The following is a 40546-nucleotide window of genomic DNA, read 5'->3' as shown; positions in this document are numbered from 1 at the left end:
GTATCGCAGACCAGCGGCTTGTCGAAGGCCGCGTGCCCCCATCCCAGCCTCCCCCGGGCGGGGCAGGGGCAAGACAACGCACCGACTGCGAATGCGCCGAGGTCTTTCTCCCTCCCCTTTCGGGGGAGGGTCGGGGTGGGGGCAGGCGGCGTATCGCAGATCAGCAGCTCATCGAAGGCCGCGTGCCCCCATCCCAGCCTTCCCCCGGGAGGGGAAGGAGCAAGAAAAAGAAGGCGCTCAGACCTGTCCGCCGAGTTCCTTCGCCGCGGCGCGCACGGGCTCGATGTGGCGCTCGTCGTAGCGGTGCGTGGGCATCGTCAACGTGACGGCTGCCGCCAGGCTGCCGTCCGCATGGAACACCGGCGCCGAGATGCCGGCCAGCTCGGCCGTGCGGTCGCCCACCACCGCGCAGTAGCCCTGCGCGCGAATCCCGTCGTACAGCTTTCGCTCCTTCGCGCCGCGCGGCAGCTCGGCTTCGGGCCCGAAGGCGATCAGCACCCGCGCGCCCGCGCCACGGTCGTTGGGCAGCAGGTCGCCCACGCGCACGTGGTCGCGCACCACGTGCGACGAATCGACCCGGAACTGGCACAGCCGCGCCCAGCTGTCGCCCTGGACTTGCCGCACGTGGTACGCCGCGCTTTCGCCCGTGGCCGCGGCCAGCGCGCGCAGCACCGGCAGCACGATGCGGTCGAGCGGTTGCGACGCCGCGTACAGCCCGTGCAGCCGCGCGATCTCCATGCCCAGCGCATAGCGTCCGTCGTCCTGCCGGCGGATCAGCCGTGCGTGCTCCAGCGAGGCCAGCAGCCGCAGCACCGTGCTCTTGTAGAGCTGCGTGCGCTCGGCGAACTGCGCGAGCGACAGGGCCTCGTCGCCCGGCTGAAAGGCCGACAGCAGGCTCAGCGCACGGTCGACCGCGGCGGCGCCGCCGGGGGCGGCATTGAGGTCGGACACCGACTCGGTCTGGGCTTTGCGGGGCATGGGTGGACTTGACAGTGAAAGTCGATCGGCGGTCTAATTCTGTTTAACGGAATTTAGTTCTGTCTAACAGAACTGTCAAGCGGTCCACGCCAGACCGCTTCAAGGAGACAAAGTCGATGACACCCCCCGACGTCCTCATCAGCGAGGTCGGCCCGCGCGACGGCCTGCAATCGGTCAAGGCCACCATGCCGACCGCGGACAAGCTGCGCTGGATCGACGCGCTCTACGCCGCCGGCGTGCGCGAGATCGAAGTCGCCTCTTTCGTGCCCGCGAAGCTGCTGCCGCAGATGGCCGACGCGGCCGACGTGGTGCGACATGCCGTCACGCTGCCCGGACTCGTGGTGATGGCGCTGGTGCCCAACCGCAAGGGCGCGCAGGCCGCGCTCGAGGCCGGCGTGCACAAGCTCACGATGCCGGTGTCGGCCAGCGTGGCGCATTCGCTTGCCAACGTGCGCAAGACGCCGACCGAGATGGTCGAGGAGGTGCGCGCGATTGCCGACCTGCGCCGCGCCATCGCCCCGCAAGTGAAGCTCGAGGCCGGCATCTCCACCGCCTTCGGCTGCACGCTGCAGGGCCTGGTGCCCGAGGACGACGTGATCCGCCTGGCCGCGCAGTGCATCGAGGCCGGGGCCGACGAGTCGGGTCTTTCGGACACCGTGGGCTATGCCAACCCGGCGCAGGTGCGCAGGCTCTTCAAGCGCCTGCGCGCCGAGATCGGCAAACACGCCGGCGCGGCCCACATGCACAACACGCGCGGCCTCGGCATCGCGAACTGCCTGGCGGCGTGGGACGAAGGCGTGCGCACCTTCGACGCCTCGCTTGGCGGCCTCGGCGGCTGCCCCTATGCGCCCGGCGCCTCGGGCAACGCCGTGACGGAAGACCTCGTGTTCATGTTCGAGGCCATGGGCGTTCGCACCGGCATCGACATCGAAAAACTCATCGCGGCGCGCGCGCCGCTCATGGCCGGCCTGCCCGGCGAACCGGTCTACGGCATGACGCCCGAGGCCGGGCTGCCCAAGGGTTTCGTCCAGGAATACACCGCACATGTCTGAAGCCCCCACCAGCAACCCGCTTGCGAACACCTTGCCTTATGCCGGCATCCGCGTCGTCGAGTTCACCCACATGGTCATGGGCCCGACCTGCGGCCTGCTGCTGGCCGACCTGGGCGCCGAGGTCATCAAGGTCGAGCCCATCGAGGGCGACAACACGCGCCGCCTGCTCGGCTCGGGCTCGGGCTTCTTCCCGACCTTCAACCGCAACAAGAAGAGCATCGCGCTCGACCTGAAGCAGCCCGAGGGCGTGGAGGCCGCGCTGCGCCTCATTGCCACGGCCGACATCGTGAGCGAGAACTTCAAGCCCGGCACCATGAAAAAGCTGGGGCTCGACTACGACACCTTGGCCAGGCTCAACCCGCGGCTCATCTACGTGAGCCACAAGGGCTTCCTGCCCGGCCCGTACGACCACCGCACCGCGCTCGACGAGGTGGTGCAGATGATGGGCGGGCTGGCCTACATGACCGGCCGTTCGGGCGACCCGCTGCGCGCGGGCACCAGCGTGAACGACATCATGGGCGGCATGTTCGGCGCCATCGGCGCCATGGCCGCGCTGCGCCAGCGCGAGCTCACGGGCAAGGGCTGCGAGGTGCAGTCCGCGCTGTTCGAGAACAACGTGTTCCTGGTCGCTCAGCACATGATGCAGTTCGCCGCCACCGGCAAGCCCGCCGACCCGATGCCCAGCCGCATCTCGGCCTGGGCCGTGTACGACGTGTTCACCGTGAAAGACGGCGAGCAGATCTTCCTGGCGGCCGTGAGCGACAAGCAGTGGGCCATCTTCTGCAAGGCCTTCGGCCTGGAAGACATGCTGGCCGACCCGCGCCTGAAGACCAACAACGACCGCGTGCGCGCACGCGACTGGATGATGCCGATCCTGCGTTCGCACCTCGCGAACCACAGCGCGGCGGAACTGGCGGCGGTGTTCGAGCAGAACGAACTGCCCTTCGCCCCCATCACCAAGCCGCAGGACCTGTTCGACGACCCGCACCTGAACGCCACCGGCGGCCTCGCGCCGGTGCGCATGAACGACGGCAGCATGGCCAAGGTGCCGCTGGCGCCGTTCACGCTGGGCGGCGAACGGCCCGGCATCCGGCTGCAGCCGCCGCACATCGGCGAGCACAGCCGCGAGCTGCTGAAAGAAGTGGGCTACAGAGATGAAGAAATCGCTGCGCTCGAGACACGCCACATCACCCTCGGAGACTGACCCCATGTTTTTCACCACACGGCGTGCAACGCGCGTCGTCTTCACTGAACGGCGCGCACTGCTCGCCTGCGCCGCGGCCGCCGCATGCCTGAACGCCGCGCCCGCCCTCGCCGACACGGCGTGGCCCGACAAGCCCGTGCGCCTCGTCGTGCCCTACACGCCCGGCGGCGCCACCGACATCGTGGCGCGCCTCATCGCGCAGAAGTTGGTGGAGGACACGAAGTGGACCTTCATCGTCGACAACCGCGCCGGCGGCAACGGCAACATCGGCATGGACGTGGTCGCCAAGTCCAAGCCCGACGGCTACACCGTCGGCCTGGGCCAGACCGCCAACCTGGCGATCAACCCGACGCTGTTTCCCAAGATGCCCTACGACGCGCTGAAGGACCTGGTGCCGGTCGCGGTCGTGGCCTCGCAGCCGGTGGTGCTGGTGGTGCGCGCCGACGCGCCGTACAAGTCGCTCGCCGAGCTGGTGGCCGCCGCCAAGGTCAAGCCCGGCGAGATCAAGCAGGCGCTCGCGGGCACCGGCACGTTGGGCCACATGGCCGGCGAGGTGCTGGCGCAACGCGCGGGCTTCAAGGTGCTGAACGTGCCGTACAAGGGCGCCGCGCCCGCCATCACCGACCTGCTCGGCGGGCAGACCGACTACATGTTCGCCACGCCGCAGGGAGCGCTGGCCATGGTGAAGGGCGGCAAGCTGCGCGCGCTGGCCGTCACCTCGGCCAAGCGCCTGCCGGTGATGCCCGAGGTGCCGACCGTGGGCGAGAGCTACAAGGGCTTCGAGGCCGTGGACTGGAAGGCGCTGGTGGTGCCGGCCGGCACGAGCGCCGACATCGTGAAGAAGCTCAACGCCGCCGTCGATAAGGCGCTGGCCAAGCCGGCCACCATCTCGCAGCTGCTGGCCGAAGGCAGCACGCCCGTCGGCGGCAGCCCGGAGCAGGCAGCGCAATACGTCAAGTCGGAACACGCGCGCTGGGGCGCGGCGGTGCGCGCGGCCGGCGTTCGTCCCGAATAGGCCGGAACAAGCCGTGCGTGCCCGGCGGCGGGCGATATAGTTCCGCCGCCATGGACCGCCTCAAGCAGCTCGAATCCTTCGTCTCGGTCGCGACCCGGGGCGGGCTCACGGCCGCGGCCAAGGCCGAGGGCGTGGCGCCGGCCATCATGGGGCGGCGGCTCGACGCGCTGGAAGAGCGCCTGGGCGTGAAGCTGCTGGTGCGCACCACGCGGCGCATCACGCTCACGCACGAGGGCAGCGCCTTTCTCGAAGACTGCCAGCGGCTGCTCACCGAGTTCGCCAATGCCGAGGCCAGCGTGAGCGCCGGGGGCGTCAAGGCCAGCGGCCATTTGCGCGTGACGGCGCCGGCCGGCTTCGGCCGCCGCCACGTCGCGCCGCTGGTGCCGCGCTTTCATGCGCTGCATCCGGAAGTGACCATTTCGCTGAACCTGAGCGACCGCGTGGTCGACGTCACCGGCGAGAGCTTCGACTGCGCGGTGCGCGTGGGCGACCTGCCCGACTCTTCATTGGTGAGCGTGCGGCTGGCCGACAACCGCCGCCGCTGCGTGGCCACGCCCGAGTTCGTGCGGCGCCACGGCAGGCCGTTGCACCCCGGCGAGCTGTCGCGCTTTGCCTGCCTCACGCTGTCGAGCGACGCCTCGCAAACGCGCGGCTGGGCTTTTCGCATTGCCACCGAGGGCGGCGCGCAGGAGCTGATCCACCTGCGCCCCAGCGGCCCGCTCGACTGCTCCGACGGCCAGGTGCTGCACGACTGGTGCCTGGCCGGCCACGGCATTGCCTGGCGCAGCACCTGGGAGGTCGAGGCCGAGATCGACGCCGGCCTGCTGGTGCCGCTGCTCGACGAGTTCGCCGCGCCGCCCAACGGCATCTACGCGGTGTTCGCGGGCGCCAAGCACCTGCCGCTGCGCGTGCGGCTGTGGCTTGATTTCCTCAAGGAGCAGTACGGCAACCCGGAATTCTGGGGCGGCAGGGCGTAGCGCAACCTGGCGGCGGCACAATCTGTTCTCAATTGCAAACCCAGTGCATTGAGCAGAAAGCCATCGAATGACCCTCGAAGCCATCCTCGCGTACCTGCACCTGCTGTCCATCCTCACGATGGTCGTGTTCATTTCGAGCGAAGCGGCCCTGTGCCGCGTGCAGTGGCTCAACGCGGCCGTGGTCGAGCGGCTCGCCAAGGTCGACATGGTCTACGGCATCGCCGCCATCGCGGTGCTCGCCACCGGTCTCGCGCGCACCTGGTGGGGCGTGAAGGGCACGGCCTGGTACTGGACCAACCCGCTGCTGCACGTGAAGCTGGGGCTCTTCATCATCGTCGGCGTGCTCTCGATCTTTCCGACGCTGACCTACTTCCGCTGGCGCAAGACGCTGCGCGCCACCGGCAAGCTGCCGGCCGAAGAAGACATCAGGAAGACGCGCAAGCTGGTGATGGTGCAGGCCCACCTGATCGCGCTGATTCCGCTGGTGGCCGTGTTCCTGGCGCGCGGTTTCGGCAAGTAGCTTCGCGCCTCGCGCATGAAAAAGGCCCGCACTCGGCGGGCCTGCTGCGCGACAACTTCAGCGCAACGCTGTTTCAGCCCTTGGCTGCGTCCGCTTCGCACTTCTTGACGAAGCTGTTCTTGGCGGCGCCGGCCAGCGGCTTGCCGTTCTTGTCCATGGCCTTGGCGGCGCAGGCGGGAGCGGCGGCAGCCTTGGTGTCTTTCTCGCACTTCTTGATGGAGCTGGCCTTGGCGGCGCCGGCCAGGGGTTTGCCGTTCTTGTCGATGGCCTTGGCGTCGCAGCTGCCGCCGGCGGCGGGGGCGGCCATGGCGGCGGGTGCTGCCGCGGGCGCGGCGGCCTTGTCCTGCGCAAAGGCGCTGAACGACAGGCAGGCGCCGAGCGCGACGGTGGAGGCGACCAGGGAAAGGAGCTTTTTCATGGTGGGATGTGTCCTTGCAAGGTTGGGTGGAGTGACGGTTGCCCCGCCCCGGGGCCGACCACCCTAACGAGCGAAGGCAACAATCGGATGACGATCGTCAACTGAGTCCGGGTTTGCCCCCGGTAAAATTCCCGGATGCTATTGGTCAAACAGGAGCTGCTCGCGGCGCTCGCGAACACGCTCGAATCCCTCTCGCCCGGCGCTGGCTCCAAAGCCGCGTTCGAGTCGCCCAAGGTGGCTGCCCATGGCGATTTCGCCAGCACGGCCGCCATGCAGCTCGCCAAACCGCTGGGCCAGAAGCCCCGCGAGCTGGCCGAGCGTCTGAGCACCGCGCTGCTCGCCACCCCCGCTTTCGGCCAATGGGTCGAGGCCATCGAGATCGCCGGCCCCGGTTTTCTCAACATCCGCCTCAAGACGGCCGCCAAGCAGCAGATCGTGCGCGAAGTGCTGTCCGCGGGCGAGGCCTTCGGCCGGCAGCCGGCCACGGGCGAGAAGGTGCTGGTGGAGTTCGTCTCGGCCAACCCGACCGGCCCCCTGCACGTGGGCCACGGCCGCCAGGCGGCGCTGGGCGACGCCATCTGCAACCTGCGCGCCTCGCAGGGCGAAAACGTCTGGCGCGAGTACTACTACAACGACGCCGGCGTGCAGATCCAGACGCTGGCCAACAGCACCCAGCTGCGCGCGCGCGGCTTCAAGCCGGGCGACGCCGAATGGCCCAGCGGCGAAAAAGCCCCGGCCTACAACGGCGACTACATCGCCGACATCGCCGAAGACTTCAAGGCGAAGAAGACCGTCAAGTCCGAAGACCGCGAGGTCACCGGCAGCGGCGACATCGAGGACCTGGACGCCATCCGCGAGTTCGCCGTGGCCTACCTGCGCCGCGAACAGGACCTGGACCTGCAGGCCTTCCGCGTGCGCTTCGACCAGTACTACCTGGAGTCCAGCCTGTACACCAGCGGTCGCGTCGAGGCGGCCGTGGCCAGGCTGGTGGCCGCCGGCAAGACCTACGAGCAGGACGGCGCGCTGTGGCTCAGGTCGACCGATTACGGCGACGACAAGGACCGCGTGATGAAGAAGCAGGACGGTACGTACACGTACTTCGTGCCCGACGTCGCCTATCACATCGCCAAGTGGGAGCGCGGCTTCCACAAGGTCATCAACATCCAGGGCACCGACCACCACGGCACCATCGCGCGCGTGCGTGCCGGGCTGCAGGCGGCTGGCGAAGGCATTCCCGAGGGCTACCCCGACTACGTGCTGCACACCATGGTGCGCGTGATGAAGGGCGGCGAAGAGGTCAAGATCAGCAAGCGCGCGGGCAGCTACGTCACGCTGCGCGACCTGATCGAGTGGACCAGCACCGACGCCGTGCGCTTCTTCCTGCTCAGCCGCAAGCCCGACACCGAGTACACCTTCGACGTCGACCTGGCCGTCACCAAGAACAACGACAACCCGGTGTACTACGTGCAGTACGCGCATGCGCGCATCTGCTCGGTGCTGGCCGGCTGGGGCGGTGACACCGCCACGCTGAAGAGCGTCGACCTGACGCCGCTGGAAAGCCCGGCGGCCCAGGCGCTGATGCTGCTGCTCGCCAGGTACCCGGCCATGCTGACGGCCGCGGCCAAGGACTTTGCACCGCACGACGTCACTTTCTACCTGCGCGAACTGGCCGCCAGCTACCACAGCTACTACGACGCCGAGCGCATCCTGGTCGACGACGAGCAGGTCAAGCTGGCCCGCCTGGCGCTGGTCGCCGCGACCGCGCAGGTGCTGCACAATGGCCTCGCGATTCTCGGCGTCAGTGCGCCGAGCAAGATGTGAACCTCACCATGAAGAAGACAACCAGACAACGCGGCAACATCGTCATCGGCCTGATCATCGGGCTGGTGCTCGGCCTTGGCGTCGCGCTGGGCATCGCGGTCTATGTGACCAAGGTGCCGATCCCGTTCGTGACCAAGACGCAAAAGGGCGGCGCCGAACAGGACGAGGCCGAAGCCCGCAAGAACCGCGACTGGGACCCGAATGCGCCGCTGGCCGGCAAGGCCGGTGCAGCCAAGCCCGCGCCGGTCGCCACCGGTCCGGTCAACCCGGTCACCGGCGAGCCGGCCGCCGCCGTGGCCCCAGGCGCCCCGCCGCCCACGACCGCACCGCCGGTGCCCGTGGTGGTGGCGCCCAAGCCACCACGCACGGCGCCGGTGCCGGCCGAGGCCAACGCGCTGCCGGCTTCGAACGACCCGCTGGGCGACCTCGCCCGCGCGCGCTCGGGCAGCGTGACCACCGCGTCGGCTGCGCCGAGCAGCAGCACCAACAGCAACGCCGCCAGCAGCTCCGGCGCCGATCCGTTCATGTACTTCGTGCAGGCCGGCGCCTTCCGCACCACCGACGACGCCGAGGCGCAGCGCGCCAAGCTGTCGCTGATGGGCGTGGAGGCCCGGGTCACCGAGCGTGAGCAGGCGGGCCGCACCGTCTACCGTGTGCGCGCCGGCCCGTTCAACAAGAAGGACGATGCCGACCGCCTGAAGGACCGGCTCGACGGCGGCGGCATGGAGTCGGCGCTGGTGCGCGTGCAGCGCTGACCCCGGCCTCCGACACGAATAGCCCTTAAGCTTCGCGCCGCGGCGTTTGCCGCCACGATTCATCGACCCGATCGCGCCCGGGCGCACCGGCTGCGCGGGAACTCCCCGCCGCGCGCCGGCTCAGTCTGCCGTACCAACTGGAGAACCCTTTCAATGAAACGTCGTGACTTTTCGCTGGCCGCCACTTCGCTCGGGCTGCTGTCCCTGGCCGCCAATCCGGCCCACGCCCAGGCGCGCGCGCCCAAGGCAGGCACCGAGTACCTGGTGCTCGACAAGCGCGCACCGGTCGACGCACCGGCCGGCAAGATCGAAGTGGTCGAGTTCTTCTCGTACAACTGCCCGCATTGCAACGACTTCGAACCGGCGCTCGAAGCCTGGGCCAAGACGCTGCCGAAGGAAGTCGCCTTCCGCCGCATTCCCGTGCCGTTCGTGGGCAACGACGTCGAAGCCAAGCAGCGCCTGTACTACGCGCTCGAGGCCATGGGCAAGGTCGACGAATTCCAGCCGAAGGTGTTCAGCGCCATCCATGCCCAGCGCCAGAACGTGAACGGCGACGCCAACATCATTGCCTGGGCTTCGGCCAACGGCCTGGACGGCGCCAAGTTCAAGGAAACCTTCACCTCGTTCAGCGTGGCCAGCAAGGCCAAGCGCGCCTCGCAGATGACCGACGCCTACAAGGTGGCGGGCGTGCCGGCGATGGCCGTGGCCGGCCGCTGGTATGTGGATGGCGAGACCGCCGGTAACATGACCAAGGTGCTGCAGGTCGTCAACTACCTGATCGGCGAAGCGAAAAAAGGCTGACCCCCGGGGCTGCGCGCATTGACTGCCGCTGCCTTCTCCCCTTTTTGCAAGGGATACCTGGCCCGCTTCGGCGGGCTTTTTCATCTGTGCGTGCGGGGCTGGCGCAATCAGCCGCATACAATGCCGAGCAAGTTTCGTGCCTCTATGACATTGCATTCTTACCCCACCACTCCCTCCTTCCTCCGTTGCATCGGCCGCCTGGCTGCCGCCGCGCTGCTGCTGGCCGGCTTCGCCTCGGGCGCCCTGGCCGAAACCGCCGACCGCACCAAGCCGATGAACATCGAGTCGGACGCCATGCGTTACGACGACCTGAAACAGACCAGCGTGTTCACCGGCAACGTGCTGGTCACGAAGGGCACGATCATCATCCGCGGCGCGCGCATGGACGTGCGCCAGGACGCCGAGGGCTACCAGTACGGCGTGGTCACGGCGGCGCCCGGCAAGCGCGCCTACTACAAGCAGAAGCGCAATGCGCCCGACGAATGGATCGAGGGCGAGTCCGAAGTCATCGAGTACGACAGCCGCGCCGACAACGTCAAGTTCATCCGCAACGCCGTCATGCGCCGCCTGCTGGGCGCCACGCCGAACGACGAGAGCCAGGGCGCGCTGATCGTCTACGACCAGAGCAACGACACCTACACCGTCAACGGTTCCACCGTGCCGGCGAACACCGCCGTCAACGCGTCCACCCCCGGCGGGCGCGTGAGGACCATCCTGACCCCCAAGGCCGCGGCCGCGCCGGCCGCCGGTGCCTCGGCCCCGGCGGGCGCGAAGGCTGCGCCGCCGGCACCCACCCCGGCGCCCGGCAAGGGCCTGCGCCAGAGCACCACGCTCGACGACGGAGAAACCCGCAAGTGATCGAAACCGCTGGAACGCACGACGCCAACGGCGCGCCGGGCAGCCGCCTGGTGGCGCGCGGCCTGAAGAAGAGCTATGGCAGCCGCACGGTGGTGAAGGACGTCTCGCTCGACGTGCAGAAGGGCGAAGTGGTCGGGCTGCTCGGGCCCAACGGCGCGGGCAAGACCACCTCGTTCTACATGATCGTGGGGCTGGTGCGTGCCGACGCGGGCCAGATCACCATCGACGGCGAGCCCATCGCGCACATGCCGATCCACCGGCGCGCCCGCATGGGCCTGAGCTACCTGCCGCAGGAAGCCTCGATCTTCCGCAAGCTCACCGTCGAGGAAAACGTGCGCGCCGTGCTGGAGCTGCAGAGCGAGCCCGACGCCAACGGCAAGATGGCGCCGCTGTCCAGGCAGCACATCGAGGAGCGCCTGTCCGAACTGTTGTCCGACCTGCGGGTCGACCACCTGCGCGATTCGCCCGCGCTCGCGCTGTCGGGCGGCGAGCGCCGCCGCGTGGAGATTGCACGCGCGCTGGCCACGCAGCCGCGCTTCATCCTGCTGGACGAGCCCTTCGCCGGCATCGACCCGATCGCGGTGATCGAGATCCAGCGGATCATCAGTTTCCTGAAGGAACGCGGCATCGGCGTGCTCATCACCGACCACAACGTGCGTGAGACGCTGGGCATCTGCGACCACGCGTTCATCATCAGCGACGGGCATGTGCTGGCACAAGGCACGCCTTCGGAGATCGTCGACAACGCCGAGGTACGACGCGTCTACCTTGGCGAGCACTTCCGGATGTAAGGGCGGGTGGGCTCTCCATGAAGCAAGGGCTGTCCCTTCGCGTCTCGCAGCACCTGGCATTGACGCCGCAGCTGCAACAGTCGATCCGGCTGCTGCAGCTCTCCACGCTCGAACTGAGCCAGGAGGTCGAGCAGATGCTGGACGAGAACCCGTTCCTCGAACGCACCGCGGAAGAGGCGGCGCGCGAGGAATTCGGGCTCGACGCGGCCGATGCGCCGGTCCCGCGCGATGACGGCGGCGGCGATGGAGGCGACGGCATCGAAGGTGAAAGCGACTTCGCGCCGCCGGCGGCCAGCACCTCTGCTTCGTCCACTGAGACGACCACCAGCACCGCCGACTCCGACGGCCCGGCCACGGAAATCACCGAGCGCGAGCCCGACTGGGAAGGCGACGGCACCGTCGACATGGCCGCGCCCGACGACAGCGAGTGGGGCAGCGACGCCCCCGCGCGCCAGAACAACCTGGGCGACGATGAGCGCGCCGACGCCACCGAGCTCGCGCGCAGCCAGGAGTCGCTGCAGTCGTTCCTGCACCGCCAGGCGCTGAGCCTGCGCCTGAACGAGAACGACAGCGCCGCGCTGCGCTTCCTGATCGAGTCGCTCAACGACGACGGCTACCTCGAAGACTCGCTGCCCGCGCTGGCCTCGGGCCTGGCTGGCGACGACAACGACCAGTTCGACGACCTCGTGCACCACTTCCAGGTGGCGCTCGGCCTGCTGCAAAGCCTGGAGCCCGTGGGCGTGGGCGCGCGCGACCTGGGCGAATGCCTGGGCATCCAGCTGCGCGCGCTGGCCCGCCCGGACGAGACCGAGCAGGAGCAGCTGGTCCGCAAGACCGCCATGGCCGTGTGCAAGCAGTCGATGGAACTCTTGGCGCGTCGCGACTTCAAGCGCCTGGCCACGCTCACCCGCACCAGCGAAGAGCTGGTGCGCCTGGCGCTGCAGATCATTGCGCGGCTGGAGCCCAAGCCGGGCCGGCGCTTCGTGGACGTGGAGCGCAACATCGTGGTGCCGGACGTGATCGTCACCAAGACCGGCCGCGGCACCAACATCAAGTTCCGCGTCATGCTGAATCCGGAGGTCATGCCGCGCCTGCGCGTGCACGACATCTACGCGGGCGCTCTCAAGGCGCACAAGGGCGAGGGCAGCCAGGCGCTGTCGCAGCGGCTGCAGGAGGCGCGCTGGTTCATCAAGAACATCCAGCAGCGCTTCGACACCATCCTGCGCGTGAGCAACGCCATCGTCGAGCGCCAGAAGAGCTACTTCGTGCACGGCGAGCTCGCGATGCGCCCGCTGGTGCTGCGCGAGATTGCCGACGAGCTGGGCCTGCACGAGTCGACCATCTCGCGCGTGACCACGGCCAAGTACATGTCCACGCCGTTCGGCACGGTCGAGCTCAAGTACTTCTTCGGCTCGGCGCTGGGCACCGAGACCGGCGGCAATGCGTCGAGCACCGCGGTGCGCGCGCTCATCAAGCAGTTCGTCAGCTCGGAAAGCATCAAGAAGCCGCTGTCGGACAGCCAGATTTCCGAGATGCTGAAAGAGCAGGGCATCGAGTGCGCACGCCGCACCGTGGCCAAGTACCGCGAGGCGCTGCGCATCGCGCCCGCCAACCTGCGCAAGGCGCTGTAGCAAGCCGACCATGAGCCCTGGCCGCCCGCATCCGATGTCGCGCCGGGGGCTCGGGTTCTTCGCCTTGGTGGCCGTGCTGCTGTTCGCCGGCTGCGCCACCTTGCCCGACGAGGCGCCGCGCCCCGCCGTCAAGGCCATCGCCGTGTCGGCCGATACCGCCCTGGGCAAGATCGCGCTGGGGGCCCAGCCCGACCCCGACCTGAGCGGCTTTCGCCTCATGCCCGGCGGCGACTTCGCCTTCGATACCCGCATCCAGCTGGCGCGCCGCGCCCAGCGCACGCTCGACGTGCAGTACTACCAGATCGAGAACGACGAGACCGGCCGCTACCTGTTGCGCACCCTGCGCGACGCCGCGCTGCGCGGTGTGCGGGTGCGCCTGCTGATGGACGACCTCTACACCTCGGGCGAGGACGAGCTGCTGCTGGCCTTTGCCGCCACGCCCAACGTCGAGCTGCGCCTGTTCAACCCGTTCCCGGCCGGGCGCGGCAGCATCCTGAAGCGCTTCACCGCCTCGCTGTTCGACTTCAGCCGCGTGAACCGCCGCATGCACAACAAGCTGTTCATCGCCGACGGCGCGATGGCGGTGGCGGGCGGGCGCAACATCGGCAACCAGTACTTCCGGCGCACCGCGGGCGAGAACTTCCTCGACCTGGACACCTTCGTGACCGGCGCGCTCATCCCGCGGCTGGGCAGCCTGTTCGACCAGTACTGGAACAGCGTCTACGTGCGGCCCATCGGCTCCGTGGTGCGCACCGATGTGCCGCGCGACGAACTGCAGCGCCGCTTCGAGGCCGCCACCGGCCCCGACACCACGCCACCCCCGCCGCCCCCCGCGCCCAACGACCTGCTCGGCTACAGCCCGATGGCGGACGACCTGAACACCGGCAAGCTCAACCTGATCTGGACCCTGGCCGAGGCCTACGCCGATTCGCCCGACCGCGTGATCGGCAAGACGGCTTCCTACGGCGGCGTGCCGCTGCTGGACGTCGACAGCGTGCGTTACAACGTGGTCGAGCAGATGCGCCGTGCGCGCTCCGAGGTGACCATCGTCTCGCCGTACCTGATTCCCGGCGCCACCGGGCTGGAGGTGATGCGCGAGATTCGCCGGCGCAACGTGAAGATCAGCGTGGTCACCAACTCGCTGGCCGCCACCGACGAGCCGCTGGTGCACACCGCCTACCGCCGCTACCGGCCCGACATGCTCAAGCTGGGCGCCGACCTGTACGAGCTGAGTTCCAGCCGCACCCGGCGCAGCGTGCGGCTCGGGCTGTTCGGCACCTCGGTGGGGCGGCTGCATGCCAAGTCGGCGGTGATCGACCGGCGCACACTGTTCGTCGGCTCGATGAATTTCGACCCGCGCTCCGAGTCGGCCAACACCGAGATCGGGCTGATCATCCACAGCCCCGAAATGGCGCAGCAGATGCTCAAGCTGCTCGACGTGCTCAAGCAGCAGGGCGCCTACCGGCTGCGCTTTGCCGAGGGCAGCAACGAGTCGCGCATCGAGTGGACCAGCGACGACGCCGGCAAGCTCACCGTGCTGACCGAGGAGCCTGACTCGGGCTTGTGGGACCGCACGATGCTCGAGATTTTGGCGCCGCTGACGCCCGAAAGCCTGCTCTAGCGGTGCGCTTGCCGCCCGTCACTTGCCGCTGACGGCCGACCACATCAGCCGCAGGCCCAGCAGCCCCATCACGCCGCCCGCGGCGCGGTCGATCCAGGCCTTGTAGCGCAGGTAGGCCGAGCGCGGCGCCGCTGAAGAAAGGGCCAGCGCGACGACGGTGTACCACCCGGTCTCGATGCAGAAGATGACCACCGGCACGGACAGCGCCAGCACCAGCGGCACGTCGCGCGGCAGGAAGGCCGCGAAGATGCTGGCGTAGACCACCGCTGTCTTCGGGTTGCTGACCTGGGTGGCCAGGCCGACAAGGAAGGTGCGCAAGGGGTGTGCGCCACTACCCTGCGCGCTTGGCGAGGTACCCCCCGGGGGCACCGCCGCCATGGCCAGCGGCTGCCGCGCGCCGCGCCAGATGCGCACACCCAGGTACACCAGGTAGGCGCCGCCGAAGCCCTTGATGGCGAGGTACAGGCCCGGCACCGCCAGGAACGCCGCCTGCAGGCCGGCCAGCGCGGCGATGGCGAAGACCAGTCCGCCCGCGCCCATGCCCAGCGCGGCTGCCAGCCCGTCGCGCCTGGAAGCCACCGCCGTGCGGGCGACCATCACGAAACTGGGACCGGGACTCATCGCGCCGACGGCCATCGCGCCGGCAATGCCGAGCAGGGAAAGGGTGGTGTTCATGGGCTGAAAGGCGTGGCGTGGAGATCAAATGCGCGATCAGCGTGCATTAGTGCACGCTGATCGGGGGTTTGAAAACTAAACTTTAAGTAGTACTCGGGTAACTTTTGGTTTACATTTTCTGCACCGGAGTTACTGATGCAAAAAATGAAAAACCTCATCCTTCTGGCCGTCTGGGCTGTGGTGCTGTCGTTTTTGCTGAGTTTCTTCTACTGGAGCGACGCCCCGCTGGCCGAGCAGCTGCTGTTCGGGGCGTTCATGACGGTGGTCACCGGTGCCTGGATGCTGGTGCTGCTGAACCTGCCGCGTGCGTTCGTGGCCTCCCGCAACTGGCTCAAGGCCTCCAAGGACGACGAGCGCAAGCGCCTGGCCGGCCTCCATCACCCCGGCGCCTAGGGCTGGATGTTGACGGCCTCGACCTGCACCAGCAGTTTCACCTTGTTCTCGAAGCCGAAGTTCAGCCCCCAGGTCATTCCCCAGTCGCTGCGCTCCACGGTCGTCTCGAAGTCGCCGCCGCAGACCTGGCGGTTGATGAGCGGGCTCAGGTAGCAGTTGAAGCGCGCGGCCTTCAGCGTCACCGGCCGGGTCTGGCCCATCAGGGTGAGCGTGCCGGGCACGTCGGCCACCTTGTCGCCGCTGAAGTCGATGCGATCGGCCACGAAGCGCGCGGTCGGAAACTCCGCCACATTGAAGAAATCCTTGCTCTGCACGTGACGGTTGAGCAGGTCGACGCCCGTGTTGATGGAGCTGATGTCCATCGTGATGTCGACCGCGCCGCTGGTGCCCGTGCCGTCGATCTTCACCGTGCCGTCCTTGGTGCTGAAGCGCCCCCGGTTGGTGGTGGTGCCGTAGTGGCCCATTTCGTACATCACGAAGGTGTGGGTCGGGTCGACCACGTAGCTGGCGTTTTTCACCGGTCCGCCCGCGGGCTTGGCGGCCACGGGCAGTGCCGTGTAGTCCTGGGCCGCGGCGGGGTTGCCGGCGAGGGCGCAGGCCGAGAGCGCCGAGGCGAGGATGAGCTTCTTCATCATGGCGTGAGGTGTGTGAGGCATGGCGGGTAGGTGCGGCGGTTCCGGGTCTCAAAGCGGCCCGAGGCCTGCGAGCGTGAACTTGAAGCGCACCTGCACTTCGTTGCCGACCATCGAGGTGTCGGTCCATTCGCCGTCGCCCACCTTGAAGTCGAGCCGCTGGATCGTAAAGCTTCCGGTGGCCACCGCGAAGCCGCCAGCCGCCGTGATGCTGACCGGCACCGTCACGGCCCTGGCCGTGCCCTTGAGGGTGAGCTTGCCCGCCATCTCGAACCTGCCGTCGCCCAGCGACTTGATGGCGCTCGACTGGAAGCTCGCCTGCGGGAAGTGCGCGGCGTCGAACCAGGGCGCCTTGGGCAGCTCGGCGTCGCTCATGGGAATGCCGAAACCGGCGCTGCCCGTGTCGATCTGCAGTGCCACGGTGCCGCCTTCGGGCTTCTTCGGGTCGAAGGCCACCTGGGCGTCGAACTTCTTGAAGGTGCCTTCCACCGGCACGCCCATCTGTTTGGTGACGAAGACGATCTGGCTCTTGTCGGCCACCAGCTTGGTGGCGATAGGCTCGGCAACAGCGAGCGCGGGCATGGCCGCCGCGAAAGCCAGTGCCGCGCAAGGCAGCAGGCGGTAGAAAAGGCGCGTCATCGAGCAGATTCCTTGCGTGGTCCGGGCCACATGCGTTTCAGAAGACCGTCGCGGTCGATCCAGTGGTGCTTGAGCACCGCCGCCACGTGCAGCAGCGTGACGCCCGCCAGCGTGAAGGCGCTGTACTTGTGCAGCGGCTGCAGCGCCGCCTCGGCGAAGACCCGGTCGACCGGCACGAAGTCGGGCAGCGCCAGCACACCGAACCACCCGACCGGCATGCCCATGGCCGAGCTGTAGGCCCACCCCGAGAGCGGCACCGCGAAGAACAGCAGGTACATCAGCGTGTGGCTCACGCGGTAGCTCGCCAGTTGAAGGCGCGACATGCCCGCCGGCAGCGCGGGCGGCCGGTGCCCGATGCGCCACAGCAGCCGCAGGGCCGACAGCGCCAGGATCGTGACGCCCGCCCACTTGTGCCAGCTGTACACCTTCAGGCGCAGCGGCGAGAACGGCAGGCCCGTCATGTAGAGCCCCACGCCGAGCGAGCCGACGATCAGGGCCGCGAGCAACCAGTGCAGCGCGATGGCGAACCCGTCGTAGCGCAGGTGGCGGGCCTCGGCGGGAAGGGAAAGGGAGGGGGTGTCGGCGGACATCGGAAGCAGGACCGGCGGCCTGTGCGCGGAGCATATATCGGAAGCAGTGACAGCTGCACTGCACGGCCCGTGCCAGCCGGGCCGCGCGCCTTCAGCCCTGCTGCTGTGCCCTCAGCAGCACCCCGTGCAGGTCGTCGGGCTGCACCGGCTTGCGCAGCGCATGCCAGCCGCGCTCGGCCGCGAGCCGTTGCGTGCCTTCGTTGATGTCCGCCGAAATCAGCGCGATGGCCAGCGAGGGCTTCTGCTCCTGCAGCGCCTGCGCCAGCGCAATGCCGTCGAGCGAGCCCGGCAGGCGGATGTCGCACAGCGCCGCGTCGAGCGCGCGCAGGTCGGCCAGCGCCAGCGCCTCCGCCGCGCTGGCGTACACGCGCGGCTCGACCTGCCATTGCCGCAGCAGCGCGCACAGGCTGTCGGCCACCACGGTGTTGTCTTCCACCACCAGCACGGCCAGCCCCGGGCGCAGCGTGCGCGCAGCCGGGGCGTCGGCGGTGGCCGGCGTGCAGGCGGCGTGCGCGGGCACCACCGCGCCCTGCGACGCGGCCGGCAGCTCGAAGCTGAACACCGACCCCCGCCCCGGCGCCGAGCGCAGCGACACCTCGATGCCCAGCTGCGCCGCCAGCCGCCGCACGATGGCCAGGCCGAGCCCGTGGCCGCGCTGCAGGTTGCGCTCCACGTTGCCGATCTGCTCGAAGTCCTCGAACACGCGCGCCTGCGCGTCCGCGGCAATGCCGATGCCGCTGTCGCGCACTTCCACGCGCCAGGCCAGGGCGTGTCCGCGCCGGCGCGCGCGCACCGCCAGCAGCACCCGCCCGCGCGGCGTGAACTTGACGGCGTTGTCGACCAGGTTGGCCAGCACGCGGCGCAGCGACACGGCGTCGGTGAAGGCCACGGCACCGGCCGGGCAGCGCACCCGCACGCGGGCGTCGCCGGCCTGTCGCGCCAGTTCGTGCAGCAGCGGCGCCAGCGCCACCGCCGCCGGCCGCAGCGGATCGACCGCCGCCTCGATGCGGCCGATTTCCAGCAGCTGGTTGGTCAGCCCCTCGAGCGCCTGCTGCGCGCGCGCCAGCGAGCCCACGGTGTGCTGCACCGCCTGCATGTCGGCGCCGCCATCCAGTTGCTGGCGCAGCACCTCTGCCTGCAGCCCGATGGCCATCACCGGCTGGCGCAGGTCGTGGTTGGCGGCCGAGAAGAAGCGCAGCCGCTCGGCCTGCGCCTGCTCGGAGGCGCGCAGGCCGGCCAGGGCCTGTTCGCGCAAGGTGCGTTCGTTGAGCCGCAGGCCGATGTTTTCCTCGAGCTGGCGCGAGCGCTCGGCCACCAGCTTCCACATCATCGCGATCAGCCCGCAGCCGATGGCCGACACCGCCATCATCACCGGCGCCCCCAGCCAGAGGCCGGTGACGATGATCGGCGCCAGCAGCAGCGTGATCGCCAGCTGGGTGGCCGGTGTGTAGAACGACACCGAGAAGGCCGACGACAGCGTCATGCCCATCAGGATCAGGCCCAGCAGCAGTTGCAGGTCGGCACGCTCGGGGTTGAACAGCAGCAGCCCGGCCAGCCCGTGCGCCAGCTCCCAGATGGCCGTGCGCAGCGTGTGCGTGCGCTGCGCCTCGCGCAGGCTGCGCGCCGTGAAGGGCTGCGGCAGGCGCTGCGGGAAGAAGCCGCGCATGGCCGTGACGGCGGTGATCAGCGCGATCCAGACCAGGGCGCGCGGCAGCGAGTACTGCCAGGCGAACAGCGCCGCCACGCCGCAGTTCAACAGGTACTGCACCAGCAGCACCGGCCCGATGGGGCGGATGGACAGCCGCAGCACCTCGCACTGGATCTCGAAGCGGTCGCTGCCGCCGGCGGTCTCGGTCATGGGTGCGGGGGTGGGCGTGGGGGTCATCGGCGAATTGACTATATAGAGAAGGACTGTGACGCGGCGACAATGGAGCCCCCGAGTCGGGCTTCCCGATAGCGAAATTTCCCGTGAACGATCTCTCCTTATTCCTGCCTTGCGCCGCCGGCGTCGAGGAATTCCTCGCCCAGGAGGTCCATGCCCTGACCGGCCGCTCCGGGCAGGACCTGCTCACGCTGCGCGGCGGCGTGCGCGTGCGCGCCGACTGGCGCGACGCCCTGAAGCTCAACCTGCACAGCCGGCTTTCGCAGCGCGTGCTGGTCGAACTGGCCCATGCGCCCTACCGCAACGAGAACGACCTGTACGCCATCGCCAACGGCGTGGCCTGGGAGATCTGGTTCACGCCCAAGCAGACCTTCAAGATCGAGACCACCGCGCAGCACAGCCCGCTGCAGAGCCTGAACTTCGCCACCCTGCGCATCAAGGACGCCATTGCCGACCGCTTCCGCGCCAAGGCCAACGGCGTGCGCCCCAGCATCGAGACGCAGTGGCCCGACTGCCGCGTCTTCGCCCACCTGACCACCGAGACCTGCACGCTCTACATCGACACCTCGGGCGAGCCGCTGTTCAAGCGCGGCTGGCGCCAGGACAAGGGCGACGCGCCGCTGAAGGAAACCCTGGCCGCGGCCATGCTGGCCGCCAGCGGCTGGTGGAACCCCGAAACCGGCGACGTGTCGGCCCAGCCGCTGTACGACCCCTGCTGCGGCAGCGGCACCATCGCCATCGAGGCGGCGCAGATCGCGCGCGGCATCGCCGCGGGTTCGCTGCGGCGCTTCGGCTTCGAGAAGCTGCTGCCGTTCCAGCCGCACGTGTGGACGGCCATCAAGCAGGAAGCCGACGCGAAGGTGCGCGAGGGCAGCGTGGCGATCTTCGGCTCCGACGTGTCGCACCGCATGGTCGACTTCGCCGAACGCAATGCCGAGCGCGCCGGCGTGGCGCAGGCCATCGAGTTCCGCGGCGGCGACGCGCTGCAGCGCATGCCGCCGGTCGAGGCCGGCGTGATCATGCTCAACCCGCCGTACGGCGAGCGCATCGAGGTGGGCGGCGTGGCCGGCCCGGGCCGCTCCGGTGCGCGCGAATCGGCGCAGACCGCGCAGACCGCGCAGGGTGCGGGCGGTGAAGAAGGCGACGGCGGAGAGTTCTTTCCGCAGCTCGCCACCCATTGGAAGAAGAACTACGCCGGCTGGACCGCCTGGGTGCTCACGCCCGACCTGAAGCTGCCCAGGCAGATGCGCCTGAAGGAGTCGCGCCGCGTGCCGATGTGGAACGGCCCCATCGAATGCAGGCTGTTCCGCTTCGACATGGTGGCCGGCTCAGCGCGGAAGTAGCTCGCCCTCGGCGGCCGGCGGCGCTTTCGGCTCCCTTGGCCGCACGCTGCAGGCCGCGTTGACGGTGCGTCCGGCCAGGTCGCGCGGCGCGTTGCCCAGCGTCATGGGGCGCACGTCGTCGTCGGCGAAGTGCCGCACCGCGATGGGCTCGCCCACGAAGTTCGGCTGGCCGAAGTAGGTAGCGCTCACATAGCGCGCGTTGCGCGCCGCGCAGTCGACGTCGACCCTGGCGTCGAACGACCGGAACACGATGCCGTCGCGCGTGGTGCGGTCCTGCGCCAGGCTCAGGCGCAACCTGACGGTGCGGTGCGCGCCGTCGACTTCGACGCTGGTCGGATCGACCTGCACATAGCTGTTGCCTGCGTCGCCCGGCGAACCCACCAGGGTCAGCCACTCGGCCCGGGCACCCGCGCAGGCGAGCAGGGCGAGGCAGAGCAGCGGAAGTCGTTTCATGAAAGAAGAAATAAGAGGCTGGAAGGCGGGAGGGTACGGCCACAGGCATTGTCCGCCCGCGAACCGACACCAGCCTGACGCGACCTCCCGATGGTGCAACATCGGGAGTATTCCCCCCACATTCCATGACGTTGACAGAACCCGCCCCCGTCGTCATCGACACCAACATCGCGCTCGACCTGCTGGTGTTCGACAACCCCGACTGCGTGCCCCTGCGCGCCGCGCTCGCGGCCGGCGCACTGCGCTGGCTCGCCACCGCGTCGATGCGCGGCGAACTCGCGCGGGTGCTCGGCTACCCGCTCATCGTGAAGCGGCTCGCGCAGCGGCAGATGGCCGCGGCCAGCGTGCTCGAAGCCTTCGACGCACGCGTGCATCTGGTGGCAGACACGCCGCCGCGTGCACCGTGCGTGTGCAAGGACCCCGACGACCAGGTGTTCATCGATCTCGCGGTCGCGCAGCGTGCGCGGCTGATCAGCAAGGACCAGGCGGTGCTCGCGCTGCGCAAACGTTTGGCTGCGCACGGCGTGGAGGTGCGGGCGGTGCTGGCAGCGGCCTGAACCTTCGTGGACGAGCGAAAAAAACTGACTTTGCGACGGCATCGCAACGGCTTCTAGACAAGCACGACCCGCACGTCTACTGAGCGGCAAATCACAGAGGGAGTTGCCGTTGCCCCAGCTGTCTAGACAACGCCGGCAGGTGTGCATGCCACCTGCAGGACGCGCTTGCCATGCGCGCATATCTTCTGCCGTCGATCGCATAGGGTCTGGCAATTGCATGGCCCCGCCACTATCGTCCGGCGCGCCGAAGTGGTTGACGCACACCTCTTGCGGGCCCGTGTGAAGCGGGCCATGCCGACTTCGAAGACCGCGACCGTTTGCAGCGCTTTCGCGCCGTGCATCCGAGCGCTGCAAATGCCTTCCGTCCTTCAAGAAAAGTCATGCCGAGTTCACACCAGCGATCGCCGCGCCAACTGTTGCCCGAGCTCGAAGTCGAGCTCGCCCGTTCCACCGAACTGGGCTACGAACCCTCGGAAGAGGTCGGGCTGGTGCGCTGTCTCGAGCACGGCTTTCCCACGCCGCTGGCGCGCTGGCATTGCCACGAGGAGTACGAGCTGCACCTGATCGTGGCAACGTCGGGCCAGGCCTTCGTGGGCGACTGGATCGGATCCTTCGACCCCGGGCACCTCGTGCTGTGCGGCCCCAAGCTGCCGCACAACTGGATCTCGCTGGACGCGCCCGCCGAGGGCGTGGCGCAGCGCGACCTGGTCATCCAGTTCCTGCACGACCCGATCTTCGAAGCCGCCGAGCGCATTCCCGAGCTGCAGGAAGCCGTGCGCATGCTCCAGCGCGCGCGCTACGGCATCGAGTTCTTCGGCATGGCCGCGTGCGCGGAACAGCACTGGCACCGGGTGAAGGACGCGCGCGGCCTGAAGCGCTTCAGCCTGTTCTGCGACTTTCTGGCCGACATGGCGCAATGCACCGACTACCGCCTGCTGTCGGGCATGCAGACCGACGGGGAGAACCCGCTGGAAGCCATCAACGACATCGTGACGCGCATCGCGAGCGAACCCGCCAAGGACGTGAGCGCGGCCGACATCGCCGCGGAGCTCGGCATGAACGCGGGGCGCTTCGGCAGGCTGTTCCGGCGTGCCACGGGCCACAGCTTCCTGAGCTACGTGAACCAGGTGCGGGTGAACAAGGCATGCCTGCTGCTCATGCACAGCGACCGCTACATCACCTCGATCTGCTACGACGTGGGGTTCAACAACGTGTCGAATTTCAATCGGCAGTTTCTCGAAATCAAGGGCGTGACGCCCACGGAATTTCGCAGGCAGAGCCAGCTGCGCTTGGAGGGTGCAACGAGTTCCGCGAACTAAAGACCGCGAATTTCTTACGCCCAGTTGCAAACTGTTTCGCGAAAGTTATTTCGTATCGGCAATCGCAAAAAGTGTATCGAACGCAGTGCGAGAGCGTCCCTACGATCCGGCTGTCCTTTCAGCCACCTTTCAGGAAACTCTCTCATGCAAACACTTCGTCTGACCTCGCTGAGCCGCCGTATCGCCTCGCATATCAAGATCCGCGGCCAAGGCATGACCGAGTACCTCGTGATCCTCGGCCTGATCGCCATTGCCGCCATTGCGGTGTTCAGCTTCTTCGGCCAGACCATGCGCAACCAGGTCGCCGGCATGGCGCAGGAAGTGGGCGGCAAGACGGGCTCCGCCGAAGTCACCAACGCACAGACCGCCGCCGGCAAGGCTTCCACCAATGCCCAGGTCAACATGAACATGAGCACCTACACCAAGGGCGGGGCGGACGGCGCGAAATAAGCAGCGCGCCACACATCACGGCCTGACCGACATCGCGTGATGCCCCCAGGTAGCGCTTCGCTCCCCCTGGCACCCGCCCATGCGCCCACGCGCCGGCGCCAGTCGGGCCAGGCGATCGTGTATCTGGTGGCGATGCTGCCGATCATCTTCCTGAGCGTGCTGGTGGTCTACAACACCGCCACCTCCACGCGCGAGAAGATGAAGCTGCAGAACACGGCCGACGCAACCACCTACAGCGCCAGCGTGCTCACGGCACGCAGCCTCAACTACCTGGCCTACACCAACCGCGCCATGGCCGCCAACGAGGCGGGCATCGCCACGCTGGCGAGCGTGCAGACCTCGGTGGCCATGCTCATCACCAGCGCGGCCAACATCCAGGAGGGCCTGGTGGTCGCCGAGGGCCTGAAGGGCGCGCGCAATCTGGAGAAGGCCCGCCTGCCGGTGGTGGGCCCGATCTTCCTGCTGGCGTGGTTCAACAACTTCCTGCGCGCGCAGCGACTGCAGCGCACGGCCGACCGCATCGCCAGCTTCGTCGAGCCCTCGGCCAAGCCGCTGCAGATCGGGGTCGACCTGCTGCGCGTGCTCAATCAGGGCATCTCCGCCAGCCAGGCTGCCATGCTCGTGGGCACCACGGCGCAGCTGCCCCAGCTCGTGAAGGACGTGCTCAACGCCAACGACCCCGACGCATCGGTGCCGCCGGCGGAAACCGCGATCTTCGTCACCAAGTTCGTGGCCGACGTGGGGCTCTATCTCAAGAGCTATCACCAGTCGGGCAGCGTCACGTTCAACGACGACGAATTCAACGAGGTGCTGCGGTTCGCGCATGCCGCGCAGGCCACGCGCGACGACTGGACCAAGAACCGCCGCTTCCTGCCCGACATCGGCAACTGGATCGCCACGGGCCTGTCGGGTGCCATGCAGGGCATGATTTCCGGCAGCCCGACCGCGCCGCCGGGCCTGGCCGACATCACCGGCGACATGATGGGCGGGCTGCTCGAGTGGAAGGGCGGCACCGAGATCGTCGCCACCGAAGGCCTCCCCGGCGACGAGACCGGACGCATCCGCTGGCAGTCGGCCGATTCGATCGAGATCAAGCTGCCCCTGGGCGTGCTCTACACCGACATCTTCGGCCTCAGCGACGCCTTTCGCGGCCGCTTCGGCCTGGGTGCCGGCGCCGCCGCCGCGGGCGGCCCCAACTACAGGAGCAGCTGGGAAGGCCAGCGACTGACCCTGCGCACCTACAGCCGCGAAGGCCGCACCTACGGCGGCCTGAACCGCGAGGTGGGCGACACCGCCTACATGGAGCGCGACTCCTTCGACAACGCGTCGCGCGACAAGGACGGCGGCATCCTGCCGGGCACCTGGCCGGTGCTGGTGTTCAACGCCAAGCTGCACTACAGCCCGCGCACCGACATCGGCACCAGCTTCACGAAGAACTGGGCCATGCCCCGCTTCGTCGACATCAAGGACCATCCGCCGATGGTGGCCAACGAGTCCGACAACTGGCTCGCCGAAAACGGCTTCAAGGGCGCCAACCCGCTCAAGTGGGGCAAGAACACCGACAAGGGCCCGGCGTTCACGCTCGTGGTGCGAAAGGGCGGCGACAAGGTGCGCACGGGCGAGGTCGCCGGCTTCGGCAACTCCGCCGCCGACGGCAAGGCGGGCCTGCGCGACAACTTCCAGGGCCGCGAGATCAAGGCGGTGTCGACCTCGCAGATCTACTTCCGGCGGCCGCAGGACCGCTGGGCGCGCCGGGACAACGCCGTGTCCGATCCGGCGTCGATCGGCAAGTACAACGTGGGCTTCGCCGGCGGCTACATCGAGCACCGCAGCCTGTTCAGCCCCTACTGGCATGTGCACAACGTGGAGCCCTCGCTGTGGGCACGCGCCATTGCCATGGGCGGCGCGGCCGTCAGCGGCTCGCCCGACGAAGACAACGGCAACTGATGAAGGACGACCGCGCATGACCCGCCCGCATCGACGCATGCCACTACGCCCGGCGCGTGCAGGCGCTGCCGCCGTCGCCGGTCACGCCATGGTCGAGACCCTGCTCATCGTGAGCTTCGCGGCCGTCACGCTGGCGGCGATTCCGGCCATTGCCGAGTACGGCACCAAGCGCATGCAGACCGTGGCCGCCGCCAAACTGGTGGCCTGGCAGCGCACCGTGTGGATGCCCGAGGCGCAGGGCATCACGGCCGAGGAAGCCAAGGGCGCATCGGGCGCCATCAAGAAGACCGATGCCGAAGTCACGCGCGACCTGCGCCGCCATATCTTTCGCGACCGCACGGAGCCGGGCATTGCCATCCACGCGGCGAACATCGCCGAGTTCGAGCCGCTGGCGCCGCCCATCGACTACCGCACCACGGCCGTCACCGCATCGAGCACGGCCGCGCCCATGCCGTCGCTGCTGAATGCGAGCAGCGTGGTGTTCAACGGCATCCGGGAGGCGCAGGCCGCGCTGGGCTCCAACGTGATCACGGGCTCGCTGAGCAAGTTCCAGTTCGTGAACAGCGGCTACATGCGCCACGAAGTGAAAGTGAGCCAGACCAACACCAAGTTCGACCTGGTGCCGGCGCTGGACATGAGCGAGCAGGTCACCATGCTCACCGAAGCCTGGAACGCCGGCGGCACCAACCGCGAGGAAAGCAAGATCGACGGCCTGGTGCCCATGAAGCTGCTCGACAGCGTCTTCTATCAGCAGCTGCGCGGCGGCATGCACCAGACGGCCTACCAGATCAAGCAGGTCTATCCCGCCTTCGACATGAACAACCTCACCATGGGCTTCACGCCGGGCGATGCACTCGAGAAGACGCCGCTGGACCGCTTCGAGCGCATTCCGGCCGGCGCGACCGGCGAGACCGGCGGCGACGGCACGGGCAACGGCGCCAGCGTGAAGGACCATTTCCGCTACTACCGCGCCTTTCCGCCGACGCCCGTGGTCAACACGCTGCCCTGATGAGCCTGCCCGCAACGCTCCTGCGATGGATGTTCGCCGCCGCCTGGCTGTGCCTGTGCGGCGCGGCCGCCGCGGCACCGCCGCAGCGCGACTGGCCCGCCATTCCGTGGCCCCCGGGTGCCAAGGTGTTCTGGATCGCCGAGTACCTCGAGCAGAACACCGTGCCCATGCAGATCCGCGGCATCGAGTCGACGGAATCGGTGGCGGCCGTGTCGCGCTACTACGAGAAATGGCTGGCCGACAAGATGGGCTACGGCGTGAGCACCGTCGGCCCCCTGCGCGTGCTCGGCGCGCGCTTCGGCGAGTACCAGGTCACCGTGCAGCTGCGCGCGGGCCCCTCGGGCACGGTGGGCCGGCTGGTGGCCGCGGTGGTCTACGACAAGGCCGGGAGCGAGCAGCCCATGCAGGAGCGCGCCGAGCGCATCGGCAAGGGCTTTCCGCGCCCTGCCGGCTCGCAGGTGGTGTCGGACACGCTCTCCTTCGACGAGGGCCAGCGCAACCGCACCATCGTCGTCACCAACGGCGTGAGCGTGGAGACCAACGCGCTCTACCTGCGCGAACAGATGATCCGCCTGGGCTGGTCGCTGCTGCAGGACCGCACCGTCGAGGGCGGCCTGCGTTCGGCGCTGGTGTTCCGCCGCAACAGCGAGGAGATGGTCGTGACCATCACCCGGCGCGACGACGCCTACTTCATCGTCGCCAGCCAGACCACGCCGGAATGAGCGCGCGCGCCATGCACCCCCGTCAACGCCCGCTCCAACGCCGTCCTTCCGCTTCTTCCCGCCGCGCCCAGCGCGGGCAGGTCATCGCCGAATACGTGATCGTCGCCGGCATCCTGGCGGTGATGCTGTTCGCCACCTTCCCCGGCTCCGACCGCTCGGTGATCGCGCTGCTCATCAAGGCCTTCCGCGATGCCTGGGCGACCTATTCGTACACCCTTTCCTATCCTTTGTAGCCAGGCATGAAATCATCTCCGGGACTTCTGAAGTTCAAGCAAAGCGTCAAACGGCTGTCCCCTCTCATCGGTGCCCTGATGCTCGGCCTGCTGGCCGCGGGCCTGGGCTGGTACTACCTTCGGGCCAGCGAGCGCGAAATTGCGGCCAGCCTGGAGAAGGACGCCGACAGCCAGCGCCGCGACGTGGTCGTGGCGCGCCAGGCGCTGGGAGACGGCACCACGGTGCTGCCCGGCATGGTGGCCAAGCGCTCGGTGCCCAACGAGTACGTGCACAACGACGCGCTCACGCCCGAGACCTTCGCGCAGTTCGCGGGCCGCCAGCTCACCGTGCCGGTGGCCGCCGGCAAGCCGCTGCTCGCGTCGTTCTTCTCCACGCCGCGCAAGGTCTTCGCGCAGGAGATCGAGCAGGGCGTTCGCGCCATCACCATTCCGGTGGACGAGATCAGCTCCATCTCGGGCATGCTGCGCGCCGGCGACCGCATCGACTTCATGTATGTGGTCGAGAAGACCGCCGCCAACGATCCCTCGGTGGTGATCCCGCTGCTGCAGGACGTCGAGGTGCGCGCCACCGGCCAGATCACCTCGGAGCAGTTCGCCTCGATGCGAAAGCGCGCCGACGTCTCGGCCGACACCGACCCCTATGCGCAGCAGCGCTACTCCACCGTCACCGTTGCCATCCAGCCGCAGGACGCGCAGAAGCTCATCCTGGCCCAGCGCCTGGGCAAGATCATCGCCACGCTGCGCAACCCCGACGACCGCGCCACAATGACCAGCGGCGTCGATGCCGTCGACCTCGACGCCATCGTGGCCGGCTTCAGGCCGCAGCGTGCGCGGCCGATGGTCGCCAGCGGACCTGCGCGCCCCATGAGCCCCGGCGTCGAATACATCGTCGGCGGTTCGGGCAACCGGGGCGTACCCGGTGCGCCCGGCCTGGGCGCCATGCTGCCGACGGGCGACGCCTTGCCGCGCTGAAGCCCATCGCCCCGAACGCCGCCCCACTTCGCCTTCGCCTTCTTCGCCTCCAGGGGCGTGCCCGTTTTATTGATGTCCAGAAAAGTTCGATGAATCTCAAGCGATGCTCCCTGGCAGCGACGGCGCTGTGTCTTGTCTTCCAGGCCCAGGCCCAGGGTCCGTACCCTGGCATGCCCGCGGTACCCTCGTTGCCCCTGGGCACGGTGGCGCCCGCGCCCTCGGCGCAGCCCTCGGGCGCACCGGGCGCAGCCGGCGCCACGGGTTCGGGCGCCGGCGAACGCTCGCCCGGCATCCGTGCGGCCACGCCGCCGCCGCCGGCCTCCATCACCGAGGGCGAGCTGGCGCGCATCGCCGCGCGCGCCACGGTGATGCAGCGGCTGCCCGACACGCTCACGCTCTACGTCGGGCAGATGGTGCTGGTCAAGATGCCGGGCGTGGCGCGCGTGGCCATCGGCAACGGAAAGATCATCGAGGCCCGCGTGCTCGACGGCGCCAACATGCTCATCACCGCGCAGGACGCGGGCGACAGCACGCTGCATGTCTGGGACAAGAACGGCACCGTGCGCAAGCTGAAGGTGCGCGTCAACGTGGTCGACCTGGACCGCATCGCCGACGAGCTGCGCGAGATCACGCACGGCATCTCGGGCGTGAACATCCGGCGCATCGGCGAACGCATCATCATGGACGGCAACAGCCTGGACCCCGCCGCGGTCGAGCGCCTGAACACCGTGGCCCAGCTCTATGCGCCCGCGGTGGTGTCGCTGGCCACGGCCGACCGGATCCGCGTGGACCGCATGGTCGACATCCAGGTGCGCATCGTGGAGTTCAGCAAGACCGCGCTGGACGACCTGGGCGTGCGCTGGCAGACCGGCGGCGACGGCTTCAACTTCGGCCTGTTCTCGGACATCGCCTCCAGCGGCAGCTACCGCATCCTGCCCGACGGCTCGGCGTTCAACGGGGCCAACACCGCCAACCTGCTGAGCCAGAACCGCCGCACGCCGGAGGCCTACTTCGGCATCGGCCTGAGCCTGACCTCGCGCATCAACCTGCTGGTGCAGCGCGGCAACGCCTTCCTGCTGGCTTCGCCCAACCTCTCCACGCGCAGCGGCGGCGAGGCCAAGTTCCTGGCCGGCGGCGAAATCCCGCTGCCCGCGCTCAGCACGCAGGGCGCCGGCTCGGTCGAGTTCAAGCCCTACGGCGTGCGGCTGAACATCAAGCCCATCGCCGACGGCGAGGGCAACGTGTCGGGCAGCATCCTCACCGAGGTGAGCAGCATCGACCGCAGCGTGGCGGTGCAGGGCATTCCGGGTTTGCTGATCCGTCGCACCGACACCGAGTTCAACGTGAAGGCCGGCGAAACCATCGTGCTGTCGGGCCTGCTGAGCCGCGAGTCCACCCGCTCCAGCGACGGCGTGCCGGGCCTGCGCAAGGCGCCGATCATCGGGCGCGCCTTCCGTGCCGACAACGACACCGACAAGGAGCAGGAGGTGGTGGTGTTCATCACGCCGCGCGTGGTCGGCCCGGCGGACAGCCGCACGCGCATCGAGCGCGCGCGCCAGCTGGAGCAGGACGTGGGCAGCAACTTCGGCACGCTGACCGAAGACAGGTCGGACCCGCGCGGCGCGCGCCCGCCGCCCGCTGCCGCCGACATCGGTGGCATCCCCGCCGGCACGCCCGGCCAGCCCGTCGCTCCCTGACTCCCCGAGGCTCCATCGCCATGCACAAGGTCTTCGTCAATTCTCCGCAGCAGGGCGTGCGCGAGGTCCCGATCGACGTCGCGGAACTCCAGGTCGGCAAGGACAGCACCAGCCACATCGTGCTGTCGGGCTGGAACGTCGCCAAGCTGCATGCCCAGTTCGTGCTGCACGACGAGGAGGTGTTCGTGCAGGACCTGGGCAGCCTCTTCGGCACCTGGGTCGACGGCAACCGCGTCACGCGCTTCGGGCCGATGAAGGGCGGCGAGGAAATCATCATCGGCGGTCACACGCTGGTGGTGTCGCTCGACGTGGCGCTCAGGCCGGCGGGCAGCGACCCGCAGGACGCGGCCGATGCCGCGCAGATGGCCGAAACCTCGCTGGCCATCGAAGACCCGCTGCTGCAGTGGCGGCGCACGCTGCACCGCACCCTGCTTCAGCAGCTGGACAACCGCCGCATCGACACCGCGCAGATGAAGGACGAGGAGCTGCGCTCCAACATCCGCGCGCTCATTGCCGAGATCATTCGCGACACGCGCGAGCTGCCGCCCGAGCTCGACCGCGCCTTGCTGAGCCAGCAGCTGCTCGACGAAGCCATCGGCCTGGGCCCGCTCGAAGTGCTGCTCAAGGACGAGAGCGTGACCGAAGTGATGGTCAACCGCTTCGACGAGATCTGGATCGAGCGCGCCGGCCGGCTGGAGCGCACCAACGTCGCCTTCACCAGCAACATCGCGGTGCTGGGCGCCATCGAGCGCATCGTGACGCCGCTGGGCCGGCGCATCGACGAGAGCTCGCCGATGGTGGACGCGCGGCTCAAAGACGGCTCGCGCGTGAACGCCATCATTCCGCCGCTGGCGCTGCGCGGACCCAGCGTCACGATCCGGAAGTTTCCGAAGAACCGCATGGGCCACGAGGGCATGATCCGCACCGGCTCCATCACCGCGCAGATGGTGGAGTTCATGCGCATCGCGGTGGAAGAAAAGCTCAACATCATCGTCTCGGGCGGCACCGGCACGGGCAAGACGACGCTGCTGAACATGGTGTCGAACTTCATTCCGCCCAACGAGCGCATCGTGACCATCGAGGACGCGGCCGAGCTCTCGCTGGGCCAGCCCAACCTGGTGTCGCTGGAATCGCGCCCGGCCAACATCGAAGGCAAGGGCGCCATCGCGATTCGCGACCTGGTGCGCAACTCGCTGCGGATGCGGCCCGACCGCATCGTGGTGGGCGAGTGCCGAGGCGGCGAGGCGCTGGACATGCTGCAGGCCATGAACACCGGCCACGACGGCTCGCTCACCACGCTGCACAGCAACTCGCCGCGCGACGCCATGTCGCGCCTGGAGGTGCTGGTGACCATGGCCGGCATGAACATTCCGGTGGCGGCGATCCGCGAGCAGATCGCCTCGGCGGTCGACCTGATCGTGCAACTCACGCGCTTTCCTTGCGGCAGCCGCAAGGTCACGCAGATCACCGAGATCACCGGCTTCGCCGACGGGATGATCCAGATGCAGGACGTGTATGCCTTCCGCAAGACCGGCGTGGACGAGTCGTTCAAGACCGTGGGCCACTTCACCGCCGCCGGCACCGTGCCCGAGTTCTTCACGCGCCTGCAGGAGCACGGCCTGAAGCTCGACCTGGAATACCTCTTCGGAGAGACCGTGCCATGAAAGGAATGATTCTGCTGGCCTCCGTGCTCTGCGGCATGGGCTTCATCACGCTGTGCGGCTACCTGCTGCTGCAGCGCTCGCCGGAGCTGGTCGGAAAGATGATGACCAGGCTGCAGGCCAGCGGCCGCCGCACGCTGAACCTGTCGGAGTTCCAGGCGCAGCATGCGGTGGCTTTCGCATCGGGCCATGCCTTCCTGGTGGCGCTGTGCGGCGGCATCGGCTGGCTCATCTCGGGCAACCTGATCGGCGGCGTGGTGGCGGCGGTGGTGCTCTACCTGCTGCCGGCGCGCTGGTTCGCCTGGCAGCGCAAGAAGCGCAGGCAGCAGATCGAGTCGGAGCTGCCCGATGCGCTGCTCTTCATTGCCAGTGCGTTGCGCGCCGGCAGTGCGCTGTCGGTCGCCATCCAGGTGCTGGTGCGCGACCAGGTGGGGCCGCTGGGCCAGGAGTTCGGCCTGGTGCTCAAGGAGCAGCGCCTGGGCGTGAGCTTCGACGATGCCATCCAGAAGATGTCGCAGCGCCTGGGCATTCCCGACTTCGTGCTGGTGGTGGTGGCGTTGCGCGTGTCCAAGGAAGTGGGCGGCAACCTGTCGGAGCCGCTGCAGGTGCTGGCCGAGACGCTGCGCCGCAAGGCCATCCTGGAAGGCCGCATCCAGGCGCTGACGGCGCAGGGGCGCATCCAGGGCCTGGTGATGACGCTCTTTCCGCTGCTGCTGATGGGCGTGCTCTACCTGATGCAGCCGACCATGGGCCTGCTGTTCTCCACGACCATCGGCTGGGTGGTGCTGACCGTGATCGCCATCATGCTGCTGCTGGGCTACGCGATGATCCGAAAAATCGTGGCCATCGATATCTGAGAAGCAGGGGGATTGCACCATGCGTTCACTCATCCTCCTGGCCATCATCTTCCTGTGCGCGACCACGGGCGTGATCCTGCTGCTGTACATGGTCTCGCTGATCCGCAAGGCCAGGCCTTCGGAGCGCACCCACATGGACCCGCTGCCGCGCATGCTGCGCCTGGTGTGGCCGGTGGTGAACATCCTGCAGTTCCACGTGTCGGAGATCGCGCCCACCTCGATGCTGGTCAAGCGCAAGCGCCAGCTGCAGCTCGCGGGCCTGGAGTTCGTGCTGAGGGCCGAGGAGTTCATCGCGGTGCAGTGCGTCTCGATGCTGGTGGTGGCCGCGCTGGGCCTGTGGACCGCGGGCCTGCTCGATGCGATGGCGGGCACCAAGGTGTGGGTCACGCTCGCGTCGTGCGTGGTGGGGTGGTACTACCCGGTGATGTGGATGCGCGACCGCCGCAAGAAGCGCGAGAAGGACATCCTGCGCACGCTGCCGGGCTACCTGGACATGATCACGCTGTGCTGCCAGGCCGGCCTGAGCCTCACCGGCGCCATTGCGCAGGCGGTGCAGAAGGGCCCGGGCGGCGCGCTGGGCCAGGAGTTCGACCGCATGATGCGCGAGATGCGCACCGGCGCGAGCCGCATGGACGCGCTCAATGCGCTGGCCGACCGGCTGGACAACAAGCACATCAAGAGCCTGGTGTCCAACCTCACGCAGGCCGAGTCGCTCGGTGCGAGCCTGGCCGACACGCTCTCCGCCATTTCGGACCAGCGCCGCACCGAGCGCTTCCAGATGGCCGAGAAGCTCGCCATGGAAGCGCCCGTGAAGATGATCGGGCCGCTGGTGATCTTCATCTTCCCTGTGACCTTCATCATCATCTTCTTCCCGCTGGTGATGCAGTTCCTCGAAACCCAGAAACTCTGAAGCCCCGAGCCCCGTTCCATGCGCATCGTCTCCCTCCGGTCCCGATCCCCCCAGGCCCAGCCCTTCGGTCCCGTGCGCGTGGCCGAGCGCGGCTGGGACCGCACGCGCGGGCTGCTCGGGCGCCCGCGCCTGTCCGCCTGCGAAGGCCTTCTGATCACGCGCTGCCGCTCGGTGCACACGGTGGGCATGCGCTATCCGATCGACGTCGTCTTTCTGGACCGGCACGGCGGCATCGCGCGCGTGGTCGAAGGCCTGCGCCCGATGCGCATGGCCATGTGCCTGGGCGCGGCCAGCGTGCTCGAACTGGCCGCCGGCCAGGCGAGGCGGCTGGCGCTGCGCCCGGGGTTGCAGTTGTCGGGCTGGTGAACACACTCAGGAGCAGCAGGCCATGCCATCCATTCTTCACACGCGCCGCCGCGCGAAGCAGCCGCGGGCGCAGCGCGGCGCCTCCATGACCGAGACGATGATCGCGCTGCCGGTGCTGATTCTTTTCGTGATGTGCGTGGTGCAGTTCGGCCTGATCTACCGCGCGCGCCTCACGCTGGAGTACGCCGCGCACGAGGCCGCGCGCGCGGGCTCGCTCAACAACGGCATGCCGCTGCCCTTCGTGTTTCGCATCGGCAACTCGACCGCGCCGGGGCTGGGCACGCTCAACAGCGCCGCGCTGGAGCTGACCACCAACGCGCTCACGCGCGGCAGCGTGTGGCAGGGGCTGGTGAAGGGCATGATGCCGCTGAACGTGCGCGACGCCAGCGTGGGCGGCATGTTCAAGGGCTGGGTGGACACCAACACCGACCTGATCCAGTCGGCCTGCATCGAGTACCTGAACCCCACGCAGACGTCCTTCGTGGACTGGGCCTTCGTCGAGAACTTCGGCGAGAACCGCTGGATCGTGCAGATCCCCAACGACACCATGCGCTACCGCAAGCCGCTGCCCTACGACTTCAAGGCCAAGGCCATGAGTACCACCGCGGGCATCGGCGATCCGTTGCCGCCCGACGCCGAGCTGCGCGGCAACGTGTCGAACAAGACGCTGGGCGAAGCCAGCGTGCTGCACCTGCGGGTGCACTACGGCTACCGGCTGGGCATTCCGGTGGCCAACAAGATCATCCTCACGGCGCTCAAGGGCTACCAGTTCGTGGGCGAGGCGTGGTTCAAGCTGCTGTCGGTCGACGGTGCCACCGCGCCGGGCACCGACTTCCGCCTGAACCAGCTGGACGCCTACTACATCGCCAACGGCAAGATCCCGCTGGCCGCCGACGGCGTGGTGGGCATGGAGTCGCCGATGTACTGGCATCCGTTCTATTCGTTCGGGCCGAAGAGCGACCGCAGCATCGACCTGCAGTGGGACCCGGCGTGGAGCAACAACATCGGCATCAACGTGCTGGAGAAGCCGCAGGACGCCATGACCAACATCTTCGCCTTCGTGCGCAACAACAGCACCGAATGGGCCTCGCAGCTGACGGCCAAGGGCATCGACGCGCTGGCCGACAAGGTGGGCGACGGCAACTCCTTCTGCCCGGCCATCTGGGACGGTTCGGTGAAGGGCCAGCTGGACAAGGTGCCCAACCCGGGCAACCCCGGCTGATGCGCACGGCCGCGGACGCTGCACAGGGTGGGCGCGCGCTGGCGCTGTGCGCATCGACGATCTTCGTCTCGGCCTTCCTGCTGTTCCTGGTGCAGCCGCTGATCGCGCGGCAGATCCTGCCGTGGTTCGGCGGCTCTGCCGCGGTGTGGACGCTGTGCCTGGTGTTCTTCCAGGTGGTGCTGCTGCTGGGCTACTTCTATGCCGACCGGCTCTCGCGGCGGCCGCTGCGCACGCAGGCCGTGGTGCATGCGCTGCTGCTGCTGGCGGCCTGCGCGATGCTGCCGGTGATTCCCGATGCGGCGTGGAAGCCGACCGGGCAGGGCGACCCGGCGGCGGGCGTGCTCGCGGTGCTGGCCGCCACCATCGGGCTGCCGTACCTCGCGGTGTGCACCACCGGGCCGCTGGTGCAGAGCTGGGTGGCGCGGCTGCATGCGGGCGATGCGCCTCGGCAGGCGAAGGTGTATCGGCTGTTCGCGCTGTCGAACCTCGCGGCGCTGGCAGCCCTGGTGGTGTACCCCTTCGTGCTGGAGCCGGTGTTCGCGCTGCGTGCGCAGGCGGTGGCGTGGTCGGCAGGCTTCGGGCTGTTCGCGGTGCTGGCGATCGTGTCGGTGGTGGCCGTGGGAAAGGCACAGGCTGCGCGGACCGGCGCCCCGGCGACCGAGACATCGGCCTCGGCCTCGACCGCCCCCGCGGTGCCGCTGTCGTGGGCCGACCAGCTGCTGTGGCTGGTGCTGGCCGCGCTCGGCACGGTCGCGCTGCTCGCGGTGTCGGCCTTCGTCACGCAGGACATCGCCTCGGTACCCATGCTGTGGATCGTGCCGCTCGCGCTGTACCTGCTGAGCTTCGTGCTGTGCTTCGACAGCGACCGCTGGTACCGGCGCTGGTTGTTCTGGCCGGCGGTGCTGTTGCTCACGCCGGTGATGGGCTGGTACCTGAACACGCCGCAGCGCTCCCTGCCGATCGCCGCGGCCATCGGTCTCTTCTGCGCGGGCCTCTTCGCGATCTGCATGTTCGCCAACGGCGAACTGGCGCGTGCGCGGCCCGGGCCCGCGCGGCTCACGCGCTTCTACCTGCTGCTGGCGCTGGGCGGCGCGGTGGGCGGCATCTTCGCGGGCGTGGCCGCGCCGCATTTCTTCAACGGCTACTGGGAGCTGCCGGCGAGCCTGGCGGTGCCGGGGCTGGTCATGCTGTGGCTCTCGCGGGCGCGCCAGCAATGGGTGTGGCTGGCGTTCGCGTTCGCCGTCGTCGTGGGCTTCGCGGCGTTCCTGAAGATGGATGCGGTCGCGGTGTCCCTCAACGTGTTGTATGCGTCGGTCGCTGCGCTGGCCTGCTTCGCGGCGGCCTACACCGCGTGGCGGGCACGCTCATGGGCGGCGGGCGCCGGCCTCTTCGGCGCGCTGGCGTCGGTGGCGGTGGCCTGGCTCTCGGTGTCCTCCGTGCTCGAGGCAGACAACCGCACGATGCTGCGCGTGCGCAATTTCTACGGCGCGCTGCGCGTGGAGCAGTTCGGCATTCCGGGCGCGCTGACCGCGTCGCGCCGGCTGATGCACGGCGTGATCTCGCATGGCGAGCAACTGCAGGGCGCGGTGCAGCGGCGGCTGGCGAGCACCTACTACGGGCCGAAGTCGGGCGGTGGCCTGGCGCTGCTCACCCACCGAGGCGTGACGCAGCGCGTGGGCGTGATAGGCCTGGGCGTGGGCACGCTCGCGGCCTACGGGCGCGCCGGCGACACGCTGCGTTTCTACGAGATCAACCCGCGGGTGACCGCGGCGGCGCGTTCGCATTTCACCTACCTCGCCGATTCGCCCGCGACGGTCGAGATCGCACAGGGCGATGCGCGGCTGCTGATGCAGCAGGAGCTCGATGCGCAGGGTTCGCAGCGCTTCGACGTGATCGTGGTCGACGCCTTTTCGGGCGATGCGATTCCGATGCACCTGATGACGCGCGAGGCGCTGGCGCTCTACGGCAAGCACCTGCTGCCCACGGGCGTGATCGCTTTCCACATCAGCAACCGGCATCTGAAACTCGCGCCGGTGGTCAAGCGCCTGGCCGAGGACGCGGGCATGCAGGCGGTGCGTGTCCAGTTCACGCCCGTGCCGGGCAATCTCACGCTCGAACATGCATCGGAGTACGTGCTGCTGACGCGCGACCCGGGCTTCCTGCAAGACCCCGTGATCCGCGAGCGCGGCGAAGCCATCGATGCCGGCGGCGTCTCGACCTGGACCGACGATCACAGCAACCTGCTGGCTGCGCTGCGTTGGGTCGAGCGCTGAACCGAAGGACGCGCCTGCGAACGGCCGTGATCAGGCGGCCGGTGCTGTGTCGTGCCACTGCCCCAGCAACCGCGCCACGGCCCGCACGCGCTGCGTGTCGCGGCCCCAGCGGCGGCTGGCCGGCAGCTTCTGCGCCCACCGCATGCGGCGCGCCGCGTTGGCGATGCGCTCGCGCACTTCGCCGCTCACCCCTGCCAGCGCCGCGTGCCAGTGCTGGCCCGCGGCCTGCGGCGCGGCGGCCTCCAGCATCATGGCGGTGGAGTGCAGGTAGCTGAGCCAGTCGCGTGCCTGGCACTCGGCCAGCGTCATCACCTCGGCCGGGTCGTCCTCGAAGTCGATGTAGCCGATCACGCCGTCGGGGCACTGCACGAGGTTGCGGTCGAAGGCCTGGCTCAGGTGCTGGCCGCACACGTGCACGGCGGCGATGGCGGCCAGGCCTTCGCGCCACACGGCGAGCAGCGCGGCGGGGCCGGCGGCCGCGGCCTGGTCGAGCCGCTCCTGCAGCACCACGGTGGCACGGCCGCTTTCGCCGAGGTCCGAGATCAGCAGGCCGTCGGGCTGCTGCGCCAGCACGGTGGGCACGCGCAGGCCCGCGGCCGCGAGCTGCTTGAGCCGCCGCGCCTCGGTGGCGATGGCCGCCTCGCCGCCCGGGTTGGGCACGGGCTTGATGATGTCCAGCCGCACCATGCGCGCGACCGCCGCCATCACGCGGTAGCCCCACTTGCCGTGCCGGGGGCCGGCCTTCTTGAGCCACACGCGCTCACTGCCGAAGCGGTGGCTGGCCACGTTCTTCTGCTGCCGGGGCAGCGTCACGCGCAGGAATTCCGCGTAGTCGCCGGGGGCCGGCGTGCGCGCCAGTGCGTCGAGGGGCGCGGGCGCCGAAGCGGCGCCCTTGCGCGATTGCAGGCGCGTGTTCGCGCCTCGTTTCAGTGGATTCATCAGATCGGTACCTCCGCACTGCGTGCTGCGGTACGAGCTTGCTCGGGGCGGTCCGGCGCTGCGCTCATGCGGCCATTGCAAAGCCCGACACCAGCCCCTGCGGGCCCTGCGTCACGGGCTGGAAACTCTCTGCACTGGCCAGCGGCCAGTAAGTGCGAAAAACGTTGTGCTGCGCGTCGAGCGCGCCGAGCAGGGCGCCCGGTTGCACCTGCATCACCAGGTTGCTCAGCAGGCGCACCTCGGTGTCGGAGATGCGGCGCACGATGTGGTGCGCGGTGATCTGCTGCGGATGGTCCAGGCCCGCGGCCTGCACCAGCTCCTGCAGCGCATGCAGCGTGCTGCGGTGGAAGTTGCGCACCCGGTCGGCCTTGGTGGGCACCACCAGCGCCTGCTGGCGCAGCGGGTCCTGCGTGGTCACGCCGGTGGGGCAGTGGCCGGTGTGGCAGCTCTGCGCCTGGATGCAGCCCAGCGCCATCATGAAACCGCGCGCCGCGTTGCACCAGTCGGCGCCCAGCGCCATCATGCGGGCCACGTCGAAGGCGGTGATGACCTTGGCCGCGCAGCCGATCTTGATGCGGTGGCGCAGGTTCACGCCGACGAGCGTGTTGTGCACCAGCAGCAGGCCTTCTTGCAGGGGCGCGCCCACGTGGTCGCTGAACTCGACCGGTGCCGCGCCGGTGCCGCCTTCGGCCCCGTCGACCACGATGAAGTCGGGCGTGATGCCGGTGGCCTGCATCGCCTTGACGATGGCGAACCATTCCCACGGGTGGCCCAGGCAGAACTTGAAGCCCGTGGGCTTGCCGCCCGACAGCGCGCGCAGCTTCGCGATGAAATGCATCATCTCTGTCGGCGTGGTGAAGGCGCTGTGCGACGAGGGCGAGATGCAGTCCACGCCCACCGGCACGCCGCGCGCGGCCGCGATCTCGGGCGTGACCTTGGGCGCGGGCAGCACGCCGCCGTGGCCGGGCTTGGCGCCCTGGCTCAGCTTGACCTCGATCATCTTCACCTGCGGGTCGCGCGCGTTGGCGGTGAAGCGCTCTTCGTTGAAGGTGCCGTCGTCGTTGCGGCAACCGAAGTAGCCCGAGCCGATTTCCCAGATCAGGTCGCCGCCGTGCACCCGGTGGTGCTGCGAGATCGAGCCCTCGCCGGTGTCGTGCGCGAAGCCGCCCATCTTGGCGCCCTGGTTGAGCGCGAGGATGGCGTTGGCCGACAGCGCGCCGAAGCTCATGGCGGAAATGTTGAACACGCTCGCGCTGTACGGCTGCGTGCAGACCTGCGCGGCATTGCCGTCCGCCGGCTGGGGCGTGCCGCCGATCACGATGCGAAAGTCGTGGTTCGCCAGCTGCGTCGGCTGCATCGAGTGGTTGATCCACTCGTAGCCCGCGATGGTCACGTCCAGCTGGGTGCCGAAGGGCCGGTTGTCGGGCTCGCCCTTGGCGCGCTGGTACACCAGCGAGCGCTGCGCGCGCGAGAAGGGCGCGGCTTCCGCGTCGCTCTCGATGAAGTACTGCCGCATTTCGGGGCGGATGTACTCGAGCAGAAAGCGCAGGTGCCCGATGACCGGGTAGTTGCGCAGGATGGCGTGGCGGGTCTGGCGCAGGTCGTGGACGCCTGTACCCGCAAGCACCGCGAAAACCACCACCCCGACCCATGCGAGCCACAGGTGCGGAGACATCAGCACGAAAGCGAGGCAGGCCACAAGCCCGACCACGCACAGGGCAAAAGCGCTATAGCGCGTCGGAAACGGAATAATCGTGGGCATAGAAATAGTGTCGACCGAAGCCTGCTGCATCATAGAGGGCTGCCCCGAACCTGCCATGACGACCATTCCAGCCCCCACTCCGGCTCCTGAAGCCACCCCTGCCGCCCCCGCCACGTCCGACGCCCAGGCGCCGCTCGGGCCCGACGATTTCGACGCCCTCGACCAGGCGCTGGACGCCATGCGCGAGCACGACGAGGAAATTCCCCAGTGGGAGTTCTGCGAAGGCTTCATGGCCGCGCTGATCTGCACCCGCCGCCCGATCCCGCCCGCCGAATACTGGCCCGTGCTGCTGGGCGACGGCTTCTCGTCCGCGCAGCACATGGAGTTCGTCTGGAACTGGAAGCGCCGCTGGGCCGAAATCGTCGAGGGCCTGGACGCTCCCGTCGAAACGCTCGACGACGAGCGCAGCTGGCAGCCCGAGGTGCTCGACACCCGCGGCGCCATCGGCTCGCTGAGCGAGGAAGAGCGTGCCGAAGTGGCCGGCGAGGAAATTCCGTCCTTCGCCCAGGTCTGGGCGCTGGGCTTCATGTACGCGGTGGAAAACTGGCCCGAAGAGTGGGCCGCGCCGCGCGACAAGGAAGCCGCCCAGATGCTCGACGAC

The 40546-nt window shown here is 68.8% G+C and carries 40 protein-coding genes (1 of these 40 running past the window's edge); 30 read left to right on the top strand and 10 right to left on the bottom strand.

Annotated elements, in window-relative coordinates; genetic code table 11:
- Nucleotides 1-237: 237 nt before the first annotated feature.
- Complete coding sequence (locus AC0IYU_RS31265) at nt 238-978, bottom strand: IclR family transcriptional regulator (RefSeq protein WP_435487954.1); 741 nt, start codon at nt 976-978, stop codon at nt 238-240.
- Nucleotides 979-1094: 116 nt separating this feature from the next.
- Between AC0IYU_RS31265 and AC0IYU_RS31260 the strand changes: the two genes are divergently transcribed.
- From AC0IYU_RS31260 to AC0IYU_RS31240, 5 genes are all read left to right on the top strand, one after another.
- Nucleotides 1095-2030 (top strand): hydroxymethylglutaryl-CoA lyase, encoded by a 936-nt coding sequence (locus AC0IYU_RS31260; protein ID WP_472125296.1) that lies wholly within the window; start codon nt 1095-1097, stop codon nt 2028-2030.
- The gene (locus tag AC0IYU_RS31255; RefSeq protein ID WP_472125293.1) at nt 2023-3234 is read left to right on the top strand and encodes a CaiB/BaiF CoA transferase family protein; all 1212 of its coding nucleotides are present in this window, start codon (nt 2023-2025) and stop codon (nt 3232-3234) included. Before AC0IYU_RS31260 ends, AC0IYU_RS31255 begins: the two co-directional genes overlap by 8 nt.
- Nucleotides 3235-3238: 4 nt before the next feature.
- Nucleotides 3239-4249 (top strand): Bug family tripartite tricarboxylate transporter substrate binding protein, encoded by a 1011-nt coding sequence (locus AC0IYU_RS31250; RefSeq protein ID WP_472125290.1) that lies wholly within the window; start codon nt 3239-3241, stop codon nt 4247-4249.
- A 50-nt stretch (nt 4250-4299) separates the two neighbouring features.
- Nucleotides 4300-5226, top strand: a complete 927-nt coding sequence (locus tag AC0IYU_RS31245; protein ID WP_472125288.1) for a LysR family transcriptional regulator — start codon at nt 4300-4302, stop codon at nt 5224-5226.
- A gap of 67 nt (nt 5227-5293) precedes the next feature.
- Nucleotides 5294-5746 (top strand): DUF2214 family protein, encoded by a 453-nt coding sequence (locus AC0IYU_RS31240; RefSeq protein WP_472125286.1) that lies wholly within the window; start codon nt 5294-5296, stop codon nt 5744-5746.
- 73 nt (nt 5747-5819) lie between these two features.
- Here AC0IYU_RS31240 and AC0IYU_RS31235 read toward each other — a convergent pair whose 3' ends face one another.
- Nucleotides 5820-6164: a hypothetical protein gene (locus AC0IYU_RS31235; RefSeq protein ID WP_435487949.1), complete on the bottom strand. Its 345-nt coding sequence runs from the start codon at nt 6162-6164 to the stop codon at nt 5820-5822.
- 135 nt (nt 6165-6299) lie between these two features.
- Here AC0IYU_RS31235 and argS point away from each other — a divergent pair, with 135 nt between their 5' ends.
- The 7 genes from argS to AC0IYU_RS31200 all read left to right on the top strand — a co-directional run bounded on the left by argS (nt 6300) and on the right by AC0IYU_RS31200 (nt 14442).
- On the top strand, nt 6300-7985 hold the full coding sequence (argS, locus tag AC0IYU_RS31230) for an arginine--tRNA ligase (protein ID WP_472125283.1): 1686 nt from the start codon (nt 6300-6302) through the stop codon (nt 7983-7985).
- 8 nt (nt 7986-7993) lie between these two features.
- Complete coding sequence (locus tag AC0IYU_RS31225) at nt 7994-8740, top strand: SPOR domain-containing protein (protein ID WP_435487947.1); 747 nt, start codon at nt 7994-7996, stop codon at nt 8738-8740.
- 153 nt (nt 8741-8893) lie between these two features.
- Complete coding sequence (locus tag AC0IYU_RS31220; protein WP_472125281.1) at nt 8894-9541, top strand: thiol:disulfide interchange protein DsbA/DsbL; 648 nt, start codon at nt 8894-8896, stop codon at nt 9539-9541.
- A gap of 144 nt (nt 9542-9685) precedes the next feature.
- Complete coding sequence (lptA, locus tag AC0IYU_RS31215; protein WP_435439011.1) at nt 9686-10399, top strand: lipopolysaccharide transport periplasmic protein LptA; 714 nt, start codon at nt 9686-9688, stop codon at nt 10397-10399.
- Nucleotides 10396-11190 (top strand): LPS export ABC transporter ATP-binding protein, encoded by a 795-nt coding sequence (gene lptB / locus AC0IYU_RS31210; RefSeq protein ID WP_472125278.1) that lies wholly within the window; start codon nt 10396-10398, stop codon nt 11188-11190. The genes lptA and lptB overlap by 4 nt, the downstream gene beginning before the upstream one ends.
- A gap of 17 nt (nt 11191-11207) precedes the next feature.
- Nucleotides 11208-12821: an RNA polymerase factor sigma-54 gene (gene rpoN, locus AC0IYU_RS31205; protein ID WP_472125275.1), complete on the top strand. Its 1614-nt coding sequence runs from the start codon at nt 11208-11210 to the stop codon at nt 12819-12821.
- Nucleotides 12822-12831: 10 nt separating this feature from the next.
- Nucleotides 12832-14442, top strand: a complete 1611-nt coding sequence (locus AC0IYU_RS31200; RefSeq protein ID WP_472125272.1) for a phospholipase D family protein — start codon at nt 12832-12834, stop codon at nt 14440-14442.
- Between the two features lie 18 nt (nt 14443-14460).
- Here AC0IYU_RS31200 and AC0IYU_RS31195 read toward each other — a convergent pair whose 3' ends face one another.
- Nucleotides 14461-15117 (bottom strand): LysE family translocator, encoded by a 657-nt coding sequence (locus AC0IYU_RS31195; protein ID WP_472125269.1) that lies wholly within the window; start codon nt 15115-15117, stop codon nt 14461-14463.
- A 135-nt stretch (nt 15118-15252) separates the two neighbouring features.
- Between AC0IYU_RS31195 and AC0IYU_RS31190 the strand changes: the two genes are divergently transcribed.
- Nucleotides 15253-15510: a hypothetical protein gene (locus AC0IYU_RS31190; RefSeq protein WP_472125266.1), complete on the top strand. Its 258-nt coding sequence runs from the start codon at nt 15253-15255 to the stop codon at nt 15508-15510.
- Here the strand turns inward: AC0IYU_RS31190 and AC0IYU_RS31185 are convergent.
- The 4 genes from AC0IYU_RS31185 to AC0IYU_RS31170 all read right to left on the bottom strand — a co-directional run bounded on the left by AC0IYU_RS31185 (nt 15507) and on the right by AC0IYU_RS31170 (nt 19229).
- Entirely contained in the window at nt 15507-16142 is a 636-nt protein-coding gene (locus tag AC0IYU_RS31185; protein WP_472125299.1) for a YceI family protein, read from the bottom strand. The genes AC0IYU_RS31190 and AC0IYU_RS31185 overlap by 4 nt on opposite strands.
- Before the next feature lie 51 nt (nt 16143-16193).
- Nucleotides 16194-16781: a YceI family protein gene (locus AC0IYU_RS31180; protein WP_472125263.1), complete on the bottom strand. Its 588-nt coding sequence runs from the start codon at nt 16779-16781 to the stop codon at nt 16194-16196.
- A complete protein-coding gene (locus AC0IYU_RS31175; protein WP_435487938.1) occupies nt 16778-17371 on the bottom strand; it encodes a cytochrome b in 594 nt (197 codons plus the stop codon). The genes AC0IYU_RS31180 and AC0IYU_RS31175 overlap by 4 nt, the downstream gene beginning before the upstream one ends.
- A 91-nt stretch (nt 17372-17462) precedes the next feature.
- A complete protein-coding gene (locus tag AC0IYU_RS31170) occupies nt 17463-19229 on the bottom strand; it encodes an ATP-binding response regulator (RefSeq protein ID WP_472125261.1) in 1767 nt (588 codons plus the stop codon).
- Nucleotides 19230-19339: 110 nt separating this feature from the next.
- Here AC0IYU_RS31170 and AC0IYU_RS31165 point away from each other — a divergent pair, with 110 nt between their 5' ends.
- On the top strand, nt 19340-20596 hold the full coding sequence (locus tag AC0IYU_RS31165) for a THUMP domain-containing class I SAM-dependent RNA methyltransferase (RefSeq protein ID WP_472125259.1): 1257 nt from the start codon (nt 19340-19342) through the stop codon (nt 20594-20596).
- On the opposite strand, the gene AC0IYU_RS31160 is transcribed toward AC0IYU_RS31165, so the two are convergent.
- Nucleotides 20582-21049 carry a surface-adhesin E family protein gene (locus AC0IYU_RS31160; RefSeq protein WP_472125256.1) on the bottom strand — a complete coding sequence of 156 codons (468 nt, stop codon included), beginning with the start codon at nt 21047-21049 and terminating at the stop codon, nt 20582-20584. The two genes, AC0IYU_RS31165 and AC0IYU_RS31160, sit on opposite strands and share 15 nt — an antisense overlap.
- A 125-nt stretch (nt 21050-21174) precedes the next feature.
- Here AC0IYU_RS31160 and AC0IYU_RS31155 point away from each other — a divergent pair, with 125 nt between their 5' ends.
- The 15 genes from AC0IYU_RS31155 to AC0IYU_RS31085 all read left to right on the top strand — a co-directional run bounded on the left by AC0IYU_RS31155 (nt 21175) and on the right by AC0IYU_RS31085 (nt 37244).
- Complete coding sequence (locus tag AC0IYU_RS31155; RefSeq protein WP_472125253.1) at nt 21175-21606, top strand: putative toxin-antitoxin system toxin component, PIN family; 432 nt, start codon at nt 21175-21177, stop codon at nt 21604-21606.
- A gap of 380 nt (nt 21607-21986) precedes the next feature.
- A complete protein-coding gene (locus AC0IYU_RS31150) occupies nt 21987-22925 on the top strand; it encodes an AraC family transcriptional regulator (protein ID WP_472125250.1) in 939 nt (312 codons plus the stop codon).
- A gap of 144 nt (nt 22926-23069) precedes the next feature.
- Entirely contained in the window at nt 23070-23375 is a 306-nt protein-coding gene (locus tag AC0IYU_RS31145) for a Flp family type IVb pilin (protein WP_435439024.1), read from the top strand.
- 39 nt (nt 23376-23414) lie between these two features.
- Complete coding sequence (locus AC0IYU_RS31140; protein ID WP_472125248.1) at nt 23415-25322, top strand: pilus assembly protein TadG-related protein; 1908 nt, start codon at nt 23415-23417, stop codon at nt 25320-25322.
- Between the two features lie 37 nt (nt 25323-25359).
- Nucleotides 25360-26331: a hypothetical protein gene (locus AC0IYU_RS31135; protein ID WP_472125245.1), complete on the top strand. Its 972-nt coding sequence runs from the start codon at nt 25360-25362 to the stop codon at nt 26329-26331.
- Entirely contained in the window at nt 26331-27053 is a 723-nt protein-coding gene (locus AC0IYU_RS31130; RefSeq protein ID WP_472125243.1) for a hypothetical protein, read from the top strand. Before AC0IYU_RS31135 ends, AC0IYU_RS31130 begins: the two co-directional genes overlap by 1 nt.
- A complete protein-coding gene (locus tag AC0IYU_RS31125; protein ID WP_472125240.1) occupies nt 27050-27286 on the top strand; it encodes a hypothetical protein in 237 nt (78 codons plus the stop codon). Before AC0IYU_RS31130 ends, AC0IYU_RS31125 begins: the two co-directional genes overlap by 4 nt.
- 6 nt (nt 27287-27292) lie before the next feature.
- Nucleotides 27293-28258: a Flp pilus assembly protein CpaB gene (cpaB, locus tag AC0IYU_RS31120; protein WP_435487929.1), complete on the top strand. Its 966-nt coding sequence runs from the start codon at nt 27293-27295 to the stop codon at nt 28256-28258.
- 89 nt (nt 28259-28347) lie between these two features.
- Nucleotides 28348-29955 carry a type II and III secretion system protein family protein gene (locus AC0IYU_RS31115; protein WP_472125238.1) on the top strand — a complete coding sequence of 536 codons (1608 nt, stop codon included), beginning with the start codon at nt 28348-28350 and terminating at the stop codon, nt 29953-29955.
- A 20-nt stretch (nt 29956-29975) separates the two neighbouring features.
- Complete coding sequence (locus AC0IYU_RS31110; RefSeq protein WP_472125235.1) at nt 29976-31619, top strand: ATPase, T2SS/T4P/T4SS family; 1644 nt, start codon at nt 29976-29978, stop codon at nt 31617-31619.
- The gene (locus AC0IYU_RS31105; protein WP_435439032.1) at nt 31616-32473 is read left to right on the top strand and encodes a type II secretion system F family protein; all 858 of its coding nucleotides are present in this window, start codon (nt 31616-31618) and stop codon (nt 32471-32473) included. Before AC0IYU_RS31110 ends, AC0IYU_RS31105 begins: the two co-directional genes overlap by 4 nt.
- 19 nt (nt 32474-32492) lie before the next feature.
- Nucleotides 32493-33383 carry a type II secretion system F family protein gene (locus AC0IYU_RS31100; protein ID WP_472125232.1) on the top strand — a complete coding sequence of 297 codons (891 nt, stop codon included), beginning with the start codon at nt 32493-32495 and terminating at the stop codon, nt 33381-33383.
- Nucleotides 33384-33401: 18 nt separating this feature from the next.
- The gene (locus tag AC0IYU_RS31095) at nt 33402-33749 is read left to right on the top strand and encodes a DUF192 domain-containing protein (RefSeq protein ID WP_435439034.1); all 348 of its coding nucleotides are present in this window, start codon (nt 33402-33404) and stop codon (nt 33747-33749) included.
- 22 nt (nt 33750-33771) lie between these two features.
- Nucleotides 33772-34971, top strand: coding sequence for a TadE/TadG family type IV pilus assembly protein (locus AC0IYU_RS31090; protein ID WP_472125229.1), 1200 nt, complete (start codon nt 33772-33774; stop codon nt 34969-34971).
- Nucleotides 34971-37244, top strand: a complete 2274-nt coding sequence (locus tag AC0IYU_RS31085) for a spermidine synthase (protein ID WP_472125227.1) — start codon at nt 34971-34973, stop codon at nt 37242-37244. Before AC0IYU_RS31090 ends, AC0IYU_RS31085 begins: the two co-directional genes overlap by 1 nt.
- A 30-nt stretch (nt 37245-37274) precedes the next feature.
- Here the strand turns inward: AC0IYU_RS31085 and AC0IYU_RS31080 are convergent, their stop codons facing one another.
- Together AC0IYU_RS31080 and AC0IYU_RS31075 are read right to left on the bottom strand one after the other, a co-directional pair.
- A complete protein-coding gene (locus AC0IYU_RS31080; protein WP_472125224.1) occupies nt 37275-38183 on the bottom strand; it encodes a BUD32 family EKC/KEOPS complex subunit in 909 nt (302 codons plus the stop codon).
- 64 nt (nt 38184-38247) lie between these two features.
- Nucleotides 38248-39945, bottom strand: a complete 1698-nt coding sequence (locus AC0IYU_RS31075) for an FMN-binding glutamate synthase family protein (protein WP_472125222.1) — start codon at nt 39943-39945, stop codon at nt 38248-38250.
- A gap of 55 nt (nt 39946-40000) precedes the next feature.
- Between AC0IYU_RS31075 and AC0IYU_RS31070 the strand changes: the two genes are divergently transcribed.
- Nucleotides 40001-40546, top strand: partial view of a UPF0149 family protein gene (locus tag AC0IYU_RS31070; protein WP_435487923.1) — the 5' portion only. The gene runs 264 nt beyond the window's last position; the window shows 546 of its 810 coding nt (coding positions 1-546); the start codon lies at nt 40001-40003; its stop codon lies beyond the right edge, outside the window.

This window comes from Variovorax sp. AC103 (assembly GCF_979254005.1).
Note: the sequence above shows the minus strand (reverse complement) of the source record. Positions and strands in the feature narration are given on the sequence as shown.

Excerpts from the sequence above, each read along its gene's own strand:
- AC0IYU_RS31265 (WP_435487954.1), bottom strand. The coding sequence starts at position 978 with ATGCCCCGCAAAGCCCAGACCGAGTCGGTGTCCGACCTCAATGCCGCC.
- AC0IYU_RS31260 (WP_472125296.1), top strand. The coding sequence starts at position 1,095 with ATGACACCCCCCGACGTCCTCATCAGCGAGGTCGGCCCGCGCGACGGC.
- AC0IYU_RS31255 (WP_472125293.1), top strand. The coding sequence starts at position 2,023 with ATGTCTGAAGCCCCCACCAGCAACCCGCTTGCGAACACCTTGCCTTAT.
- AC0IYU_RS31250 (WP_472125290.1), top strand. The coding sequence starts at position 3,239 with ATGTTTTTCACCACACGGCGTGCAACGCGCGTCGTCTTCACTGAACGG.
- AC0IYU_RS31245 (WP_472125288.1), top strand. The coding sequence starts at position 4,300 with ATGGACCGCCTCAAGCAGCTCGAATCCTTCGTCTCGGTCGCGACCCGG.
- AC0IYU_RS31240 (WP_472125286.1), top strand. The coding sequence starts at position 5,294 with ATGACCCTCGAAGCCATCCTCGCGTACCTGCACCTGCTGTCCATCCTC.
- AC0IYU_RS31235 (WP_435487949.1), bottom strand. The coding sequence starts at position 6,164 with ATGAAAAAGCTCCTTTCCCTGGTCGCCTCCACCGTCGCGCTCGGCGCC.
- argS (WP_472125283.1), top strand. The coding sequence starts at position 6,300 with ATGCTATTGGTCAAACAGGAGCTGCTCGCGGCGCTCGCGAACACGCTC.
- AC0IYU_RS31225 (WP_435487947.1), top strand. The coding sequence starts at position 7,994 with ATGAAGAAGACAACCAGACAACGCGGCAACATCGTCATCGGCCTGATC.
- AC0IYU_RS31220 (WP_472125281.1), top strand. The coding sequence starts at position 8,894 with ATGAAACGTCGTGACTTTTCGCTGGCCGCCACTTCGCTCGGGCTGCTG.
- lptA (WP_435439011.1), top strand. The coding sequence starts at position 9,686 with ATGACATTGCATTCTTACCCCACCACTCCCTCCTTCCTCCGTTGCATC.
- rpoN (WP_472125275.1), top strand. The coding sequence starts at position 11,208 with ATGAAGCAAGGGCTGTCCCTTCGCGTCTCGCAGCACCTGGCATTGACG.
- AC0IYU_RS31200 (WP_472125272.1), top strand. The coding sequence starts at position 12,832 with ATGAGCCCTGGCCGCCCGCATCCGATGTCGCGCCGGGGGCTCGGGTTC.
- AC0IYU_RS31195 (WP_472125269.1), bottom strand. The coding sequence starts at position 15,117 with ATGAACACCACCCTTTCCCTGCTCGGCATTGCCGGCGCGATGGCCGTC.
- AC0IYU_RS31190 (WP_472125266.1), top strand. The coding sequence starts at position 15,253 with ATGCAAAAAATGAAAAACCTCATCCTTCTGGCCGTCTGGGCTGTGGTG.
- AC0IYU_RS31185 (WP_472125299.1), bottom strand. The coding sequence starts at position 16,142 with ATGAAGAAGCTCATCCTCGCCTCGGCGCTCTCGGCCTGCGCCCTCGCC.
- AC0IYU_RS31180 (WP_472125263.1), bottom strand. The coding sequence starts at position 16,781 with ATGACGCGCCTTTTCTACCGCCTGCTGCCTTGCGCGGCACTGGCTTTC.
- AC0IYU_RS31175 (WP_435487938.1), bottom strand. The coding sequence starts at position 17,371 with ATGTCCGCCGACACCCCCTCCCTTTCCCTTCCCGCCGAGGCCCGCCAC.
- AC0IYU_RS31170 (WP_472125261.1), bottom strand. The coding sequence starts at position 19,229 with ATGACCGAGACCGCCGGCGGCAGCGACCGCTTCGAGATCCAGTGCGAG.
- AC0IYU_RS31160 (WP_472125256.1), bottom strand. The coding sequence starts at position 21,049 with ATGAAACGACTTCCGCTGCTCTGCCTCGCCCTGCTCGCCTGCGCGGGT.
- AC0IYU_RS31155 (WP_472125253.1), top strand. The coding sequence starts at position 21,175 with ATGACGTTGACAGAACCCGCCCCCGTCGTCATCGACACCAACATCGCG.
- AC0IYU_RS31150 (WP_472125250.1), top strand. The coding sequence starts at position 21,987 with ATGCCGAGTTCACACCAGCGATCGCCGCGCCAACTGTTGCCCGAGCTC.
- AC0IYU_RS31145 (WP_435439024.1), top strand. The coding sequence starts at position 23,070 with ATGCAAACACTTCGTCTGACCTCGCTGAGCCGCCGTATCGCCTCGCAT.
- AC0IYU_RS31140 (WP_472125248.1), top strand. The coding sequence starts at position 23,415 with ATGCCCCCAGGTAGCGCTTCGCTCCCCCTGGCACCCGCCCATGCGCCC.
- AC0IYU_RS31135 (WP_472125245.1), top strand. The coding sequence starts at position 25,360 with ATGCCACTACGCCCGGCGCGTGCAGGCGCTGCCGCCGTCGCCGGTCAC.
- AC0IYU_RS31130 (WP_472125243.1), top strand. The coding sequence starts at position 26,331 with ATGAGCCTGCCCGCAACGCTCCTGCGATGGATGTTCGCCGCCGCCTGG.
- AC0IYU_RS31125 (WP_472125240.1), top strand. The coding sequence starts at position 27,050 with ATGAGCGCGCGCGCCATGCACCCCCGTCAACGCCCGCTCCAACGCCGT.
- cpaB (WP_435487929.1), top strand. The coding sequence starts at position 27,293 with ATGAAATCATCTCCGGGACTTCTGAAGTTCAAGCAAAGCGTCAAACGG.
- AC0IYU_RS31115 (WP_472125238.1), top strand. The coding sequence starts at position 28,348 with ATGAATCTCAAGCGATGCTCCCTGGCAGCGACGGCGCTGTGTCTTGTC.
- AC0IYU_RS31110 (WP_472125235.1), top strand. The coding sequence starts at position 29,976 with ATGCACAAGGTCTTCGTCAATTCTCCGCAGCAGGGCGTGCGCGAGGTC.
- AC0IYU_RS31105 (WP_435439032.1), top strand. The coding sequence starts at position 31,616 with ATGAAAGGAATGATTCTGCTGGCCTCCGTGCTCTGCGGCATGGGCTTC.
- AC0IYU_RS31100 (WP_472125232.1), top strand. The coding sequence starts at position 32,493 with ATGCGTTCACTCATCCTCCTGGCCATCATCTTCCTGTGCGCGACCACG.
- AC0IYU_RS31095 (WP_435439034.1), top strand. The coding sequence starts at position 33,402 with ATGCGCATCGTCTCCCTCCGGTCCCGATCCCCCCAGGCCCAGCCCTTC.
- AC0IYU_RS31090 (WP_472125229.1), top strand. The coding sequence starts at position 33,772 with ATGCCATCCATTCTTCACACGCGCCGCCGCGCGAAGCAGCCGCGGGCG.
- AC0IYU_RS31085 (WP_472125227.1), top strand. The coding sequence starts at position 34,971 with ATGCGCACGGCCGCGGACGCTGCACAGGGTGGGCGCGCGCTGGCGCTG.
- AC0IYU_RS31080 (WP_472125224.1), bottom strand. The coding sequence starts at position 38,183 with ATGAATCCACTGAAACGAGGCGCGAACACGCGCCTGCAATCGCGCAAG.
- AC0IYU_RS31075 (WP_472125222.1), bottom strand. The coding sequence starts at position 39,945 with ATGCCCACGATTATTCCGTTTCCGACGCGCTATAGCGCTTTTGCCCTG.